Raw genomic sequence first — 56,910 nt, forward strand, 5'->3', positions numbered from 1 at the left:
GCAGTTCATCGTGACGGGAATGATCAAGTTGACCGGCAACCCCATGTCGGCGGCCTGGTATATGGCAGCGACATGCCTGCTGAGTTTCGGTGCGGTCGTTCTGATTAAGGAGAAGCGCACGGAAGTCTGAACCGCTGCATATCACGCCGCCGCCTGTCATCGATCACCCGCTTCCGCTCAACGAGGGGGGCGCTCGCAGACTTGCCAGGCAAGCTTCTGTCGGCCGGCATGGCACTGACCGGCATATCTAAAGTCCTGTACGCTGGATGCGGGTTCGAGCTTTCCTCGATCGAATTTCGCATGATCAGCGGGCATACGACCTTGTCGACTGCTGTCTGGACCGTCGCCATCGCACTCCTTTCCCGGAGCATGGGAGGCAACGCAGGCATCGGCGCCATCGTCGGTTTGCTTGTCGGCCGGCTGACTGCTGTCGCCAGAGTCTTCGATCACGCCCACACGGTTCCCGAAGTCATCGCGGGCTGGCTTTTGGGCGCTGCAGTCGGCGCGCTCTTTGTTCGCACTTTCACGCGCTCTAAATTCAGACCGTTTCGACCGGTTTCCGCCGCTGCTGCGCTCCTCCTCGTCACCACCGCGGCATATGGACTCCACGCGCCTTCCAAACCATGATCGAGGCACATTCACGAGGTCTATGCGCACGTGCATTCCCTATGGTGGGGCCACCCTGCAAGCCAAGCCGCCCATGAGCTTCCAGCCTGCTACGCTTTGCGGCGCGGCCGCTGATTGGTTCGGACATGTAGATCCCTATAAATCCAGAAACACACCACTTGCATCTGCCGGCTTCCTGACCGGCATGCCTTCATGCACAAACGGTCGCGGGCTTTCTTCTGACGCGTAGTAAGCAAAGCCGGCAGAAATCGGTTGTGCTACGAGCACATTTATGATGCTCGCAAAGACGTTTGCGGCCGTGGCCGAAGTAGCATTGAATTGATTTGTTGGGGATGAGCCATCCCAAAGCCCGAGATTAGAGTGATCAGCCGCGTAGATTAAATGCTTAGTGAAGCCGCACGCAATCGAACCGAATAGCAACTGGCGAAGGACGCGGTCGCTGTAACTGCGAGATTGCCCCTGGAACCGGTACAGACTTGATCCGCTCGCATGAAACTCAGTGTTCCAGACGGGCTTGCTCTGCAGATTGTTTAGTGCAATCGCCCAATTGAGTTGCCCGGCATACGTGAGCATCGTTCGAGTAATGATTGACCCGTTGTAGTCGATGCCACTTCGATCCCAGTTTTGGTTTGCGAGTGCGCCATAGAAGTGGTGGCCAATGACGTCGAAATACTGTGCCCCAACAGTGCCAGCGCCAGTGCTCCCATCGATGGCGATGCCGCTCGCATCCGCGGCAAACATCTGCCCAGCGAGCACGCCCTCCCCACCCTGGTAAGGTGTTGAGACGACAGTAGCAGTCGGATCGTACTTCTTGACTAGCAGAAAGGCTATCCGCTGATACTGTGCTACCACGTTGGAGAGCTTCGCAAGCGACCATCCAAGGCCCCCAGTTGCCGTTGAATTCATGATCCCGCTCGGCTCGCCATAAGGCTCATAGGCGTACACCTTTCCGGAAATGTGCGGCAGTAGCCCGTTCAGGTAGTTTAGGAAATCGGTTTGACCTTGAGGAGATGACGGATCATGCCCGAACATATTCAGGCCGGTTCCATTATTGTCTGCTGTCAGGGCGCTGTATGTCAGAGCGCCAAGGTTCAGCACTATCTTGAATCCCTTTGCTGCGTACTGGGACAACACGTTGTCGATCATTGAGAAATCGAAGGTGCCATCGGGGCGCATGGTCCCCCCAAACCACCGTTGGGAGGATGAGTCCCATCTGCCGTGCCAATTCGGGTCGAAACACCGAGCTATCCCTGCCGCCTGTGTGTCCGGCCAGAACACAGCAACGCCTTGCGGGTTGATCGGGTTCGGGTCATACGGCCAGCGGATGTAATGAATGCCGAAGTCATCCTTCGTTAGTTGCTTTGCTGAAACCGTGTAGATAACACTCGTGGCGCCCGTCAGAGACGGGGGAGGAGCGAGTTGCGCGAAAGTTCGCTTCACGGGTTCACCTCATGATCCCATTGATACAGGTGCCGCGCAGGCGCACGCTTGCCGTTGCCTGCCCAAGTGACGCGCTAACATTTGCGTCAGGAAACTGGGCCCCCCTGTTAATGATGCCCCCTGGTCGTTATTGATCAGGTCAGAAATGTCGCCAGATGACGAGTAGTTCACGAACATGCACGAGTTCGCGGGACTAATGCCAAGGTCCGAAAAATTGTATCCGTATGCCAATCTGGCGATCTGTCGGGCGGTAACCGCATGATTACAGTAAAAGGCATTGCGCACATCGATCCCCTTGCCAGAATTGCCGCCGACCTTCCATTTAGACGCTGGGAGGGGGTAGTTGGCATCAGGCGGTTGGCTGGCAATAACGTTGTGGGCCATATAAACCGACGTGGCAACTGATGGAAACATGGTCAGGACAGGGCACCACGCAATGTTCTATGTATCTGCTGCCTGAGCGTTTGTCCCCAACGCCGTCCTCTCCGAAGCCATTGTCGGCTGTAAAGAGGTTGACCACCCAATTGTAACTTGCCAGGTCGGTCGCCTTGACGCGAACGAAGGCGCCGATGGTGGTATCCAGCGCGAGAGAGATTCCGGCGGACTGCCCGACGGTGGCGTAGTTACTAGGCTGGACGCACGCAGACATTTTTCATCTGCGAAATGACCTGCGTGTGACGACGGGCGCCAAGGCGGCAAAGAATGGCTGACAGCCGCTGGCCCTCCAAACGGCGGGATGCAAAGTGCTTCTGGTCTTCCCGGTCTTCCTGATGATTGTGCGTGCAGACGGCGCGCTGTCAGTCCTGGTTGGCGTCGGGCTGATCAGCGCAATGGTGGCACTTGGCGCTGCCGTTGGCACCCTGCTTGTGCTCGAAGCATTTCCTGCACGGGTTCGCGCCAGCGGCGCCGCGATTTCGCATGCGCTGAACGTTGCGGTGTTTGGCGGCACCGCGCAGTTCATCGTGACGGGAATGATCAAGTTGACCGGCAAGCCCATGTCGGCGGCCTGGTATATGGCAGCGACGTGCCTGCTGAGTTTCGGTGCGGTCGTGCTGATCCAAGAACAGCGCCCACAAGCCTGAACCGCCCTATCAAGTCAGAATTCCCCGACGCTTCAGGCAGGCCGAGCACTTCCTTACGCTGCACTCGTGCTTCCCATCGCTTGAGGGGTACCGCCGATGCTGCGATGCAGCACAATGCCAAGCGGCGACCCCGTTGCCAAACTTAAGGGTGTAGGCGCATCCCTGTGGCGCCTACACCCTCTTTCTTTGCCCTCAGCCCAAACGAGCTGTACGTAGTCGTTCGCCACGGCAGGCTCCATGGCGGAACAGAAAGGCGGCAGGACAATGTGTCCTGCCGCCGCTCAAGCGCGCGCCTCCCCCCCCGGCCCAGACGCGCGCCGCCATCCAAAGTGCCTACTTGATGCAGGCGAGGTTGATGGCGAGGCCTCCCCAATCGGTAGCCTGGTTGTTGTTGACGTGCCTTGGGCCCGAACAGCTCATATGGATGCGTTTCATGGGATGCCCCCCTTTCCCCGGCTCTTAGGCACGTAAATTCGATGGCTTTGGCGAGCGCCAACGATGAGGTCAATCTAGCTGGCGGAATTGGAATGGCAAATCAGCTCTATGGACGAGGGGCGCACGTCCCACCGCTGGCGCTGAGGATAATGTCGGAGCGCACGGCATTAATCGCGTTGCGCTCTCGCCTCGGGACTTCTGGACTCTCGCAAAGCCTTGATGGACAAGGCATTGCCGACCATGGAGAGGTAGTTTTTGGAGGCTCCTGCAGACACTGCGGGCAGCGGTATCCAGTGGCCTGAAAATGCTATCAATCCCCACTGGAGCGGGGTACGGCGCGCTAAACAGTTAATGAAAAAGTATTAGGTCAAAATGACCGGAAAAATTTTCATAGCAAATGGAACGTCGTCGAGTACGCCGACTCACCGCGAATGTGCCACGCTTGCACTGATCGCGGAGCGCACGACCTTCAGGCGCCCGACTTTCAATCCCCTCCATAGAGGGGGTTGAGATGGGATAAGCCCAGAAATATCGCAGCGCAGCAAAGCTACTTATGTCAGACCTTAAAAGATTGGAATTCCTATTTCCGCCAGGTTTGGTTAAATTGACCTCAATTGCAGGAATCGGGGATAAGAATGCGGCCGGGCTGGAATACCGCATGGCTGCGCGTTTCGAGAGATCTTGATTTTGCCTCCTTGGCGCGTGCTATCGATATGCGGGTAATGCTCAGGCGATACAAAAGTAGTATCAGTTTGCGTCAGTGACAACAATCACATAAGAACGGATATAGCCTGGACCCACGAAAGGGCCGGCTGGCATTTTCTTATTCAGTCGACATTGCTTTTCGTCATCGAAAGCGACGTGCCTGCATTTTCTGGCAGCGCGGCATGCGGGTACTGGCCTGGCCCTGCGGTTACGCAGGCGACCAGACATCGCCGGTATTAAGGAACGACTAGCAATTACCGGTGACATGGCAGCGGGCGGGCCATTATACCGAGATCCCATCGGCACAAGGACGCCGCCCGCGAGGGCGCACTGATCCCGTTCGTACTCCGCCTGCAGAAAGTGTTTTTTAAACGACCACAGTGGCACGCACGCCCCAGAGGCGGCGGCATGCTGCGGCATTGGATGTATGGGGGTCCCACCAGGCAGCAAGGGATAATATGCAGCATTCAGGGGTGTTCACGCGTCAGGAACTGGACCGTTATTTTGCATCGTATGTGGGGATGGAAGGAGGCAACCCAGGAGCTCCCGTCTGGATATGCGACAGAAGCCCGCGCGCCTGGTTGGAGCCCCTTGTCGCGCCGCTGCAGCCGCGTGTGGCGCCGCCCGCCTGGGACGCCGAGTTCCGCCACCAGCAGCGGGAAAACATGGGCAAGTGGCTTGGCCATCAGTACATTGCCCGCATCATGGCCGCCGCGCGGGCTGAAGCACTGCGCGTTCGGCTCGCGGACAACGACTGGGAACAATACTACTGGCGCCATCTCTACGCGCCAGGGGGCGCCGAGTTCAGGCTCAGCCTGTATCCCCTGCCTGCCCAACTCGATGGACGAACGCCTTGGTCCAAAGCGTTCCGAGGCCAGCCCGAACTCGTCCCACAGACGCGCTACGAGGATCTGTGCCGGCATGGCGAACGCTTCCGGTTTCTCGCGAAGACCTGCGCCCGCTGGCGCCCGAAGGTGGTCGTTTGCCTGGGCCATCGCCATACCGACGAATACCTCGAAGCCTTCTCGCTAGGCGGGCTCGCCAGCGAAGAGCACGCAATCCAGCCGGCCGACCAAGTCAGGCGCTTGCGCATCTTCGCCAGGGACGGCACGACGTGGATCATCTGCCCAGCGCTCGGCGGCAGCGCAGGACTGATCTCGCAGGTCCAGCTCGATGCGTTTGGCAAGCTTCTGGGCACGCGCCTGGCAGCGAGCGACTTCAAACACTGCCTCGATCTCGATCCCGTCGACAACGCCCCGTGGGCGCAGCTGGAGGTCTTGCCCGATCCGTACCGGAGGGGCCAGCTGCCTGCCGACGCGGCTGGTCGCCATACGGAGGAAGGTGCTCGGCCAGTGTTTCCCAGCAGCGAACACGCTCAGGCGGGGACTCGTGAATCGTTCGCCTAGTATGTGTGTATGCCAAGGGAATCCGCCATCACGAGTCGCGATAAAAGACCCCGTTATCGTGCCCTGTCTTGGGCCCCGGCAACGCTGGCCTCATGCTCTTCCTGGTCTGACGTGCTGCCGGCATCCGTTGCTAGCCAAGCCTCGCCGAAGGGCAACGGCGGTTGCCGGCCATCAAGCGTCGTAGATCCGCGCGATCACTCGGTAGTTGGAACGTCGGCTCCAGACAAGCTAACGGACTTTTGGCCAGCGATGCAAGTCGCTTCATCGGCCTGCCAAGACGTTCGCCGGTTGGTAGTGGCTGGCAGCTTCGATGGGTGAAGCTGCCAGCCAACATATACGAGTGCTGTTCTCCCACAATGAGTGGCCCGATCAACGGACGCCGTCTGGCCTGTGTCGAATCTCCTCTTCATGCTTCATTTTCCGACCGGTGGTATCGGAATGATCCCCGGGAAGACGTAAGCTTGCAGAAGCGCTATCAGGCCGATAACCGCGGCTCCGGCGATTGAGTGCCAGAAAATCGTGCGGAAGATCGGCCCCAGCGCATGCGATCTCTCCTCTGGATCGTCATAGCATGCTGCGCAGGCCACCATGATGGACTGCGCGTCGATCATTTTTCCCATCACGCCACCGGTCGAGTTCGTGGCGACGATCAGGATCGGATTCAAATTGAGTTGTTCGGCAGTGATTCGCTGCAGGCTACCGAACAGGGCATTGGAGGCAGTGTCGGAGCCCGTCAGGAAGACGCCGAGCCAGCCCAGGTAGGCGGCAAAGAAGGGATACAGGAAGCCGGCCCCGGTGAACGCGAGGCCGAGCACCGCGTCAGTACCGGCGTACCGCGTCAGGAAGCCGAGTCCAAGGACCTGCGCAATCACCAGGACTGGAATCTTCATGCGCTGGAGGGTCTGGGCGAAAGCCGCCTTCCATTGCGCCGCGCTCAGCCTGAGAACCAGGCCGGACAGGATCGCGGCCACGAATACGCCGGTCCCAGCGGCCGAGAGCCAGTTGATGGTGAACCTTGCCACCTCCGGCTTGGCATTGGCTGGCGCCACCGGGGGCATCCGTTGCACCAGGTTGTGCAGGGCGGGCATGTCCCAGACCGGCAGCGAGAGCGTCCCTGAGAATGGTGAGCCAAGCAAGGTCGTGGAAAACGTGATCGAGGAGAAAAGGTTGTTCAAATACTTCTTAAACTCCGGTATGCCCCAGATGGCGCAGCAAAGGATCAGGATCACCCAGGGCAACCATGCGTGACTGTCTCCCGGGTCGTGTACGAGTACTTCCACTCGGTACTGTCGACCGTGGCTGTCGCGCTGGCCTTGCCGGCCGCAGCCAGCGCCTCGCGCTCGGCCCTGAGCAGGAAGCGTGTCTTCGGATGCCACACAAAGCGCAGGAACAGCGCGGTGCAGATGACCGAGAACACGCCGGAGACCACATCCGTCATCAGGTGGAACTCGTTGGTTCCTGACGCGAACCACTGCATGACGGCGAACGATGCCCCCGCGCACAGCGCCGCCGGCCAAACCTCGAATGCTTCCTTCCAGGTGCCGCCTTCCATCTTCACGAACGTGGCAACAAGCCAGAACGGGACCAGGACCGAGACAAAGGGCAGTTGGCGGCCGGCCATTGCGGACAGCGTGACCTGGTCCAGGCCGCTCACCGCTGCCAGCGTGACGATCGGCGTGCCAATCGCTCCCCACGCGACCGGCGCGGTATTGGCCAGAAGATTCAGGACAGCGGACTGGAAGGGCTTGAATCCCAGGCCCACCATCACCGCACCCGCGATCGCCACCGGCGTCCCGAAGCCCGAAGTTCCCTCGATGATCGCCCCGAATGAAAACGCGATCAGCACGCACTGCAGCCGCCGATCGAACGAGATATGGATGATGGACTCCTTCACAATCTCGAACTTGCCCGTCACCACGGTCATCGTGTACAGGAACATCGCAGCCAGGACGATCCAGATGATGCCCAGGAAGCCGGACAGTGACCCGAGCGCAAAGGCTGACGCCGCCGAGGCAAGCGGCATCCTGAAGACGATGCAGGAGACCAGGAAAGCGGCGATGACGCCATAGAGCGCCGCATAGGGTGCGGAAATGCCGAGGTGTACGTTGCCTTGCGAATCGCGGTGCCGATGCAGGGCAATGAAGTACAAGAGCACAAGGATGGGGATCGCTGCCACCACTGTGGAAAGAAACACGTTCCCGAGCGGATTGTATGTCTGCTGGTACATGGTTTCCCTCATCGGTTACCCCGTTCAAATGAATCGGATGCTGCACATTCAGTGGGCGGATTAGTATCCGGCACGCGAGTTGTTCTTCGGCCGGCGAAGAGCAGCGGGGTCCGCAAAAATTCTACCGCCGCGTGCACCAGCCAGCAAACCTGAAGGTGTTCCGGGATCCTGGCCCGATGTCACGACCGCGCGGCAACAGCGTAATGGACTGTGAGTCATGCAGCGGCCGGCGCTGTCAGTTGACGTGCTGGGCTAGCCACCTAAACTTGAATTGATCAGGAGCATTTCCCAGTAATCGGTGGCTGGCAAGGAGTCTGTAGAACTGGCAGCTTCCATGCCGACACCACTTCACTGGGCTGGAGCGATGAAATGGGTTCTGAGTCAAAGCCAAATTGGCGCGATCACGGAGTCAAGATCATTCCTGGCTCCCAACTCGATCTCAATACACCTCAAACGCCTGGCATGACGAGAGCGGCCGCAATCACACATGCGCGGGCGGGGGCTAGCAAACTTTGGGCAGGCACGGTCACCATTGATGCCAATGCCAAAACGGGAGCTCACCATCATGGCGAATTGGAAAGCGTCATATACGTTGTGAGCGGCCGGGCACGTATGCGATGGGGTGTAAATCTGGAGTTTGTCGCAGAGGCAGGGCCTGGCGATTTCATCTACGTTCCGCCATTCGTACCTCATCAAGAGATCAATGCAAGCAAAACTGAGGTTCTCAGTTGCGTGGTAGTCCGCAGCGGTCAAGATCCAATTGTCATTAACCTGGATATCAAGCCCGCCGAGCCACCGGAAGAAGTCTATTGGGTCGATCCCATTCATCCGCATCCGTGAGTCCGACATGGGTATGAGCAGTTGGGGGCGGATGAACGGCGGTTCAGGGACGTTCGGCGGAAAGAGCCCGCCGAAGGATCAAGCCCCGGCCAAGGCGCCGGGCACAAACGGCGGCGGCCCTTAACCGGCTGGACCTGGAGCGGGCCATCGCGGCTTCAACCGCCCCCTGAGCAGGACTCTGCCGCTTCTGGCCAGCGCCACCGCCCGATGGGGCTACCCATCAAGAAGATCACTACCACGCACAAAACGCGCGGCCGTGCCGGGCTGGGGCTGCGACTCTTAAAAAAAGCTGGACAGTTGGTGTTCGCGCACTCCTGATATATTACATATCTGGCGGGATTGCCGTGACGATCAACGTAGGCCACCGGTGTGCGATTCAGGGAACGTCGCCGGTTGAAACCGAGTACTGCCGAACATGACAACTACGATTATTTATACCCATACCGCGTGTCTCGAACACCGCCCCGGGCCGCACCATCCGGAGTCGCCCGAACGCCTGAGAGCCGTCGTGCAGGCGTTGCGAACGCCGGAGTTCGCTTCGCTGGAATGGCGCGATGCGCCAATGGGCACCGTCGAGCAGTTGCAATTGATCCACGATTTGCACTACATCGACGAGATCGCGCAAAGCGCCCCCACCCAGGGATACGTGCCGCTGGACGCGGGCGATACGGTCATGTCTCCGGGCTCGTGGGAAGCCGTCATGCGCTGCGTCGGCGCTGCTTGCGCGGGTGTCGATGCGGTGATGGACGGCCAGGCGCGTAACGTGTTCTGCGCGACGCGGCCTTGCGGCCATCACGCTGAACCGGCGAAGGCGATGGGCTTTTGCATTTTCAACCAGGCGGCGATCGCGGCAGCCTACGCCTATGAGGTCCACAAACTCGAGCGCGTCGCTGTCGTCGATTTCGATGTGCATCACGGCAATGGAACGCAGGCAGCATTCTTCGACCGCCCGGAGCTGTTCTATGCATCCAGCCACCAGTCGCCTTTCTATCCCGGTACTGGAGCCCGGTCCGAGACAGGGGTGAACCACAATATTGTCAACGTTCCGTTGCCTCGCGGCTGTGAGCCGGCGCAGTTCCGTGCCGCGATTTCCGCCCTTGTGCTTCCCTCGCTAAGGGCATTCGCCCCCGAAATCCTCATTGTCTCCGCGGGATTCGACGCGCACCGCCTGGATCCCCTCGCTGGCATGAACCTGGAGGACAGCGACTTCCATTGGATCACCAAGGAACTGATGCAGATTGCCGACGAGACGTGCGACGGCCGCATCGTATCGATCCTGGAAGGAGGCTATAGCCTTGACGCATTGGCTACGAGTGCGATGGCTCATGTCAGCGCTCTGATGCAGCTCGATGCCGAGTGAACAGACAGCGGTGCGACCGCGTTCAGCGCCGATAGTACGTCGTCGCGCATGATGGTTGCCCCGGAACTCTTCATGACACTGTCCAGCGTTCCACACACCTCGCAGGCGCCCTCGCGGCTCCGACGATCCAGGCGGTCACGCTACGTGAACTCAACAAGAATCCATCCTACGAAACCTTTGGGGTACCTCCAGCGCTGCATTTTCCAGTTGCCCTTCTCCCATCGGCCGTTTCTTGCCGGCCATCAAGCGGCATCCCCGCAGAAGACCGCGCGGACGCTCAAACGTCAGGTATGGCCAAACAGCGGACGCTTGACGAGCGCCGCAACTGACGTGGGATCGTCGGCCACTCACGAACCATTGCCACCCTTTGACGAACGGCTTGCGCATGGGAATTTGTTCTCGGCGACACTCATTCGTGCCATCATCGGCTGCGGGCAAGGGATGCTTTCTTTTGTCGGAGGAGGCTTCTTCAGCCTGGCTCTCTACGAGCATGCGAAGGCGGCGTTGTGCGACAACTGACCGCCGTTTCTACCCAGCACGGAGGAGGTGAAAATGGTCGAATCAAGAAATGGACTTTGGAGGCGGACGGGCGCAATGCTGGCCGCAGCCGGACTCCTGGCGCTATCGGGGGCTGCCCTGGCCACCAACCAGTCGCAACAGCGCCAACAAGGCAGGGACGCAAACCAGGCTGCCAAACAGGAAGCGCGCGCGGGCAAGGTCGACTGCCGGGCAGCAAACCAGAAGAGCAACTCCCAGTGCCGGCAAGACAAGCGCGACACGAAGCAGGAGGGCCGCCAGGAAAAACGGGACATCAAGTACTAGCGCGGCCGATGCTGGCCGACGAAACGATGCTACGCACTGATTCGTGCGGCCGCTTTCTGGCGCGGCCCTGTTCATGCGCAACCGGCCAACTACGGCCACTCGACTGCGCTCTCAGGCCGACATTCGAATGTCGGCTTCTTTCTGAAAGTGCTGCTTGAAGGCGCCATTGCGACTGCCCCGGTCTGAACGGCAGCAGTGGGTCAGGGACGATCGCAGGTTCCCAGCGTGCATCCGACGGGACGACCGGCCAGGACCGGTCGGTCGTCGAGCCCGTCAATTTTGGGCTCTGGACCTCGCACCATTACTTCACTTCTCGTCGGGGCTCTTGTATGGCTGAAGTTTCCCAAGCACTTGCGCAACCAACGGCGCTGTGGTGATGACCCCTACAGCGAGCAGCGTCCAGCCGACGGCGCGGCGTTGTTCCGGATTCATTCGGTCGCTGAGCAACAGTGCGAGGCCCGCAGCGCCTGCCGCCCGTGTTCCGGCAATCAATCCAATTTCTGGAATGGTCAGTGATACCTGTTTCATCTGTGCCTCCTGGCGGGTTGGACAGATTCGAAGTAGTTTGCGGCGCGTGCGGCACGCGGTCTGTGCGCAAGCCGACACTGCTGACGGCTAAAAGTCAACGAGACATGCTGACGGGACACGGCGAGTCAGGGGCCCAGTGGCTTTGATGCCGGTTTGGAGGGTGGGCAGGATCCAGCCCGCGCGCAGCCGCCTCGGCGCGCATCTTCGCAATGCTGGAAGGGCCCGCGTTGTAACTGGCGAAGGCGAACAACGCGCGGTGCTCATCCGGGAAATGTGCATCGGGAAAGTACCTGGTCATCAGCAGATCCACATGCGGCTTCCGTCCCTCAATCCTTGTTGGGCTGAATCTTCATGGCGCTGTCGTCAGTGAAATTGTAGAGGTGCGTGTTGTCCGGCGTTTCCCCGATCGGCGTACCGCGCGGGCGGAACTCAAGGTGGCGGCGGAAATTCTCGCTGTCTGACCTGGCGCTCCGGTTAGCAAGTCTGGCCGCCTCCTGGTAGGTCATCGGTTCCTTTTCCTTCTCGATCTCCAGCAGCAACGTACGTTCGTTAACACGCACGCTGTACTTGCCCAGGTTATAGAGGAGGTACATCGCGAACAGGTTGTCGAAGTCCTGATATGCCCCCTCTTCCCTGCGGAAGTCCAGGGACAAGACCGATGGGAAACGATTGGGCAAGTCCTTGAACGCCACCTTTTCGTCCTCGTGAGGATCGACATAGGACGAGCCACCATATTTCTTGTACAGCACCACATCCATGCCATACCCGCGCTTGCCCCACTCCTCGATGAGCTTCATCGCCATTTCGGTGGGAACGTTGGCCGTGGCGGCCGCCACCACGCGCCGCCCGGAGAGAACCCTGGCACTGGTGACATCGAGGTCCCTGTAGTTGGCACCAAACTTGAATGCGGCCCCGATGGTCTTGGCGCAGTTGAGGCGCAAGTAATCGTACTTGATCTCGCCCCTGTGATACTCGGTGTTTCTGGCCCGTCGGTGATAGTCGTAATTGATGCGTTTGAAGTACGCCGCAAGGGCCGCCTTGTCGCTCGCCGGTACGCCGTAGACGCGCACGCCGATGATCGAGCGCTTGTAGATCTCGCCAAAGTCGAGGCCAAACGAAGCAGTCTGCGCGACAGAGGAGACCGTCTTGTACAGGTACTCCTTCTTCGGAATGGCCACCATCAGATCATTCGTGTAGAAACCTGTTGCGTGCCTGCGTGCGCGGTCGGCATAGAAATTGGCTGAGTAGACCAGATCGTCACCAGGTACTTCGTCTCGAATCGCAAGGGCGATATGGCCGGCCGATCCGCCCTTGGAAGTGCCGAAGCTGATCAGCAACTCCAGATCGTAGGGATCCTCGCGAAGAAGGTCGGCAATATGGTCGATGTTCGCGGGATCGGGCCCGCCCTTGCTGCCGAAGCTGGCGGCGACTGCCGCCCCGGACCACAAAACGGCCACGACTAAAAGCCAGATTGCCAGCCGCATCCTCATCGTACCTCCTACGCCATCGGCTACCACGTTACCCATACAGTGGTTCCTTGGTAATTATTACCGGTGTTAGGGGCATTTGTGTGCATGATGGCCGCAAAGACTTGTGCTTCGCCGGGAACAACGCGTCCCGTGTTAGTCTCATTGCACTTTGATCCGTGAGGCCGTCGGCATGGCTAGCCAGTTGTAACGGCAGCGCAAAAACACGGCAAACTTAATGCTGGATGAAAGTACAGCCAATGAGAGCAAGACTATGCAAGATCAACGGCTACATGCTCGGAATCTGCACGTGTTAGAGCGCATCATCCGTATTAGGGCGCGTTACACATCGCCCCATAACACGCTAGGCCTCACAAACAGCACCGACCTCAACGGAAGGACCGAATGATGACGAAATACCTTATCTCCTTTCCTGGAAAAGCGATGGAAGTCCCCGCCGAGGACCTTGCCGCCGTGGGCGAAGCTGCGCGCGAGGTCATACGCGAGGCGAAGGCTGCAGGCGTGTATGTGTTCGGTGGTGGTATCAACGAGGATGTCGCACCACTCATGGTCGCCTCAGACGGCACGGTCACAAACGAAAACTATCCCCAGACGAAGGAGTTCGACGGCGGCTTCTGTGTCCTGCAGCTCCCGTCGCGCGAAGCCGCCATCCTGTGGGCTGCGAAGATCGCCAAAGCTTGCCGCTGCTCGCAGGAACTCCGCGAGTTTGGGTATGACCCCGAGAGCTGACGGGCAGGGCCCGTACCCACTGCGATCGAAGACACTCTCCCGCATCTACTTTCTTTATCGCCGCGTGCGCGGCTCCGCCGATTTAGCGCTCCGCTGCCCCCACTCCGCTGCCCCCGGTCCACGGAACGGCGTATTATCGGTGGCATTCCGCCTGTGACTGCCGGAACGCCTGCGATGACCAACGATCCTCATCTGTCTCCCAAGCTTCACCTGACCGCCGAGCATGGATTCGCCCTGCATGACAGCCGACAGCCTGCTTTTCGCCGAGCATGGCACGTCCACGACTGCGGCATGCTGTTGTGGCCGCGCATGGGCAGGCTCAGGACGGTCTGGAACGATTCGTCCGGCGAGCCAGACGCACTGCATGCCGCTTCGCTGGTGCGCGGTACCGCTGTATTGCTGCATGCGTCGACGTCGCACCTGACGGCATCCGAGCACGGCCTTCAGCAGCACGGGGAACTCTATCTGCCGCCCGATCGCCTGCCCGTGTGCCTACGGTTCGGCGCCATGCACCTGGACGCCGCGACGATCGCGATGCTTGAGGCGCTGCTCGCGCCTACGATCTCAGTCACCAGCGCGTCCTGGCTCGTGCGCGCCATCGTGGCGCAGATCATGACGAGCCGGCCGCTGGCGATGCCCGAAGAGCCGGCGTCCGTCGCACTGCGCATGGTCCAGCGCTTCCATGCGGCGCTCGAACGCGACCTGCCCTTGCCATCGATCGATACCGTGGCCGGCGAACTGGGCATCTCGATCCGACACTTGCAGCGCGCCTGTCAGATCGAGTTCGGCGCGACGCCCGTGACCGTGCGGCGTCGTATTCTGGCCGAGCACGCACGCAAGCTGATTGCAGGAGGCCGGTCCGCCGCCTGCGTCAGCATGGATCTCGGCTTTGCCTCCAGCGGGCATCTGCACCGGCTGATGCGCGAGGTGCCGGCGCCGTCGTAGCCTGGCGGTCGACGCCTTCAGGCCGTCATCACAATGGCGTCGACCTCAATCTCCGTCCAAGCCCGGTCCGGTAAGCTGGCCACGCCAAGCGCGCTGCGTGCCGGCAGCGGCTGACCGGGGAATGCTGCGCGCATAACCGCCGAGGCCGCATCGAGCACTGCCGCATGTCGTGTAAAGTCCGGTGCCGCGCGGATGAAGCCACGCAGGCGAACGATCTGGACCACGCGCGACAACTCGCCATCGCAAGCCAGCCGCAGTATGGCCAGTGCATTCAGCACCGATACTTCGGCGGCATGGCGGGCGAGTTCCAGATCATCGTCGCTCCGGCATTGGCCCGCCATGGCCACGCCGTTCCGCCGGCATACCTGACCGGCAATCGACACCCATTGCGATGTGCCGACCTGGATCGCGCAATACGGCGCATAGCTGCCACGTGGACTTGACACTTCGGGCAACGTGAATCCGGCTGCGGCAAGCCGCGCCTCGGGGGAGCTGTCCGTCACGCATCGCTCCAAGTCACGCTGCCGCTGAGCCAGCATCCGTCAGGCTCGCCCGAATCCGTATGGCGCGGCGCCACGAGAATTTCCGAGGGGCAGCCCATGGCATCGCCTTGCCAGACCGCGATGGACGACACCTTTCCATCAGGGCCAGCCAGTTCACCCGCCTGGTTCAGAAAGCCCCATAAGGCAGCCGCCGCTATGCCGGTGGCGGCATCCTCGGGATAGCCGGACGACTTTGGAAATTGCCGCGCATGGATCACGGGTCGGCCGTCCGCTTTCGATGCGCCAAATGCATAGGGATAGAGCCCGGTCGAGCCGATCGATGCGCAGAGCGACTCCATGGTCGAGAAGTCCGGTTGCAAGCTGTCGAGCACCGCCACGGAAGGCAAGGCGATGAGCGTCTTGACGCGACTCGTCGCGGCATTGGTGGCCGCATACGTAGCGGCCGGAAAACCAAGTTGCGCCGCCACTCGGCCCGATGCCCCGGCGTCCAGCGCCTGGGTACGCACCGCCGGCTGCGAGATCCAAACGGATTGCAGCGCATCGTCCCAATACGCCAGCACGATGCCACTCAGCGTCTCGATGCGCACCGCCGGGGTCGTCCAGCGGCCCCATTGGCGCAACGCCCACAGCGTGCCCACGGTGGCGTGGCCGCACATCTCCATCTCGTGCTGCGGAACGAAGAATCGGAAACGCCAGTCGCAACCGATATCACTCGGCAATACAAAGGCGGACTCGTGCCCATATGCGGCAGCAATCCTTTGCATTTCCGCCGCGCTCATGCCACGGGCATCGGAGACCAGCGGCACCGGATTGCCGCCTCGCCCATCGCGTACAAAGACCCGGATCAGACTGACATTACTCACCTGTAGCTCCCACGGAACTGGCAATCTTGCCCCAGTACGGGATGTCTGCTTGAACCGCGGACTGCAGTGTGGCGGGTGTGCCGGGGCGCGCCGTCACGCCTTTGCTCGATAGATCGGCGACGACCGCATTGTCAGAGAGCACCTTGTTCAGTGCTGCATTGAAGCGATCGACGATCGCAGCGGGCGTTCCCTTGGGAAAGGCGATGCCATACCACAGTTGCTGCTGGAAGCCTGGCACGCCCTGGCTGGCGAACGTCGGTACATCGGGCAGCAGCGGTGTCGGAGCGGTCACGGCAATGGCGGCAATCTTGTGTGCCTTGATGTATGGCGCCAGTCCCACCGGATTGTCGAACATGATTTGCACCTGTCCACCAATCAGATCAGTGTATGCCGGCGCCGCACCGCGATACGGGACGTGAACCATCGGCACGGCGACGAGCTTCTGAAACTGCTCGCCCATCAGGTGCGACACGGTGCCGACACCAACCGAACCGAAGCTGTGCTGCGCCTTGTCCGCCTTCAGTCTGCTGACAAGCGCCTTGGCATCCGCCACCTGCAAGGTGTTGTTGACGGCCAGCACATAAGGCGACGTGCCAATGAATCCGGCATAGGCGAAGTCCTTCGCCGGGTTGTACGTCAGCTTTGGATACAGGGCGACGCTTACCGCGTGCGTGCTCGTCGTGACCACCCCGGCCGTATATCCATCGGCCGCAGCCCGCGCGACATAGGCAGACCCAAGCGTGCCGCCTGCGCCGCTGCGATTGTCGATCACGACGGGGCGGCCGAGCTCACGCTGCAACAGCGGCTGGATGGAGCGAACCACCAGATCGGTGCCGCCGCCAGCCGGAAATGGCACGACCACGGTGATCGGCTTTGATGGCCAGGTTTCCGCATACGCGGCGACGCAACTTGCTGCGGCCGCGGCCGCCAGCACGGCGCAGCGGGCCTTGCGCGTTGAAATGGACAGGATGGACATGTGCACTCCGCTTATTGGAATGCATGGAGTCTACGAACGTGTTGGGCGGGCTACGAACCGGAATGCGACGTTCAGCCATCCGAAATGCGCATGCGCCGGGGGCTTGGAATGACGACCGGTTGAATCCTCAGCCCAGTAGCGGTCAATCGGCGCACGATCGGGAAAATCGAGGCCGGCAAGGAAGGACTCGTCGGAGAGATCGGCTACATTGGCGTAATTGCACCGGGGACGAGTGCCATCACCAGATTTGAGTCCACCATGAGTACTGCCGCACCTCAAGCCCAGTCCTTCTATCGCGAAGTCGCAAATTCCGGCGTGGTCTGGTCTATCCGCGACCCGACGGTTTTCCGGCGCCCTTCGGTTACGACGGAAAGCGCCGGTCGCCCCCTCCCCTCAACTTACATCCCTCAGGGTGAGGCAGAATTAGCCGCATGCATGACCGATACACGCTCATGTCGGTTTGATCATGTCACGCGCATATGCGAGCCCCGTGCCATACCCACCACCATGCTCAACCACGATCGAGCGAGCCTTCTCATATGTGTCATGACGCGTCCAGTCTCTCTGAAATTCGAGAAGGAGTTGGAGCCAGGAAGTCATGACTGCGCCAGCGGAAGCCATCCGTCGCAACGCAAGGTCATGGCTTGTTGGTGTCAGTCCACCGCAAGCATCGCCAACCACGTAGACTTGATATCCCTCGGACAGCGCTGAAAGCACCGGGAAGCTCACGCAGGCCTCCGTCAGCATGCCCGCGATGATCAGCGTGCGCTTTCCGGTAGCCGTAATCGCGTCGCGGACCGCATCGTCTTCCCAAAGGTTCATGTTGCGGCGTTCGATCGGCGTGACGTTTGGCAGCACTTCCCGAAAAGCCGGCATCAATGGGCCGCTGTAGACCTTCGAGGCTGAAGTGGAGACCACAACCGGCAAGTCAAAGGCGACCGCCGTCTTCGCGACCGCAAGGCCATTACTGCGCAGAATCTGGGGGTCTTGAGAACCCGCGGCGAACGCAAGGCCCGCCTGTTCATCAACGAGGATCAATGCACAATCCGCGGGTTCGAGCAACGGTAGCTTGGACATGGGAGTTCTCCTGTTCATTTGAGACCGCGATCTTGCTTCAAGCCGCGGTCTGAGTCAGTCGGGATTGAAGTAGGCAGTTGGCCCCGTTTCTGAAATGACTGGACGTCCTATGGAACGTCCAGCCTGCGAATGCAGAATTACCGCTCGATCACCTGTGCATGGACCGGAGCCAGCGACTCGTGCTTCATATTTTGATTCAATGATTTTGAGCTTCTGTCTGGCGGGGCTGCTTTCGCTCTGTTGCGTTGCTGCGTCGTCCATGTGCAGAACTATAGCGACGATAGCTTTGCTCAAAGTGATCGATTCGCTGGCATGTTATTCAAATATTTTGAATCTTTGAGAATCACCAAACGGACACTCCGGAGGTGCAGTGAGGGATGCGACTAGGGAAGCGCCAACCGGGCACGGGTCGACCTATGGCTCCTCCCGGCCCAGTCGCCAAGGGCAGCTCTCGGGTAGGCTGTTTCCTCAGTATAATCATCCGCCCGGCTCGAACTAGACGCCAATTCCCCCAAATACGCGACACCGTTGAAAGAGGGACCGAAGGACATGACAGTCAAGCGATTGGACAACGTCCTGATAGTTGTCGACGATCTCGAAGCGGTGAAGGCGTTCTTTATCGAGTTGGGCCTTGAGCTTGAGGGCCAAACCACGGTTGAAGGGCCTTCTGTCGGGAGCCTCATAGGGCTTGGAGACGTCCGAGCCACCCTCGCGATGCTGCGGACTCCCGATGGGCAGGGAATTGAACTGGACAAATTCCACACGCCAAACGCAGTCAGGTTTGGGCCCGTGGACGCGCCAGTGAACGCTTTGGGTCTTCGTCGCATCATGTTTGCCGTCGATGACATCGATGCTGTCGTTGCGCGGATGCAGGCCCATGGCGCAGAACTCATTGGCCAGATGCAGTACGAGAAATCGTACCGGCTCGCCTATATTCGCGGGCCTGAGGGCATCATCGTCGGGCTTGCCGAGCAACTCGGCTAAGGGCGGGCGGCTCGATCGCGCGCACGACAATCACCGCGCAGGCAGGCAGCCGACTAACCCCTTGTATGCCGGCTTTCCGGCCGTCTGGCGAGCCGAAACGAAGTTCGCCTTTGGGTCGATTGCGGAAGTTCCGCGGCGCAAGAGGGCCAACGGATCACCGGCCCACGACGGACTTCCGAGTTCGGCCACAAAGGGACCTTCGCTGATGCTCCCTAAATGTCCGCAGTCTGCCTGCCCCACCCCTTCGCAGCAGGCGGGCATACGCATTACATCGCCGCAGTGAAGATTGCCATGACTTGCGCCAGCGTGGCCTTGCGCGGATTCGTCAGCATGCAAGCATCCTTTTGCGCATTGCTTGCCATCACTTCATGGTCGTCCGTCTTGACGCCCAGGCCCGCCAGACCCGCCGGAATGCCAATCGACGCGGAAAGGGTCCGGATCGCCGAGACGGCAGCTTTGGCGGCGTCATGCGCGCTCAAGCCCCCAATGTTCTCGCCTAGCAGTTCGGCGATTCTCGCGTAGCGCTCCGGCGCGGCAATGAGGTTGAATTCCGACACGTGCGGCAGCAGGATCGCGTTGCACACGCCGTGGGGCAAATTGTAGAAGCCGCCGAGTTGATGGGCCATCGCGTGCACGTAACCGAGTGATGCGTTGTTGAAGGCCATGCCGGCAAGGTATTGGGCGTAGCACATGGCCGCGCGTGCTTCCATCGAGTCCCCGTTCGCGACAGCTTTGGGCAGCCATTCGGCGATCAGCGCGATTGCCTTTTCCGCACAGGCATCGGTAATTGGCGTGGCGGCGGTGGAAACGTATGCCTCGATGGCGTGAGTCAACGCGTCCATGCCGGTCGCCGCCGTCAAGGCGGGCGGCATCGCGACCATCAGGCTCGGATCATCGATGGCGATCAACGGCGTGCAACGCCAGTCGACGATTGCCATCTTCACGTGATTGCTCGAATTAGTGATGATGCAAAAGCGTGTCATTTCCGCGGCAGTGCCAGCGGTCGTGTTGATCGAAATCAGCGGCGTCATTGGCACCGTTGATTTGTCGATGCCTTCGTAGTCGCGGATATGTCCGCCTCCGGCGGTAACGAGGCCGATGCCTTTCGCGCAGTCGTGCGATGAGCCGCCGCCGAGCGAAACGATGAAGTCGCATTCTTCCCGCTCGAACAACTTGACGCCATCGTGAACGTTAACGTCGGTGGGATTGGGCTCGGCACCCGGAAAGATGACGGCCTGGAGCCCGGCTTCGCGAATGTGCCCCGCGACGACTTCGGAGAGCCCCATCTTGTGCAAGCCTGCATCCGTGACGATGAGTGCCTTCCTGGCCCCGAGTGATTTGGCGCGAGCGCCCGTTTCGCGCGCGCAGCCCGGACCGAAGAGGGTCACGCAGGGAATGAAGAAGCTGTCGACGCGATTAGCGATGTTCAGGTGGGTCATGTCGTCTCCAAGGTTGTCATGAATATGAGGTCTCCTGTCCTCGCAAGCCTTGACGCATGAACCGTACCCGTGTCTGGCGACGTATTTTTTAGACGCTGTCCATCAGATGCACCTCGTGGAGTGTTGTAATTTGAATCGATGTGTTCAGTTTTGGAGCGGCTGGGAGTATCCGGCAACGGCTGGATCGGGCTGCGGATTCAACCGGTCGATGCCATCGGTCGGACGTTCGGACGTCGGCTCCGGATCGACAATCGATCATTGGGCTTGGAAAGGCGAGCATTTCATGCTCGCCCTTTCGCCTCAGTCAGGCCAATCCTGACTTGCGAGTTTTCGAGCTTGGCGTCGGTCACCCCATCAATGCCTCGTTAGCCATGAGCACGATTTTGCCGGCCACGCCTTTCTCGCCGAGCAACTCGTGCGCAAGTCTTGCCTCGCTAAGAGAGAATTTCCGAGCAATCAGCGGCTTGATTCTCTCTTGTTGAAGTAGTTCCAGCAGAACAGTCAAGTCCTGCCGGAACAATGCCGGCTTCATCCGCTTGAGCCATTGGATGCTGTAGGGGACCACCCGCTTCCGGCCCGGGAGGAGCCAGCCTCCAACAATACACACACCGAAAATCGCAAGTCGCTGGAAGCGGTTACGGCGCCCCGAGCGACCTGATGCCCGGCGCCCCCCGCGTAGCGAGGCAGTAAGGCCATCCAGAGCGAGCTTCCATAAAGCCTGCATCGCCCGGCACCGCATACATGGAATCCCCAACGGACGCTTCTTGCCGTTACTCTTGGGAATGTAAACCCGCCGCAGCGGCATCGCACGATAGCCGCGATGCCGTAGCGACACCATTCCGTTCCATCTGGCCGCCGGGGACGGCCATATTCTGCCATCCACCCCCGGCGTCCTCTTACCGCGATTTTCCGTCACACGCTTCACGGCGAGCATCTTGCCGCTATGCGAGCGGGTCAGCAGACGTTGCAAGGCTTTTACCTTGCCATACCGGCCTTCCCGAGTTGCCTTGGCGATACGCACCTGAAGTCGTTTCACTTCTGCCTCGATCTGCGACCAGTTCGCCTGATCCCACATCTGCGCAGCGCGCGAGGGCGCACCAGCCCCGAGCGCTTTCGCGTCGATCGCCGTCATCTGCTTTCCCCCGTATAACGATTGGTCAAAGTTATCTCGCCATGAATGACCGCGCGGAAGTCTGCCCGCTTTCGCGTCGGGCAATGTCTCAGCCCGTATCCCGTCCATTACAACCGGGCGTTCGCTTTCTCCGCATTCCTTTACCCACCGCGCCAACAGCGTTCCTTGCGGTTCGCCTGCCGTTGCCGGCAGCACGATGGGCTTACCCTGTTCCGCTTAAGTCTCTGAGCGGGGCGGACCCTTCCTATTCGCCGGCGGCTAGTCGTCCATGGTGGCCCAGTACACGAGGGCCACTCCACACCGCGTACCGTTTGGTTCAAGCCTGTCAGCACGTTTGGCTTGTTACTCGTGACGACGTTTATCGGAAGTTCACATGTGTTGGTCGTACCCGCCCGTCCCTTGCTCCTCTCCGCCTCTGTGCTGGCAGATTCCACCTCGCCTCGCGGTTCGGCGTACCGGTATCCGGCGGCTACGTTGTCCCCGGAGCTTCACACCGAGCTGTTGCCGGCTCGGCATGTCCGGGTAGGGAACGGTTGATGGAACAACCGGTTTCATCAGGTCATACCTTCTCCAGTGAAACAGAAACTCAAGCGACTTTCAGGTCGCACGTGCACATCGAGTCCGGCGCAACGGGGATAGAGCACTTGCATGGGGCCTCCTGCCAGAGTCAATGGCATCGGCAGCAGCCCTCGGTTTCGAAATCTACTAGGCGCGATCCGGGGTGTCACCACCCATGGTCGCAATTCGGGGTGCTCGCAGGGCTACGGGTCCAACTGTTAAACGGGCTCGGAGCACCAAGCGCAAGCCGACCTCGTTACCGACACCAGCTACGATCTTATTCCTGTCTAAGCGCAATTCACCGGCCCAAAGCCCGCTTCATCCTTCGGGGTCGGGCGTGCCCGATGGACAACTGTTAAGAGACATGGCCGTCGACACGCATCGGCTTTGACGAGGCGGCGCATGTGGCTGGCGTCCTTGCGTGCGCCGAAGGGCGCATGTCCAACCTAAAGCGGACCGCCGATCGGGATGCGCTCATTGGCCGTTTAGGGTCGCTCAGAGACAGTCGTTAGCCACCGTCAGTTACCGCCCGATCTGGAATCCCGCATGCGCGGCCTGATTCGCGACAGCTACGTCAACTTCGGCCCAATGCTGGCTTGCGAAACGCTGCGCGAGCGGCACGACGTCAAAATTTCGCCAGCCTTCTTGTGCCGGATCATATACATTGCCGCCGGTTGCGCGCCTGATGCATTTTGGGTGGGCGCAGCTTCCAGGACACCCGGAAGCCGGCGTCGAACAGCATGTCCGGGGACGGTTGCAGATCGATGGCAGCGATCACGCCTTGTTCCATGCGCTAGATGGGGCGGACCGCGCAACTGATAAGCGCCGCGACCGACCGCGCGCTCGCCTCGCTTCCGCTGAATAAGTAGCGCATCGCGCTCGCACGCACCCGGCCAACCGTATCTGCGGTCCCGCGCTCCCGTTACTATGCTAGTCACCATCGACCGGCACGGGAGCGAGCTTGGCCAACCCGGATCTTCTCGATCGCGATCAGATGACCGCGCACGTCGTCGCTGCCCAAGCGAGCCCGTGCGACGAACTCGTCATTCGCTCGCAGCCCACCGCGGTCGACCGCCCGTGCCGGCGCAAGCGTCTGGCACTCGCCGCGACGATCCTCGGCTCAAGCATGGCGTTCATCGACGGCTCCGTCGTCAATGTCGCGCTACCCGCCATTCAGAGCGAACTCGGCGCGAGCGTCGCGGCAATGCAGTGGATCGTTAACGCCTACCTGCTCTTTCTCGGGTCCCTCGTGCTGGTGGGCGGATCGATGGGCGACAAGCTCGGCCGCCGCACGGTGTTCATAACGGGCATCGGGGTCTTCACGCTGGCGTCGGCCGCCTGCGGGTTCGCGCCGGACGCGAAAACGCTGATCGCCGCGCGCGCCGTGCAGGGCTTTGGTGCAGCACTCTTCGTACCCAGTAGTCTCGCGATCATCGGCGCCGTCTATGAAGGCGAAGCGCGCGGACGGGCAATCGGCACCTGGGCGGCCGTCGGGGCAATCACGTCCGCGGCGGCGCCAGTGGCGGGCGGCTGGCTCGTCGACGTGTTGTCGTGGCGCGCGATATTCTTCCTCAACGTCCCGCTTGCAGCGGCGACGATCGCGCTCGCGATTTCGTCGGTGCCGAACAGCCACAAGCTCGATGCGCCTCAACGGTTGGACTGGCCCGGCGCGCTTAGCGTCGCAGCGGGGCTCGCTGCCCTCACCTATGGTCTGACCGAGGCGTCTGCGCGCGGTTTCGCGGATCCGCTTGTACTGTGCGCGATCGGCGCCGGCGCGTTCGTGCTGGTCGCATTCGTGATGATCGAAGCGAACAGCCGTCACCCCATGATGCCGCTCGACGTGTTCCGCTCACGCGATTTCACCGGCGCCAACCTCGTCACACTGCTGCTCTACTTCGGCCTGAGCGGCGCACTGTTCTTCCTGCCGTTCACGCTGATCCGCGCACATGCCTACACCGCAACCGAAGCGGGCGCGGCGCTGCTGCCGGTGCCGGTCATCATCGGCTTGTTGTCGCGCTTCACCGGCGGCCTGACGAGCCGCTTCGGTTCGCGGATCCTGTTGAGCGCTGGCCCGGGTATCGCGGGAATCGGGTTCTTGATGCTGGCGTTGCCGTTCGTGCGCGGCAGCTATTGGGCCGGATTTTTCCCTGCGCTCAGCGTGCTCGGGCTTGGCATGACGATCACCGTCGCGCCGCTCACGACGATTGTGATGGACTCGGTGCCGGCTGACCACGCAGGCGTTGCATCCGGCATCAACAATGCGGTTGCACGTGTGGCGAGTCTGCTGGCGATTGCGGTGCTGGGCATCGTGTTCGTGTGGTCGCACCAAGCGGCGCTGTCGGCGCGGCTCGATGAACTGGACGTTCCCAGGGACGCACGCCGGACCGGGCAGTTGCTGGAGCCGGGCGCGCAAGCCGGGGCGGCGGGGGGCGACGCCCATTTGCCGACTCAGACACCCGTGGCGCTGGCGGAAGCCGAAGCTATCACCGAAGCGCTGCGCGCCGTTGCGCTGGTGTCCGCCGTGTGCGCGTTCGCCGGAGCGGGCCTCGCGGTGGCGACCATCCGACCCCGCAGGTGATATGCCTCGCGTCGCCGGACGCATCCGTTGCCTGTCGGCGCCCTCCCCGCGGCGAAGGCAGATGGGTCAAGAAACCGGGGGATGTCGTGCCGCTGGCGCCATTCCTGGCGTCGCAGGCCGGATGCCAGTCCAGCCGGTCGCCGCTTACAGCGGCCCGGGCAGCGTCTTCAGGCCGATCCAGAGCACCACGATGACAACATTGACCGGTACGCAGAGCGCGCCGGGCACGTAGAAGAGCGCGGACAGCGCAGGCGCGGACAGCACAAGTTCCACCACGCTACCCAGCCCATAGCAGCAGACACCGCACCAGAGCCAGCGCCGCATGTACGTCAACAGCCAATGCGCGCGCGCCTTGTTGAAATGCCAGGCGAGGGCTCGTTCAGCGCGGTTGCCCTGGCTGGCGTCCCGGTACAGCCACCCGAAGAAAAAGTAGCGGTACAGCAGGGCGCGAAAGGTCTGCTCTTGCATGATCACTCCTTTGGCCGCTGCCAGCCTGTGGAGTGTAAAGGTCATTCAAGCCCACAGCGCAGGCCGGATGCCAGCGGCGCAGGCCAATTTCCGTTCTGTTCAATGTCATTGGTAGAAACGCCCGGCACGGAAGTCAAGCGTGACGGGAATCGCTGCCGGCACAGGACGGCCACGTGGTGGCACTGCTGCGCCGCAGCGCAAATGGGCAAGCGCACTGGAACCCGGCCAGCCATCAGGCCTGACTCGGCAGACGATGCGGTTGCGCCGACTCGGATGGCAAGGCCCCCTGGGGCATAAGCTGCCCGCCGAACGGGATTTTCCCCTATTTGGAGTAATGGGCTGGTCGTGCTACGCTCCTCAGCGAGCGATACCCGTCCCGACGTCGTGCCCCGGTGGGGCCGCGCATCTGCAGGGCAATCCGCAGGGCGTTTCGGGCTCATTCTCATCGCTTATCCAAATTTATCTGCATTCGAACCTGAGCGGCATTTCTCCGCTCGTGGAGCCGTGCGCGCGGAAAACCGGCACGGATGACCTCGCGTCGTGACCGGCGACGCGAGTCATTTGTGGTTGGTCATCCTCTTGCGCGTGCGCCTCTGGGACGTACCGGACGGGGCATCTCCGTGATCGATCGCGATCCGGGCGCTCCGGGGATACGTGCGCCCAAATGACGCCGCGGGTCTCGAATGCGATCGCCCCCACCCTGGCAGCAGGGATGGGCGGAAGAAGAAATGACGATGAGACCACGATGACTTACACCACCAATATCGGACGTCGGCAGTTCCTCAAGATACTTGGCCTTGGATCTGTTGCCGTCTCGGCCTCGGCCCTGGGCCTGGGTACAGCCTGGGCGCAGGCGCCTGCCGGCGTGCGCCCCTACAAGCTGCTGCGTGCGAAAGAGACGCGCAACAACTGCACCTATTGCTCGGTCGGGTGCGGCCTGCTGATGTACTCGCTGGGTGACGGCGCCAAAAACGCGAAGCCCCGCATCTTCCACATCGAGGGGGATCCCGATCACCCGGTCAGCCGTGGTTCGCTCTGCCCCAAGGGCGCGGGGCTGCTGGACATCGTCCATTCGAAAAACCGCTTGCAGTATCCGGAATACCGCGCGCCAGGGTCGAAGGAGTGGGTGCGCATCAGTTGGGACGACGCGACCAGGCGCATCGCCCGCCTGCTGAAGGACGACCGCGACAAGAACTTCATCGCGCGCAACGACAAGGGCCAGCTGGTGAACCGCTGGCTGAGCTCGGGCATGCTCGCCTCGTCGGCGGCGTCCAACGAAACCGGGGTTCTCGACTTCAAGTTTGCCCGCTCGCTCGGCATGCTGGCGCTGGATTGCCAGGCGCGCCTGTGCCACGGGCCAACGGTTTCGGCACTGGGGCCATCCTTCGGCCGCGGCGCGATGACGAATCACTGGGTGGACATCAAGAACGCCAATGTCGTCATCGTCATGGGCGGCAACCCGGCCGAGGCGCATCCGGTCGGCTTCAAATGGGTGATCGAGGCCAAGATCAGGAACAAGGCCAAGGTCATCGTCATCGATCCGCGCTTCAACCGCACCGCCTCGGTTGCCGATATCTTCTCGCCGATCCGGGCGGGGTCGGACACCGCCTTCCTGATGGGCATGGTCAACTGGCTGCTGCAGCACGACAAGATCCAGCACGACTATGTGCGCGCCTACACCAACGCCTCGCTGATCGTGCGCGAGGATTTCGGCTTCGACGAAGGGCTGTTCTCGGGCTTCGATCCGCAGAAGCTCGTCTACGACAAATCCTCCTGGAACTATGAGCTCGACGCAGCCGGGAACGCGAAACGCGATCCCTCGATGCGACATCCGCGCTGCGTGCTGAGCCTGCTGAAGCAGCACGTGTCACGCTACACGCCCGAGAAGGTCGAGGAGATCACCGGCGTCAAGCGGGCCGACTTCCTGCAGATCGCCGAAATCGTCGGCTCGTGCTCGGCGAAGGACAAGACGCTGACCTGGCTTTACGCGCTCGGCTGGACGCACCACACCGGCGGCGCGCAGATCATCCGCGGCGCGGCCATGATCCAGTTGCTGCTGGGCAATGTCGGCATGTCCGGCGGCGGCGTGAATGCGCTGCGCGGGCATTCCAACATCCAGGGCTATACCGACCTTGGCCTGCTGTCGGTGCGGCTGCCTGGCTACATGGACCTGCCCACAGACAGGCAGCAGACCCTGAAGCAATACCTGGCCGATGCCACGCCCAAGGCCGTGCTGCCCGATCAGGTGAACTACTGGAAGAACCTGCCCAAGTTCTTCGTCTCATTGCAGAAGAACCTGTTCGGCAAGCATGCCACCGCGGAAAACAACTGGGCCTTTGACCTGCTGCCAAAGTGGGACCGCAGCTACGACATGCTGGCGTATTTCGACCTGATGTACGAGGGCAAGGTCAACGGCTATGTCGTCCAGGGATTCAACCCGCTGGCGGCGATGCCTGACAAGAACAAGACCTCGGCCGCGCTGTCGAAACTGAAGTTCCTCGTGGTCATCGACCCGCTGGTGACCGAGACCTCAAACTTCTGGCGTAACGAAGGCAGGTTCAACGACGTCAAGACCGAAGAGATCATGACCGAAGTCTTCCGGCTGCCGTCGAGCTGCTTTGCCGAGGAAGACGGGACGGTCGTGAACTCCGGCCGTTGGCTGCAATGGCACTACGCCGGCCAGCAGCCACCGGGCGAAGCGCGGCATGATCCGGCCATCCTCGGCGGCATCATGATGGAGCTGCGGCGGCTCTACGAGAAGGAAGGCGGCGCCTGCCCGGAACAGGTGTTGCACATGACCTGGGACGAGGCGACCTATCACGATCCGCACAGCCCCCATCCCGAGGAAATGGCCAAGGAAGCCAACGGCTACGCGTTGGCAGATGTGTTCGACGAGACCGGGAAGAAGATCCTGCGCAAGGGCCAGCTGCTGGATTCGTTCGCGCAACTGCGCGACGACGGCACGACCTCGAGCTATTGCTGGATCTTCGCCGGTTCCTGGACCGAGGCGGGCAACCAGATGGCCAGGCGCGACAACACCGACACCGGCCTGGGCAATACGCCGGGCTGGGCCTGGTCCTGGCCTGCCAACCGCCGCATCCTCTACAACCGCGCCTCGATGGACGAGATGGGGAACCCCTGGGACCCCAAGCGCCAGATCCTGCATTGGAACGGCGAGAAATGGGTGGGCGCTGACGTGCCCGACTTTCCGCTCACTGCGGCGCCCGGCACGCCCGTCGGCCCCTTCATCATGCTGCCCGAAGGCGTTGGGCGCCTGTTCTCCGTCGGCGGCATGATCGACGGCCCCTTCCCCGAGCATTACGAGCCGGTTGAAAGCCCGATCGCCAAGAACCCCCTGCACGACAAGGTCACCCACAACCCGACCGCCCGCATCTTCCAGAACGATGCGCAGCGGATGGGCAACCGCACCGAGTTTCCCTATGTCGCCACGACCTATTCCATCACGGAACTGTTCCGCCACTGGACCAAGCACTCGCACCTGAACGCCATGCTCCAGCCCGAGCAATTCGTCGAGATCGGCGAGAAGCTGGCCGCCGACAAGGGCATCGCCCATGGCGACACGGTGAAGATCACGACCAAGCGCGGCCATATCACTGCCAAGGCGGTGGTGACCAAGCGCATGCGCACGCTCCAGGTGGCCGGGCAGGCGGTCGATCAGATCGGCATCCCCTGCCATTGGGGCTTCGAGGGGGCGACCCGCAAGGGCTACCTCGCCAATACGCTTGCCCCGGGTGTCGGCGACGCCAATTCGCAAACGCCGGAATTCAAGGCATTCCTCGTAAACATTGAAAAAGTGGCGGGAGCACAAGCATGAACTCGCAGAACATCATCCGTAGCTCGGCGTCGTCGGACCTGACACCCGCCCCCCGCATCCGCGACCATCAGATGGAAGTGGCCAAGCTGATCGACGTGTCGATCTGCATCGGCTGCAAGGCGTGCCAGGTGGCCTGCAATGAATGGAACGACCTGCGCGGCGACGTGCAGGAGAATGTCGGCGTCTACGACAATCCGCGCGACCTGTCGCCCAACACCTGGACCCTGATGCGCTTCACCGAGCATGAGGACCAGGCGGGCAAGCTGGAATGGCTGATCCGCAAGGACGGCTGCATGCATTGCGAGGATCCCGGCTGCCTGAAAGCCTGCCCGGCGCCCGGAGCGATCGTCCAGTATGCCAACGGCATCGTCGACTTCCAGTCCGACCTGTGCATCGGCTGCGGCTATTGCGTCGCGGGCTGTCCCTTCGACGTGCCTCGTATTTCCAAGCTGGACAACCAGGCCTACAAGTGCACGCTGTGCTCGGACCGCGTCTCGGTCGGGCAGGAGCCTGCCTGCGTCAAGACCTGCCCGACCGGCGCCATCGCCTTCGGCTCGAAGGCAGAAATGCAATCCCTTGCCGCCGAGCGCGTGACCGAGTTGAACGAGCGCGGCTATGCCAAGGCCGGCCTGTATGACCCGGCGGGGGTCGGCGGCACCCACGTGATGTATGTGCTGCAACATGCCGACGACCCGAAGCGTTACGCGGGCCTGCCGAAGGACCCTGGGATCAGCTCGGTGGTCGCGGGCTGGAAGGATGGCCTGAAACCCGCCGCCGGCTTCGTCGGCGCGGCGGCGGTGGTAGGCATGGCGGCGCATTTCATGGCGGTCGGCCCCAACACCACCGAAACAGACGACCACGACGCCCCGACTGACGGCGCGGCATAAGCGGAGACCGGAAATGGCGACCAACAACGACAGGATCCTGCGCACCAAATTCGCCGAGCGGATGTGTCACTGGGCGATCGTGCTCTGCTTCTTCCTCGCGGCGGTTTCGGGAATCTCGTGGTTCTTCCCGACGGTGAGCTGGCTGAGCGGCTTCCTTGGCACGCCGCAGATGGCGCGGCTGCTCCACCCGTTCCTGGGCATCGCGGTTTTCGCGGGGCTTTGCTACATGTTCTGGCGCTTCGTCGGCTACAACATGCCCGCGCGCACCGACGCGATCTGGTTCCGCCGCGCCAGGGAGGTGCTGCTGAACCAGCATGGCGGCGAACCGCTGCAAATCGGCAAGTACAACGCCGGCCAGAAGGTGCTGTTCTGGCTCATCATGGCTTCGATCCTGGCCCTGCTGATCTCCGGGCTGATCATGTGGCGCGCCTATTTCGCCGAGTATTTCCCGATCCCCATGCTCCGCCTGGCGATCCTGGCCCATTCCGTCGCGGGGATCGGCCTGATCCTGCTGATCGTGGGCCACATCTATCTGGCAATCTGGGTCCGCGGCTCGATCACGGGCATGGTGACGGGCTACGTCTCGCACGCCTGGGCCAGGCAGCACCATGACCGCTGGTATGGCGAGTTGAAGGCGAAAGAGTTGAATCAGTCGAAAGCGGCGCAAGCGAAGGGCCACGAAGCATGAACCAGCATCAGACCGCGCCGGGAACACTGTCATCGAACGAGGCCTCCCGCCATTTCACCCCGCTGATCCAGCCAGACCTTGCCGGTCTTTACAGCCGCCGCGCCGCACGCCTGCGTGCGCTGGCCGACGGGCACGACCTTGCCGATTACCTGCGCCTGGCCGCCCGCGTGGCCGAAGTACAGGCATCGCTTGTGCCCGAAACCGGTGGATCCGGCCTGGCAGACGCCCGGACCATCCCGCAGGAGGGGCATTGGGGCGCCCTGCTTGATCGGTTGGTCGAGCGGCTCGCGCACGATGTTCCCGCCCCCGTCGCCCCGCATCTTGCGGCGCTGCGCGACCTCCCTGCGGATGCGCGCCTTGGCGCCGCCCAGGCGCTGACCGAGGGCCGTTTTGATGCGGTGCCGGCGGCAATCGCGCCCTTCCTCTGGGCCGCGCTCTCGCTGCAATGTGCCAGCGCCGCGCGGGCGGCTCCGGTGCCCGACAGCGGCCCGGCCGAGCACGCGTCCTGCCCGGTCTGCGGCACTGCCCCCGTGGCAAGCCTGATCCTGATCGGCGACCGCCAGGGCATGCGCTATCTGCATTGCGCGCTCTGCGAGAGCCAGTGGCACATGGTGCGGGCGAAATGCACCAACTGCGGCGCCGCCTCGGAGCTTGACTACCTCAGCTTCGACACCCCCGACGCCACGGTACGCGCCGAAAGCTGCGGCGTGTGCCACGGCTATCTGAAGGTGATCTCACTGGAACGCGATCCGCAGGCCGAGGCCGTGGCCGATGACCTTGCCACCCTGGCCCTGGACGATGCGGTGACGGCGGAGGGCTATCAACGCACCGGGTTCAATCCCTTCGCGCTGCCGGGATGAGGGGCTGCCCGACATATCCATCGCTAACCGCCAGATTTTTCGCTTACCCGAACGCCCGCACGCCGGTCATCCATTCATGAAGCACGAATCCGAACAGCGCCCAGGCCGCCAGCCCGACGATCGCCACCATCGCATCGCGCGCAGGTGTCCCGGTCGGGTAGGTGGTTCCTGCTTCCCGGTCCCGCCGGCGTGCTGACACGAAGTCCGCCACCGCCCACGCCAGGAACGCGCCAAACAGCAGCACTGCGGCGAGTGTTCCGTTGGCAAGCAGGTGCCCCAGGGCCCAGGCCTGCACGCCTGCCAGCATCGGATGACCAAGCGCAGCCTTGATGCGGTTGCGAGGCACATATGCCGCCGCAATCAGCACAAAGGCCGGGATCGTGAGTAATGCGGCAACGTACCGCCCCCACACCGGCGGCGTCCAGACCACCACAGGATGCGCGCTGGCCAGGCCGTAGCCCCAGACAACCAGCGCCAGGCCGGCAATCGAAACCAGGGTGTACAAGCCTTTCCAGCGAGCGGGGCCGAGCCTGGCAATCTGCGCGGTGCGCCATGGGTCAGCAACCATGCGTACCGAGTGCCCAGCCAGAAAAATGAGCAATCCCAAAACCAGTACCGTCATGCTGCCACCCCTTCTTTAGCGCCTGCCGCACGCCTATGCTAGACACATTGCGTTGCAGCGGTCCAGCCTTATTCAGGAGGGTTTCCCATGCTTCAGAACAGTGACGTCGCGGCCAGGATTCCTGCGCAAGACCTCGCACGGGCGAGATCCTTCTACTCGAGCAAGCTCGGGCTTGAGCCAGTCGAGGAACGGCCCGGCGGCCTGCGCTACAAGTGCGGCAACAGCTACTTCGTACTTTTCGAGTCGGCTGGTTCGGCCTCTGGCAGTCACACACAAATGGCCTGGGAGGTCGATGACATCCAGGCAACCGTTAGGGAGCTGCGGCACCTGGGTGTCGTGTTCGAAAAATACGATCTTCCCGGCCTCAAGACCATCAATGGGATCGCCGAGGTCCAGGGGAACTACCCGTCCAAGGGTGGCATAGGCGAGAAAGGTGCCTGGTTCAGGGACAGCGAGGGCAACCTCCTTGCCATCGGGCAACCGATCAGGTGAGTCCGTCGGCCTGATCGAACTACCCGCGGCTGTACCAAGCTGTCTTGTCTCTTGCCTGCAACCCCGGTAGGAGATAAAAGGACCGTTCGAGGACGAGCTGTCATCACCGGAAGCAGGAGGCAATCCATGTGGATGAATTTGCTTCTGATCTTTGTGCCGATCGCAATCGCCCTGGAATTCCTTGCTTCCGATCACCACCTCCTGATCTTTATCACTTCCTCCCTGGCCATCCTGCCGCTTGCCGGGCGGATGAGCCATGCCACCGAGCAACTCGCGGAGCGCATGGGCGAGGCGGTCGGGGGGCTGCTAAATGCGACATTCGGCAATGCGGCTGAACTGATCATCGCACTTGTCGCCTTGCGTGCCGGCCTCCATCAGGTGGTGGAAGCCTCCATCGTCGGTTCCATTGTCGGGAATATGCTGCTGGTGTTTGGCGCCGCGATGCTCGCAGGCGGCATTCGCTATCCTGAGCAAAGCTTTAACCCGCGCGGCGCGCGTTCCCAGGCGACCATGCTCATACTGTCGGCGATCGCGCTGATCCTGCCTGCCAGCTTTGAAGCGGTAGAAGGCACGACCGCCGTGCTGTACCGGCTCAGCGCCTGGATTTCCATCGCGCTTCTGGTCGTCTATGCGCTGTACCTGGTGTTCTCGCTGGTCACTCACCCCGCGCTGTTCCGCGGCGCATACGAAGCAAAGGCGGTTGCTCCGGAAGGCGTGGAGGGCGAGCCCTCCTCGTCCGTAGCGCGGGCGATAGCGATACTGGCGGCAGCCACCGTAGGGACGGCGTGGATGAGCGAGATCATGGTGGGTGCGCTCGGCCCCATGATGCGCGACTACGCCCTCAGCGACATATTCGTCGGTGCCTTTGTGGTGGCGATCCTCGGAAATGCGGCCGAGCATGCATCGGCCATTACCGCAGCCATGAGAAATCGCATGGACCTGTCGTTTTCCATTGCGGTTGGCTCGAGCGTCCAGGTGGCGCTGTTTGTCGCGCCGGTGCTGGTGCTGACGAGCCATTTTCTCGGTCCGGCCCCGATGGACCTGGCCTTTCGTCCCGCCCTGGTCCTGATGGTGGTCCTGTCCGTGGTGGTCACGGCGCAAATGGCGAGCGACGGGCACGCCGACTGGTTCAAGGGCACGCAGCTCCTGATCGTCTATCTTGCCCTCGCCCTCACCTTCTTCTTCCTGCCGCGCTGAAGACTGCTGTCGGCGACTTTGGCATCAGGGCACACCCGCTACCGCCGCCGCGGTGCAGCATGCCGCGGCGGATAGAGTTTCTGGAACTGTGCCGTCGTGATCCCCATTGCGCCCCTGTCATCGATGATCGTCATCTCGCGCCACGCGCTCGGCGCGCCTTCGAGTCCGGGGAATTCCCTCAACTGCCAGATGCGACCCGTCTGCGTGTCGAGCAAGAAGGGGCCTGCGCGGCCCTGTGATTGACTCACGATCTGATAGCGGCCAGGTCCAGCCTGCTGCGGCATATCATCGGCTCGCTGGGGCGGCGGTATGGCAACCGCTTCACTGCCGGCGGCGACGGGTGTTTTGCCGCTTGCCGGGGCTGGCGGCTGCTCGCGGTTGCCGCATGCCCCGACCAAAGCCATCGACAAGCACAGCGCGTAAGGTGCAATGTAGTGCATGGTTGGCTCCGTGATCTCGCCCTTCGCATCCATTGGAAAGCCGCCTGGCCGCTGTTCGGCGAACCCACAAGACGCCAGGACATCGCTGCGCGCGGCCGCGCGCTCGCATGGCGCGACGCCGCGCAAACCGGACGTTCGATGCCGAGCCTATGCCATCAGGAGCGCCTCGTATTCCTCCCGGAACTGATGGAGGGAACTGTCCACCACCGTCACGGCGCCGTCGATCAGGCCACAACGCCCGCTGCCGGGAAGGATGCGGCACAGGTTTTCCAGCGATTCCAGGTCCGCGCGCACGCCGCGGCCCGTATCGATCCGGTTCAGCAGGCGCATCAGCTGGAAGGTCCCGCCCTTGCACGGCGGACACTGGCCGCACGAGCCCTGGGCGAAGAAGCTGACGTACTCTGCCACCTTGCGGACGATGCTGGTCCCTTCCGACACCACGATCATCGCACCGGTTCCCAGCCGCGAACGCCGTTGCCGCACGGAGTCGAAGTCAAGCGCCACATCGAGATCGCGCTTGGTCAGCAGCGTATTGGAGGGACCGCCCGTGAAGACCGCCTTGAACTCCTTGCCCTGGAGCATCCCGCCGCCATGCCGGAACACCAGCGTCTCAAGACTCGTGCCCATCGGCAGCTCATACAGGCCAGGCCGCAAGACATCGCCCGAGAGCGAGTACAGCTTGGTTCCGGCGGCATGGCCGATGCCGAGGCCGCGATACCACTGGGCACCGTTGCGCAAGATGCCCGGTACGTGGGCCAGCGTCTCGGTATTGTTGACGACGGTCGGTGCGCCATGCACGCCGTGTTCGGCGGGAAAAGGCGGCTTGCGGCGCGGAAACGGGAATCCGCCCTCGACGCTCGCGATGACCGCGGTTTCCTCGCCGCCGATATACAAGCCTGAGCTGGGCAGGACGCGCAGCGATACCGGTCCGCCGACCAGCCCGGCCAGCTCGGCGAACTGCGGGTGTGCCTGCCATTGCTGCACCGCCTCGCGCGTCCGCGCCAGCGACAGCGGCTGATGGGGATTGACGTACAGCACGACCTGGTTGGCGCGGGTGGCGGCCGCGGCGATCAGCGCACCCTCGATCACCTGGTGCGGCGTGTGCTCAAGCAAGAAGCGGTCCTTGAACGTCCCCGGCTCGTCTTCGTTGCCATTGCAGATGATGTACTTGTCGCCAGCCGCCGCGGCAGCCACCGGCGCCCATTTTCGATGCGTCGCGAAACCAGCGCCGCCCATCCCGCGCAGGTCGGCCTGCTCGATCTCGGCAATGACCGCGGCCGGTTCGCGCAGGGCCCGGGCCAGCCCTTCTCCGCCGCCGCGTGCCAGCCAGGCATCCAGGTCGGCGCCAACCCGGATGTCCTCGTTGAGCAGAACCTGATTGAGCTGTTCCATCGCGCGCTCCGTGCCCCGCTTACCGGGTGCCGCCGACCGCCCGGCCCCACGCGCCGGAGTGCAACCCTGCGTCGACGCGCAGATCGAAATTCGCGTAGCCGGGGAACAGCTGCGGTGCCTTGACATGCAGGGGCAGCCCGGCCAGCGTCAGTTCCCGCTGCCAGGCGTGCACGTGGCCGATGCCGGCGCGGGCGGCCATGGCGCTGCGCCCGGCTTGCGCCGCGCTGGCACCGGCGCGCCGGCCCATGCTCAGGATATCGAGCAGCGCGTTGCCCATCAACCGGTTGCGCCCATGAATGCCGCCCGTGACCTCGCCAACGCAATAGAGCCCTGGCACACTGGTCGCGCCCTCCTTGTCGATGGCAACGCCGCCGTTCTGGTAGTGCAGGGTCGGGTAGACAAGGAAAGGCTCCTGGGACGCATCCTGCCCGCACTTGTGGGCGAGATGGCGCAGCGTCACGAGTCGCTTTTCCAGGATGCCGGGGTTCTCCATTTCCAGCGTCGGCGTGTCGAGGAAGACACCAACCTGTCCGCCCCGCTCGATGCCGCGCCCCTGCGCGCATTCGCGCAGGATTGCCGAGGCCACGATGTCCCGCGGCATGAGTTCATCGACGAAACGCTCGCCCTCGCCGTTGATCAGCTTCGCGCCGGCCGAGCGGGCGGCTTCCGAGATCAGGCCGCCCGCCAGGTGCGGCGGGTAGGCGATGCCGGTGGGATGGTATTGAAACGAATCCAGCTCGCGCAGGCGCGCCCCGATCCGATAGGCCAGCACCAGGCCGTCTGCGGTCGCCCCGTAATGGTTGGACGTCGGGAAGGCATTCAGGTGCAGGCGCCCCGCCCCGCCGGTGGCAAGAATCACGGCGCGCGCGCGCACCAGCATAAAGGTGCGCCATTCGAGGTTGTAGATCACCGCCCCGGCGCAGCGTCCCCGCTCGTCGGACAGCAGCTCGACTGCGGGGCAGCGGTTCCACACCGCGATGCCGGCCTCGAGGTCCACCGCCTCGCGCAGCACGCGCATCATTTCCAGGCCGGTATAGTCCCGGTAGGAGAGAATGCGCGCGGCCGATGCTCCCCCTGGCTTCTTGCGCAGAAGGTTGCCGCCGAGGGGCCGGTCTTCCTCCTGGTCGAACATCATGCCCAGCCGGATCAGCCATCGGATCACGTCGGGTCCGTCCATCACCATTTGCGCGACCAGCTCGGGCTCGCCGCAGAAGTGCCCGGCACGCAAGGTGTCCTCAAAATGCAATTGGGGACTGTCGTCCTCGCCGATGGCCGCCTGGATCCCGCCTTCGGCCATCACGGTGTTGCTGTCACCGAGGCGCAGCTTGGTGGCGAGAATCACCTGCGCGCCTTGCCTGGCCGCGGTCAGCGCCGCCGCGCAGCCGCCACCGCCCCCGCCGATGATCAGCACATCGGTGGACACGAGTTGCGCCCCGGCAATGTCGACGTCGTCGATCAGCGCGTTGGCTTGCAGATAGCGCGCGAGATCCGGCTGACAAGGCTCGCCGCGGTTGACGCCGACGGCCAGCGCGACGCGCGCATTGGGCCCGTGGTCGGGGTGATAGGCCTTGAGCAGTGCTTCGACGGAGATGTCATCGCCGCGCACCGCCGGCGACACACCTGGACGGTAGCGCTTGCGCGCCTCTTCATAGGGGATGCCAGCTGGCATGATGGTTCGTCCCGTCAGCGCGGCGGCTGCGCGCCGGGTGCGTCAAAGTCGATCGTCATCGCGCCGCTCTCGATCTGCTGCAGGCGCAGCATGAGATTGGCCGGCCGCAGCGTCTGCGCCGCGATCATCCGCCGCACGAACAGGCCGAGATGGTTGGGCCGGATATGCTCGGGGCAGGCCAGCGTGCAGAGGTTGCACATGACGCATTCGTCGAACACCTGGCCCGAGGCGGTCAGCTTGCCCTCCACCGCGAACCTCACGCCCTCCTGAACATCGAGTCCCTTTGGACAGGCCCGGTCGCATCCGCTGCAGTGACGGCAATGGGCAGCCTCCGGGAAAACTTCAGAGATTGCTTGCAAGGCATCCCAGCTGTCGCCGATCTCCTCGATGCGATAGACGTGCCGCTCCGACGCCGTGAAGTAATCCAGGAACGCCACCTGCATGCCATCTTCGACCAGCGTTTCGCAGGCGAGCGCGGTCTTGACATCCTGCTCGCCGTTGCGCCGCACCATGACGCGGCATGAGCCGCACACCCCCTGACCCATGCAGCCGACGCCTTCGACAAGCGTTTCCCCCGCGTGCAGGAAGGCCTGCAGGATGGAGCAGCTTGCCGGTGCTTCGACCGAGTGTCCTTCGATACTCAAGCGTACCAGTCCCATCGCGTCGCCTCTATCGCCCGGCGTCGTCAGCGCCACACTGGCATTTCCACAGAAAAGGTCATATAAACCTTAGCACAAGGGAGGTCATTGCGAAGGGGGCGCCGCATCCGCATGCGTCGATCCGCCTGCGTGCCCGAACGCGACCCGCGGCCCGGGGCTGACCATTTACGCCAGATGGCGCCTTCCCATGCGACCAGCGCGCTGGCAATTCATGACACTCAGGGACTGGGTCATGGCAAGAATGCCGAGATTTTCTTGCGGGCTCCTCGCCGCGCTAGGCTGCATCTGCCTGTTTGGTGCGACGCATGCCTTCGCACGCCAAGTTTTCGACTCGCCGGATGCAGCCATGGCGGCCTTTGGCCAGGCGGTCCTCAATGACGACGAGGCGGCCATGCGAGCCATGCTGGGCGCCAATTACCGCGACATCATCCCCCCGGTCGGCGCCGAAGGGCGGAACAAGTTCAACACTGCCTGGGCACAAGCGCATCGCGTGCAGCAAAGGGGCACGCAAGCGTCCATCGTCGCGGGCGATGACGGATGGACCCTCCCCGTACCGCTGGTCAAGTCAGCCAAGGGCTGGCAGTTCGACACATTGGCCGGCGCCCGGGAAATGCGCCTGCGCCGCATCGGGCGCAACGAACTCGCGGTGATCCAGACCATGCGGGCCATCTGCGATGCGCAGACCGAGTACGCCCAGACGACCCACGATGGCGGGAAACGGCTCGTCTACGCCGGCAGGCTGTCCAGCTCAACGGGCAAGCACGACGGGCTCTACTGGCCGAGCGGACCGGATGAGCCACAAAGCCCGCTCGGGCCGGCTTTCCGTGACGCTGGCACGCGCAATGCAAGCAAGGAGGGCTACCACGGCTACCATTACAAGCTCCTCACCACGCAAGGGGCGCACGGCGATGGCGGCAGCGTGAACTATGTCGTCGACGGCGAGTTGTTCGGCGGCTTCGCGGTCATGGCCTGGCCCGTGCGCTACGGCGACACCGGCGTGATGAGCTTCATCGTCAGCCACAAGGGCCAGGTCTATGAGCGCGACCTCGGGACCAACAGCGCCGCCAAGGCAGCGGCAACGACATCCTTTGATCCGGCTCCCGGCTGGCGGAGGGTGTCGCCATGAACCCGCGCGCCCTGGCCACCGCTTGCTGTGTCCTGCTTGCGCTCGGCGGGTGCCAAAGCGCCGCTCCGCCCGCAGCGGGTACGGCCACGCCGGCGATATCCCGCGAGGGCACGGCGCAGGCCCTGAAGGAGCCCGCGCCTTACAAGGCGGAAGAAATCGAGGCGCTGGTGGCGCCGATCGCGCTCTATCCCGATCCGCTGCTGTCACAGGTCTTGATGGCCTCCACCTACCCACTGGAAGTCGCCCTCGCCGCGCGCTGGAGCAAGGCCCATCCGAACCTCAAGGGTGACGACGCAGTCAAGGCGGTGCAGAACGAGTCCTGGGACGTCAGCGTGAAATCGCTGGTGGCGTTTCCGCAGATCCTTGCGCCAATGGGCGACAAGCTGGACTGGACCCAGAAGCTGGGGGATGCATTCCTGGCCCAGCAGAAGGAGGTGTTCAATGCCGTGCAGCGCCTGCGTGTGCGCGCCCAGCAAGCCGGACACCTCAAGTCGGGGCCGCAGCAGACCGTGACCGTGGAAACTGCAGCCTCCGGCGAAGCCGCGCAGCAGACCATCGTGCGCATCGAGCCGGCGGATCCCCAGGTGATCTATGTGCCGGTGTATGACCCGGCGATCGTCTACGGCGGCTGGGGCTATGGGGGCTACCCGTACTACTACTGGCCACCCTACGCGCCCTACTACCCCGGCGATGCCTTGGTCGGAGGCATCGCATGGGGCATCGGCCTGGCCGGGGCCATTGCCATCTTTGGCGACTGCGACTGGAACAATGGCGGGGTACATGTGGAGCACCACAAGGCCCGGAACATCGACCGCAATTTCGACGCCAGCAAGTTCGAGGGAGGCCGCTGGCAGCACGACGCGCGGCACCGCCAGGGTGTTGCCTATCGCGACAATGCCACACGGGAGAGATACGGCAGGAGCATGGCCGATGCGGCGGGCCGCAACAACTTTCGCGGGCGCGATGCTACGGGGGGCCGGGACAATGGCTTCCAGGGCGTGGGCAGTGGCGCCCAGGCGGTGCAGCGTGATGCCCGCCGCGGCAACGCAAGCCTGCAATCAGGCTCCGGCCGCGCCGGCGGTTTCGGCGGCGGCTTTGGCGGCGGACGAGGTGGCGGCGGACGACGCTAGGGAAGCAATGCCCGTTTCGGGCGGTGCAGGCCGCGTTCCTCTGGTCGGCGGTTGGGCTGCCCTGCCTGCATCCGGAACTCCATCAACTCTTCTGGGAAGGATCGCAAGATGCTCACCAAACTGAAAGCGGCGTTCCTCTACTTCAATAGCGTGGTCCCGTTCCGGCTGGGCCCCGCCCTGATCACGACGGTGGTGCTGATCACCCTGCTGCTGCTGCCTGTCCCAGAGGGGCTCACGCCCAAGGCTTGGGGCCTGGTTGCCATCTTCCTGACCACAATCGTTGCAATCATCCTGAAGGTCATGCCGATCGGGGTGATGGCGATGATGGCCATCGTGGTCCTCTCGTTGTCGCAGGTGACCTCGACCTCGTCCAAGGGGGCGATCGCCGATGCGCTGACCGCCTTCGACAGTCCGTTGATCTGGCTGATCGTGGTGGCCATCCTGATCTCCCGCGGCGTGAAGAAGACCGGCCTGGGCACCCGTATCGGCCTGATGTTCATCGCCCTGATGGGGAAACGAACGATAGGCATCGGCTATGGCCTGGCCACCTGCGAGCTGGTGCTGGCGCCCTTCACACCGAGCAATACCGCGCGCGGTGGCGGCATCGTGCATCCGATCATGAAGTCGATCGCCAATGCATTTGACTCGGACCCGGCCAAGGGCACGGAGGGCAAGGTCGGCACCTACCTGGCGTTGGTCAACTATCACGCCAATCCTATCTCGTCGGCGATGTTCGTGACCGCCACCGCCCCGAACCCGCTGGTGGTGGACTACATCGCCAAGGCGACCAACCAGAGTCTGCATCTGAGCTGGACGAGCTGGGCGCTGTGCATGCTGCTACCCGGCCTGCTATGCATGCTGGTGATGCCGCTGGTGATCTATGTGTTGTCGCCGCCGCAGCTCAAGGCCACACCCAATGCGGTGGAGTATGCGCACGCCGAAATGGCGAAGATGGGTCCAGTGTCGCCGAAGGAAATGGTCATGATATTCACCTTCGCGCTGCTGCTGGTGCTATGGGCCAACGTGCCGGCGATGGTGTTCGGTCCGTCGCTCACGCTGGACCCGACGGTGGTCGCCTTGGTCGGCCTGTTCGTGCTGATCATCACTGGCACCCTCGACTGGGACGACGTGCTGTCCGAGAAGAGCGCCTGGGACACGCTGATATGGTTTGGTGCGCTGATCATGCTGGCCGAGCAACTGAACAAGCAGGGTGTGATCGGGTGGTTCTCGAAGGGCATGAGCGATGCGATCGTGGCCAGTGGCATCGGCTGGGGTGGCACGGCTGCGATCCTGGTGGCGGTCTTCGTGTTCTCGCACTACCTGTTCGCCAGCACGACCGCGCACATCAGTGCGATGATGCTCGCCTTCCTGACGGTCGGAGTCCATCTGATGCCGCCAGAGTATGTGGTGCCGTTCATGCTGCTCATGGCGGCCGGCTCGGCGATCATGATGACGCTGACCCACTATGCGACAGGCACCTCGCCGATCATCTTCGGCAGCGGTTTTGTCACGATGGGAACCTGGTGGCGCGTCGGCTTTGTGATGTGCGTGGTGGAGCTACTGATCTTCGCCGTGGTCGGGAGCGTCTGGTGGAAGATGCTTGGCTTCTGGTGAACACGCAGCCGGACGACGCCCGATGAACCGCTCGTGATCCCGCCAGGTCGACGCGTTCGGCCGCTTCTTCGCCTCGCTCTGAACCCGGAGACGCAAAATGCCATCCATAATGTCCGACGGTGTTTCGATCCACTACGAGGTCAAGGGCCAGGGTTCGCCCGTGCTTCTCCTGGCGGGGCTTGCGGGATTGGGCGCCTCCTGGGGGCCACAGATCGACCTGTTCGCCGGGCAACACCAGGTGATCGTGCCGGATCACCGCGGCACCGGTCAGTCCGAGCGCACCGCGCGCGGCATGACTATTGCGCAACACGCGCGCGACATGGCGCGGGTCATCGAGGCAGTCGGGTGTGGGCCGGTCCATGTGGTCGGGTCCTCGACCGGAGGCGCCATCGCGCAACTGCTGGCGATCCATCACCGCGAACGATTGCGCAGCGCGACCATTGTCTCTTCGATTGCTCGCGCGGACGCCTTCTACCGCCGCCAGTTCGACATGCGGCGACGCATGCTGACCGATTCCGGCCTGCGCGCGTCCACCGAGGCGAACGCACTATTTCTGTTCGACCCGAAATTCAGCCGCGAGCACCCGGAGCAGGTGCAGGCGTGGGTGAACGCCGCATCGGCCGGCACGTTCGACCCGGAGATCGGCTTTGCCCGGATCGACATGATCGTAGGACACGACGCCTTCGATGATCTTCCATCGATCACGACACCGACGCTGGTACTGGTGGGCGAGCGCGACTTCTGCGCCCCGCCGTACTTCTCTGCGGAGCTTGCAGCGCGGATTCCGGGAGCGGAATTTGCCACCCTGGACGGTGGCCACTTCATCTTCCTGGAAAAGCCCGTACTCCTGCACGACACTGTGGAAGCCTTCATTGCCAGGCACGAGCGATGACCGGTGCGAGGGCACGGCGCCAACATGCCATGTCATGGCACCCCGCCGCCCGCCTCTGCCTGCGCCGGGGCCGCCCCGTCCTCGCGCAGCCAGACAATGAACTCGGCGCCCTGTCCCACCGCGCTCTCCACGGTAATGCGGCCGCCGTAGCGCTCCACCAGCGCATAGCTGATGGATAGGCCGAGGCCCGTCCCCATCTGCTTTTTGGTCGTGAAGAACGGATTGAACAGGTTGGGCAGGTCCTCTTCCCGGATGCCGTGGCCGGTGTCGCTCACATGCAGCGTTACGCCCTGCCCTTCCCAGTCGCGCGTGCCCAGCGTGAGCGTGCCGCCCTCAGGCATGGCGTGGATGGCATTGGTCAGCAGGTTGACCACCACCTGCTGCAACTCGCTGCGGCTGATGCGCACCTGCCGCGTGGCCAGGCAGTCCAGCTCGACCCGGATCGACGCGCCCTTCAGCATGTGCCGGACCAGGTCGACGCAGCCGGCCGCCACTTCACCCACGTCCAGGCGCTCCATATTGCCGGCGTAGGCCTCTGGCCGGACAAACTGCAGCAGCCGGTTGGTCAGCTGCTGGATGCGCCGGACCTGCTCGTCGATCAGCCGCAGCTCATGGCGGACCGGCTCCGCGGCCGGGCCCAGGATCTCGCGCGCCACGTCCAGGTTGCCCTGGATCACGGCAATCGGGTTGTTGACCTCATGGGCCACGCCGGCGGTGAGCTGTCCCGCCACGGCGAGCTTTTCCGACGTGATCAGCTGCTGCCGGGCCGCCCGCAGGACGGCGTTGGATTCTTCCAGCTCGCGGGTGCGTTCGGCCACCTTGCGATCGAGCGAGTCCGCCCAGTCCTTGAGCTGGGCGTTGCGCTGCTGCAGGTCGGACAGCAACTGGTCGAACTGGCCGGCAAGCTGGCCCAGCTCGTCTTCGCTGCCCACCGGGCCTACCCGTGCCCCGGTGTTGCCGGCCTTGAGCGCGCGCATGGTGCCGACCATCCGCGCCATCGGCGCAAACACGCGCCTGGCCCACAGCAGGGAAAACAGCGCCCCCGCCACGCCCAGCAACAGGAACAGGCCCACCAGCACGCCCAGCGCCAGGTCCTTGGCCTGGCTGATCGGCTTGGCCAGGTAGCCTACGTAGAGCATGCCGATGCGCTGGCCGCGGCTGTCAGCGATCGGCTCATAGGCGCTCATGTACCAGTCGTTGACCACGAAGGCCAGGTCCAGCCATTTCTCGCCGCGCAGCAGCACCTTGTCGCGTACCTGGCGCGAGACCCGCGTGCCCAGCGCGCGCTCGCCATGGAACAGCCGCACATTGGTGGCGATGCGCGTGTCGTCCAGGAACAGGGTGGCCGTGCCCTGGCTGCCGCGGGGCAATGACTCGGGCTGGTAGACCAGCGCGTTGATGGTGTCGATAAAGCCGAGGTTGTTGTTCAGCAGGGTGCCGCCGTGCAGGATCGCCACCAGTGTGCCGGCCTGATCGAACACCGGCGCCGCCGCGTGCACCACCATGCCGCGGGTTTCCAGGGTCTTGTCGGTGGGCACCGCATTGGCGGTGGGCCGCAGCGCCACCTGCGCGCGCCGGGCTAGCTCGGCGGACACGGCTGCCAGCTGGGCCGCGGACCAGGCGTCCGTCGCGGCCGCCGCGCGGCCGGCCGCGGCGCTGCCCACTATGCGCCAGGCGGCAGGGGCTGCCCCTGTGCCAGCGGGCGCAGCCGCAAGCAGCCGCCCTTGCGGATCCAGCAGTTGCAGGAAATCCAGCCCGTGCGTGCGCCGCGCGTCGGCCAGGATGGCGGGCATGGCGTTGCCGCGGCCAAGCCCGGCCACCAGCGCATGTGAGCGCGCCTCCTGCAGGACCCGGTCTTCCACGCCGCCCACCATATGCTCGAAGTACTCGTGGGCGACCAGCAGGTCGCTGTTGACCTTGTAGGCCAGCAAGGCCTGGAACGCGCGATTTCCCCACAACCCCATGATCAGCAGCAGCGCCAGCAGCGCCACCAGCAGGGGCGCGACCACGATCGACACAAGCTTGGCCCGCAGCGAGGCGCGATAGCGGCGCAGCAGCGCGGCCGGGCTCAAGGACGCAGGCCCCACTGCAGGCATTTGCGGTCCAGCGTGCGGCGCGAGATGCCAAGCCGGCGCGCCGCTTCCACCCGGTTGCCGCCCTCGGCCGCCAGCACCTGCAGGATGTGCCGCCGCTCCACCGACTCCAGCAGCGTGCCGTCGTCGGCCGGCATGGCTGCGTCCTCGTGCTCCGCTTCCGCCAGGTTCGCTTGAGCCGAATCGGCTTGGTGCGCGAGCAGCTCGACCGGGTATTCGCCAAGGATCAGCGCCCGCTCCACCAGGTTGCGCAGTTCGCGCGCATTGCCTGGCCAGTCGTAGCCCTTGAGCACCCGGATCAATGAGGGCGAGAGCGGCACCGCGGGCAGTCCGAGCTGGGCCGACAGCTGCTCCGAGAAATGCTCGGCCAGCGGCACGATGTCTTCCGGCCGCGTGCGCAACGGCGGGATGGCGATGGACACGACGTCGAGCCGGTAGAACAGGTCCTGGCGGAAGCGCCCGGCGGCGACCTCGTTGGCCAGGTTGCGGTTGCAGGCCGCGACAATGCGCACGTCCACGGCAATCTCGCGCTCGGTGCCGAGCGGCCGGATGCGCCGGTCCTCGATCACCCGCAACAGCTTGGCCTGCATCGCCAGCGGCAGCTCCGAGATCTCGTCCAGGAACAGCGTGCCGCCGTCGGCATAGAGAAACAGGCCATGGCGCCCCCCGGCCGCGCCGGTGAAGGCACCCTTGGCGTGGCCGAACAATTCGCTTTCGATGATCTCGGGCGCCATCGCGCCGCAGTTCAGCGGCACGAACTGGCCCTGCCGTCCGCTCAGGCGATGCAGTTCGCGCGCCACCACTTCCTTGCCGGTGCCGGACTCGCCCGTTACCAGTACCGTCGATGGCATCGGTGCCACCCGTGCCACCAGCGCCATGACCTTCTTCATGGCCTCGGACTCGCCGATGAAGTGCTTGTGAATGGTGTACTTGTCCAGCTCGCGGCGCAGCAGGTAGTTCTCCCGCGCGAGCCGGGTCCGGTCAAAGCAGCGCCGGATGGCATTGAGCATCTGGTCGACGCGGAACGGCTTGACGATGAAGTCCGCGGCGCCCGAGCGCAGCGCGGCGATTGCCGTGTCCATGTCGGCGAAGGCGGTCATCAGGATCACGTCGGCGGGGTTGCCGGCCGCGCGCAGTGCCTTGAGCCATTCCACCCCGCTGATACCGGGCAGCGCCACGTCTAGCAGGATCAGGTCGAAATGCCGTTGCTCCAACAGCGCGGCACCCGCTTCGGCGCTGTCGGCCGTCACCACGCTGCCCACCTTGCCTTCGAGCGCGCGCGACAAGAACGAACGCATGCCGGCCTCGTCATCCACCACCAGGATCGTGCGGCGCTGCCAGTTGTCGGCATCGGCTGCGTTGCTTTGTCTTTCGTTCATCACTTTAGTCGTTGCGGGGGCAAGGGAAGAGTCTAGCGACAGTGCGCTATCCGCCTGTATTGGGGTTAACCGAGCCAGCCCCGCAAACCGCGGCCACGGATGGACAGTTTGGCCCGCGCGCGGGGCCGCCGCCAGGACATTTTGTCCACGGCTGCGCCTGACGGCCCGGTCCGCGCGCGGCAAGCCATTGACGGCAAACGGAATCCGCCATGGGCATGGCTTTTGCTGAACCACGCACTCCAGCCCATCGCATCACGCGCAAGAAGAGGCTGCCACTTCCAGGTAGGAGACAACTTCATGTCATACCCCGCGCAAGCGCAAACGCCCTCGCAGAAGTCCCAACACGCGTCGCCGTCCCGGCCAACGTCACGCCCGTCGGCCTTCTCCAAGGAGGCCATCATCGCCCGCCCCGGCTTCAACCGCTGGATGGTGCCGCCGGCCGCGCTGGCCGTGCACCTGTGCATCGGCCAGGCCTATGCCTTCTCGGTCTTCAACGAACCGCTGACCCGGATCCTCGGCGTCACGCAGTCGGCGCCGGGCGACTGGCAACTGACCACGCTGGGCTGGGTGTTCTCGCTGGCGATCTTCTTCCTCGGCATCTCTGCCGCGTTTGCCGGCAAGTGGCTGGAGAAGGTCGGGCCGCGGCGCACCATGTTCACGGCGGCGTGCTGCTTCGGCGGCGGCTTCCTGGTGTCGGCGCTCGGCATCTGGCTGCACCAGATCTGGCTGCTGTACCTGGGCTACGGCGTGCTGGGCGGGATCGGGCTGGGACTGGGCTATGTGTCGCCGGTGTCCACGCTGATCCGCTGGTTCCCCGACCGCCGCGGCATGGCTACCGGCATGGCAATCATGGGCTTCGGCGGCGGCGCGATGATTGGCGCGCCGCTGTCAGTCTCGCTGATGAACACCTTCAAGAGCGCGACCAGCGCGGGCGTGGCTCAGACCTTCCTGGTGATGGGCGTGGTCTACTTCATCTCGATGTCGATCGGCGCGCTCGCCATCCGCATCCCGGCCCCGGGCTGGGCGCCTCCGGGCTACGTACCCACCACTAAGGCCCGCAAGATGGTCACGCACGCCCACGTGCACATCGACCAGGCCCTGAAGACGCCGCAATTCTACCTGCTGTGGGTGATCCTGTTCCTGAACATCACGGCGGGCATCGGGGTGCTGGGCCAGGCTGCGGTGATGATCCAGGAAACCTTCAAGGGCAGCATCACTGCGGCAGCCGCCGCCGGCTTCGTCGGCCTGCTCAGCATCGGCAACATGACGGGACGCTTCCTGTGGAGCTCCGCCAGCGACTACTTCGGCCGCAAGATCACCTATGCCATCTTCTTCGCCTTCGGCGCCGCGCTGTACATGGCGGTGCCGGCCGTCGGCGCGTCCGGCAACGTGGCCCTGTTCGTGGCCTGCTACTTCCTGATCCTGACCATGTATGGCGGCGGCTTCAGCACCATTCCCGCCTACCTGGCCGACATGTTCGGCACGGCCTACGTCGGCGGCATCCATGGCCGCCTGCTGACCGCCTGGGCCGCCGCCGGCATTGCCGGCCCGGCGCTGGTCAACTACATCCGCGAGCACAAGCTGGCCATGGGCGTGCCCAGGTCAGAGGTCTATGTCGACACCCTGCACATCATGGCCGGCCTGCTGGTGGCAGGGTTCGTCTGCAACCTGCTGATCCGGCCGGTCCATGAGCGCCACCACCTAAGCGAAGCCACCAGCGCAGCCTGAACGCCACGCCGGATTCCGATACCAATACACAGGAGACACCACCGTGCAAGACGACCGAACTTTCGGCAAGACGCTGCTGCTGCTCGCGTTCTGGGCCTATGTGCTGATCCCGCTGGGCGCGGGCATCTGGTCGACCCTCGGCAAGGCCATGAAGCTGTTCAGCTGAGCCTCACCCTGGCCGTCCGCTGCATCGCGATCCGTCGATGCAGCGCGGTCCATCCATGACTGTGACCCCGCGCAACAGCGCAATCTGTATTTGCTCTGCGGCGCCTGGCGAGCACTTCTTCCGGCTCTGCAAACTGAGCTTGAACGGTTCCGCAAGAACTGTATCCCTACCGGGCAGGCCGTAATCCTTACGCTTGTCCGTAGTGTCGCGCGACACGCCGTCGTGCCGGCGGCAACCCCACGGAGAGCACATCGATGCACGGACTCACAGCCCTGGAACTCGCTCGAATCCAGTTCGGATTCACGGTTTCCTTTCACATCTTATTTCCCGCCATCACGATCGGGCTGGCATGTTTCCTGGCGTTCCTGGAAGCACGCTGGCTCTACACCAAGGACACGGTGTACAGGACCCTGTACCAGTTCTGGATCAAGATCTTCGCGTTGAACTTCGGCATGGGGGTCGTTTCCGGCCTGGTCATGGCCTATGAGTTCGGCACCAACTGGTCTGGCTTCTCGCAGTTTGCGGGCAGCGTCACCGGACCGCTGCTGACCTATGAGGTGCTGACCGCCTTCTTCCTGGAAGCGGGCTTCCTGGGCGTGATGCTGTTCGGCTGGAACCGCGTCGGGCCGGGGCTCCATTTCTTCTCGACGGTGATGGTGGCGCTCGGGACCATGATTTCCTCCACCTGGATCCTGGCATCCAACAGCTGGATGCATACGCCCGCCGGCTACGTCGTCGTTGCCGGCAAGGTGGTGCCGACCGACTGGCTCGAGGTGATCTTCAACCCGTCGTTCCCCTACCGCCTGACCCACATGGTGATCGCCGCGCTGCTGTCGACCGCACTGTTCGTGGCGGCATCCTCGGCCTGGCAGCTGCTGCATGACCGCGCCGTGCCCGCCGCCCGCAAGATGCTGTCGATGGCCCTGTGGATGGTGCTGATCGCGGCGCCGATCCAGGCGGTGGTGGGCGACGCCCACGGCCTGAACACGCTGGAGCACCAGCCCGCCAAGATCGCGGCGATGGAGGGGCACTGGAACACCGCTGCCAGGGACGACAACGGCGGCTTCCCGCTGATCGTCTTCGGCATCCCCGACATGGAAGGCGAGGAAACCCGCTACGCCATCGAGATTCCGCGCCTGGGCAGCCTGATCCTCACGCACAGCCTTGACGGCCAGATCCGCGGCCTGAAGGACTTCCCCAGGGAGGACCGCCCCAATGCCACGGTGCTGTTCTTCACCTTCCGCGTCATGGTTGGCCTGGGCGTGGCGATGATTTTGTTCGGCCTGCTGGGTTGGGTGCTGCGCCGCAACGGCGCGCTGTACCGGTCCAAGGCCTTCCTGCGTCTCGCGGTGGTGATGGGCCCCGCCGGCCTGGTCGCGCTGCTGGCCGGCTGGATGACCACCGAGATCGGCCGCCAGCCGTGGGTGGTCTATGGACTGCTGCGTACCCATGATGCCGTTTCCGCGCATGCCGCCGGCCCGGTGGCGCTGTCGCTGGCGCTGTTCGTGGTGATCTACTTCGTCTGCTTCGGCGTGGGCATCCGCTACATGCTCAAGCTGGCCAGCGCCGGCCCCGCCCCCGACGTGCACCCGCACGATGAGCCCTCCTACGGCCCCGGCAGCGTCGTTCCCGCCGCCATCGCCGCGGCTTCCACACCCAACCCGATGGCCCCGCACGGCCAGCGCGAATCCTGAGCAGGTGATCAACATGGGTATCAACCTTCCCGTTATCTGGGCCGCCCTGATCTTCTTCGGCGTGATGATGTACGTCATCATGGACGGATTCGATCTTGGCATCGGCATTCTTTTCCCCTTCGTCGGCGACCGTCATGACCGCGACGTCATGATGAACACGGTGGCGCCGGTCTGGGACGGCAACGAAACCTGGCTGGTGCTGGGCGGCGCGGCCTTGCTGGGCGCCTTCCCGCTGGCCTACTCGGTGTTGCTCAGCGCCTTCTACCTGCCGCTGATGTTCATGCTAATGGGGCTGATCTTCCGCGGCGTGGCCTTTGAATTCCGCTTCAAGGCCAGCGACCGCAGCCGTCCTTACTGGGATGCCGCGTTCACGTGGGGATCGGTGGTCGCCGCCTTCTTCCAGGGCGTGACGCTGGGCGCCTATATCGACGGCATCGCCATGGAAGGCACCACCTTCACCGGCGGCGCGCTCGACTGGCTGGCGCCGTTCCCGATCTTCTGCGGCGTGGGCGTGGTGATCACCTATGCCTTCCTCGGGGTCACCTGGCTCATCATGAAGACCGAGGGCCGCCTGCAATGGACCATGCTGCGCGTGACCAACGTGCTGACCGGCGTGATGCTGGCGATGGTTGCCGCGGTGAGCGTGTGGACGCCGCTGACCCATCCGGAGATCGCGCAACGCTGGTTCGCGCTGCCCAACCTGTTCTTCTTCCTGCCGGTGCCGCTGCTGGTGCTGGTCTCTGCCTACGGCATCTACCGGTCCCTGCGCAACCACCCGAACGTGTCGCCGTTCATGTATGCGCTGCTGATGATCTTCATGGGCTATACCGGGCTTGCCATCAGCATCTGGCCCAATATCATCCCGCCGTCGATCTCGATCTTCGATGCGTCGTCGCCCCCGCAAAGCCAGGGCTTCGCGCTGGTCGGCACCCTGTTTATCGTGCCGATCATCCTGGCCTACACCTCCTGGTCCTATTACGTGTTCCGCGGCAAGGTCAAGCGCGGGGAGGGGTACCACTGATGGCCAGGATCCTGCATTCGCGGCTGACGGCCCGCCTGGGCTGGCTGCTGGCCCTGTGGCTGGCGGGGGTCGGCACGGTCTTCGTCTGCGCCAGCCTGATGAAGCTGCTGATGCGCGCAGCCGGGCTTGCCAACTGAAGCCATGTCTTCCTCAAGCCCGCTCTCCCGCCCCGCGCTGCCCGCGCGTACCGCCGGCGTGCCCGACACGCTCGCGGCAGCCTGGGCGGGGCGCGCCGACCTTGCACCCTGGCTGCATTCGCTGAAGGTGTTCGGCGCGGCAATGCTGGCGCTCTACGTGGCGCTGGCGCTCGGGCTGCCGCGGCCCTACTGGGCCATGGCCACCGTCTACCTGGTGTCCAGCCCGCTGGCCGGCGCCACCTATGCCAAGGGCACCTACCGCGTCTTCGGCACGCTGCTGGGCGCCGTGTGCGCGGTGGCGCTGGTGCCCTGGCTGGTCGACGAGCCGGTGCTGCTGATGGCCGCGATCGCGTGCTGGACCGGCACCCTGCTCTACCTGTCCTTGCTGGAGCCGGCGCCGCGCAACTACATCTGCCTGCTGGCCGCCTATACGCTGCCGATTGTGGCGCTGCCGACGGTCACCAACCCGGCCACCGTCTTTGACGTGGCCCTCACCCGCATCGAGGAAATCATCATCGGCATCGTCTGCGCCAGCGTGGTCAGCGCGGTGGTCTTTCCCTCGCGCACCACGCCGGCGCTGGCCGCACGCGCGTCGGCGTGGCTGGACCATGCCTCGCGCTGGATCACGGACGTGCTGGCCGCCGGTGCCAGCGCGGGCCAGCGCCATGACAGCTTCAGCCTGCTGGCCGCCGATATCCTCGCTATGGAAACCCAGCTGGCCCAGCTGACCTATGAAGCCGACGGCGCCCTGACCCTGCGGCGCGCACGTGCCCTGCACCAGCGCATGACGGCCCTGCTGCCGCTGGTGCTCGCGCTGGCCGATGCCGCCAGCGCCTTGCGCCGGCATCCGGCGGGCATGCCAGACACCGTCGCGCAGCGCATGCGCGCCACGCTGGCCTGGATCGCCGGCGACGCCGGCGCGTCCCGCCCCCCGCCTTCCTGGTACCCGGCAGGCACCACGCCGGCCGCACCCGCGGACTGGCATGCACGGCTGGTCGCGGCGACCTGCACCTACCTGGATGAACTGGGCGATCTCTGGCAGGACTGCCGCCTGCTGCAGGCCAGCCTGCGCCAGGGCGGGAGCGAGCCCACCGCGCTGCGGTACCGCGTGGAACCCGCCGGGCAAGCCCGGCACCATGATCACGTGCAGCTGTTGTTCCGTGGCGCCACCGCCGGCTCTGCCACCTTCGTCGCGGGCCTGCTGTGGATGGTGTCGGGCTGGGTCGACGGTGCCGGCCCGGTCGGCCTGGCCGCGCTCGCCAGCTGCTTTATCGCCACCACCGCGGAGCCGCGGCTGATGGCCGGCCGCGTGATCGCGTGGAGCATCGGCTGTGCCTTGCTGTCCTGGTACTACCAGTTCGTGGTGCTGCAGCTGGCGCATGACTTTGGCTCGTTTGCGGCCCTGCTATGCGGCCCCTATTTGGTCATCGGTGCCATGACGACGCAGCCGCGCAATGCGCTGTTCGGCGTGTTGCTGGCGGTCACCGCGGCGTCGTTCCCGGGTCCGCAGCACCTGACCGCCGCCAGTTTCGCCAGCATCTTCAACAGTAGCCTGGCGAGCCTGGCGGCGCTGGTGTTCGCGGCCTTGTGGGCGGTCCTGATGCAGCCCTTCGGCCAGCAGCTGGTGGCATACCGGCTGTCCAGGGCCAACTGGAACGAGATCGCGCTGGCGGCGCACCCGCGCGCGCCGGTCAACAGCGCGCGGCTGCGCGGCCGCATGCTGGACCGGCTGCTGCGCCAGTGGCCGCCGCTGACTCGCGGCAACCATGCCAGCGGCAAGCAGGCCGGCAGCGCCGTTGCCGACTTCCTGGTCGAATCCGCTGCGCTCGCGCTGCGGCGCGCCCCGGCTGGCGTGCCCGCGCCGCGCCGCCGTGCCGTGGAGCGCGTGCTGGCAGGCGTGGCGCGCCACTACCGCCAGTGCGCGCGCTCCGGCCACGCCGTCCCGCCCGCTCCAGCGCTGGCGGCGCAGATCGACGCGGCTTTCGCCGCGCTGGCCTCGTCGGCGCATGGCAGCCCCCGCACCGCGCTGGCGGCACTGGCCACCCTGCGGCTGGCCCTGTATCCGCCCGAAGGAGAGTCCCATGCACGCCACTGAGTTCGACCTGTACGGCGTATTCGTGCCGGCCACCGTGGTGTGGATGCTAGCCGCGTTCGCCGTGACCGCCGGCGTGCGCGCCGTGCTTGCCCGGATCGGCTTCTACCGCATCGTGTGGCACCGGTCCTTGTTCAATTTCTCGCTCTATATCCTCGTACTGGGCGCGATCGTCGCGCTCGTCTGGCAGGCCCCATCATGATTCGCAAGCTTTCGCTGCTCGGCCCCGTTGCGGTGACCCTGGCGGCCGTGGTCGCCGCGGCGCTGACCGCCTGGCATTTGTGGCAGTACTACACCGAGGCGCCCTGGACCCGCGACGGCCATGTGCGCGCAGAAGTGATCCAGGTCGCGCCGGATGTCTCCGGCCTGGTCACGGCCGTGCCCGTCGGCGACAACGCCCGGGTGCAACGCGGCCAGGTCCTGTTCGTGGTGGACCAGGACCGCTTCAGCCTGGCCCTGAAACAGGCGCAGGCCGAGGCCGCTTCGGCACGCGCCGCGCTGGCACTGGGCCGGCGCCAGGCATCCGCGGCCGCCGTGGCCGCCGCGCAGGCGCGCATCGACGAAGCCGACGCCGCGGTGGACGTGGCCAGGCTGAACCTGGCCCGCTGCCGCGTGACCAGCCCGGTCGACGGCTATGTCAGCGACCGCCTGCCGCGCGCCGGCGACTTTGCCACCCGCGGCAAGCCGGCCCTGTCGGTGGTGGCCAGCGGCTCGCAGTACGTGGAGGGCTATTTTGAGGAAACCAAGCTGCCCGCGATCCGCGTCGGCAGCGCCGCCGAAGTGCACATCATGGGCCAGCGCACCCCCTTGCGCGGACATGTGCAGAGCATTGCGCCCGGCATCGAGGACCAGGACCGCGCCATCGGGCCGAACCTGCTCCCCAGCGTCACCCCGACCTTCAACTGGGTGCGCCTGGCGCAGCGCATACCGGTGCGCATCGCGCTGGACCAGGTGCCGGCCGGGGCCCACCTGATCGCCGGCCAGACCGCGACGGTGCGCATCCGGGCGCCGCGCGAATGAGGCGCCCAATGCAGCCGCACCGGCCCCGCCGGAACTGTTCTGCTTCCGCTCCTGCCGATTTGTGCGCCTGCCGGGCGTCCATCGGTCCCTACCATGGACGGCATGGCATGCGCCATGCCCTACCCCATTGCCCCCGGGAGATTCGCCATGCAAGCAGCGCTTGTGCAAGAAATGCCCGCCGCCCGCGGTTCTGAGGCGCCCGAGCCGGACCACGCATCACCCGCCTGCCGGGACCAGCTGGGCCGTCCGCTGCGCGACCTGCGCCTCTCGGTGATCGACCAGTGCAACTTCCGCTGCACCTACTGCATGCCCAAGGAGCGCTTCGGACGCGACTATCCGTTCCTGTCGCCCGAGCAGCGCCTGTCCGATGCGGAGCTGCTGCGCATCGTCCGCGCCTTTGTCAGCCTGGGCGTGGAGAAGGTGCGCCTGACCGGCGGCGAGCCGCTGCTGCGCAAGGGCATCGAGTCGCTGGTCGAACGCATTGCCGCCATGCGTACCCTGGACGGCCGGCAGGTGGAAGTGGCCATGACCACCAACGGCAGCCTGCTGGCGCGCAAGGCGCGTTCACTGCGCGACGCGGGCCTGGACCGCGTCACGGTCAGCCTCGACAGCCTGGATGACGGCATCTTCCGCGCCATGAACGATGTCGATTTCCCGGTCGGCCGCGTGCTGGAGGGCATCGACGCGGCCATCGCGGCGGGCCTGGCGCCGGTCAAGGTCAACTGCGTGGTCGAGCGCGGCACCAACGACGCGCAGGTGCTGCCGCTGGTGGAATACTTCCGCGGCAGCGACGTCACGCTGCGCTTTATCGAATATATGGATGTGGAAGGCCCGAGCGGCTGGTCGCAGTCGCGCGTCGTCCCGTCCGACGAGATCCGCGGCATGGTCGAACGCGCGCATGCGCTGCTGCCGGTTACCCGGCGCGACGGCGATACCGCCAGCAACTACCTGCTGGCCGACGGCAGCCTGAAGGTGGGCTTTATCTCCAGCGTGTCGCACCCATTCTGCGGCGATTGCACCCGCGCACGCGTTTCGGTCGACGGCCGGCTGCACCTGTGCCTGTTCGCCACCAGTTCCGTCGACCTGCGGCAGCACCTGGGCACCGCCCACCCGGATGAAGCCGTGGCGGACGCGGTCCGGCAAGCGTGGCAGGCCCGCGGCGACCGCTACTCAGAGCTGCGTGCGGACCGGCTGGCCAGCGGCAAGCGCCAGTACCCGACGGTGCGCATGTCGCTGGTCGGGGGCTGAGCCGCGGGCGCGGCTCCCGGTCACTCAGTCAGGATTCGGGAAAGCCTGCGCGGCAAGCTCCGCGCCGGCAGGTGTCAGGCTCGCGTGACCGCGGCCTTCATCGTCGATCACCACGTCCGCCAATCCGGCGGCTTGCAGCTGCGTCAACACGCGCCGCAGCACGCTCATCGGCAGTTGTGCCCGCTTCGCGATCTTGGCGAGCGACCAGGGGCTGTTGCCGCCCTCGCGCCCAGCCTGCCACAGGACCTGGAGCGCCGCGACCATGGCGGGATCGATGTCAGCGTCTTGCATGCTCTTCCTCTGCGCGTTCCCGGCTGCGTGCCAGCAGGTGCTGCGCGATCTTGCCCAGCGTCTGCACGGCGGACTCGATGCCGGGCGTCCATTCCGAGCTGTAGTTCAGCCGGATGCAGTTGCCGTAAGTGGCCCCGGGCGCAAACATATGCCCCGGCGCAACGGTGATGCGGTGCTCCAGCGCGGCGTGGTACATCTCCATCGCATCGATGCCCTCCGGCAGCTGCACCCACAGCACATAGCCCCCCGCGGGGCGCGACGTGGTGGTGCCGTCCGGGAAGAACCTGCGCACCGCGGCGGCCATGATGCTGGCCTGCTGCGCATAGGCCTTGCGCACCCGCCGCAGGTGGAAGTCGTAGCCGTCGTTCTTCAGGAACTCGGCAATCGCCAGTTGCGGAATCGCCGGCGTGGTCAGCGTGTTGAGGAACTTGAGCCGCTCCACCGCCTCGCGGTAGCGGCCCGGCAGCGCCCAGCCGATCCGGTAGGCATTGGTCAGCGTCTTGGAGAACGAGGAGCAATGCAGCACGATGCCGGCCTTGTCAAACGCCTTCAATGAACTGGGATGGGCCTCGCCGTAATAGAGCTCGCCGTAGACGTCGTTCTCGATGACGGGGATGTCCTTCTCGGTCAGCATGGCCACCAGTGCGCGCTTCTTCTCATCGGGCATCTGGAAGCCGAGCGGGTTCTGGAAATTGGGCATCACCATGCAGGCAGCCACGCCCTTTTCATCGATCAGCCGCGCCAGCTCGCCGATGTCGATGCCCTCCGCCGGATCGGTCGCCACCTCGATGGCGCGCATGCCCAGCCGCTCGATGGCATGGAGCATGGCGTAGAAGGTCGGCGACTCCACCGCGATGGTATCGCCCGGCCTGGCCACCGCCTGCAGGCAGAGGTTGATGGCCTCGGTCGCGCCGATGGTGACGATCACCTCGTTCGGATCGATGGCGTAGCCGTTCTCCAGGTAGCGGCGCGAGATCTGCCGGATCAGCTCGGGGCTGCCGGGCGGCAGATCGTCGAGCATGGTCCACTTGGCATAGCGGCGCGCGATGTTGTTGGCGTACTGGTTGATGCGCTGCCACGGAAACAGCGAAGGGTCGGGATAGGGCGAACCGAGCGGCACGGCATCATCGGAACGGATCGAACGCAGCGTGGAAAGCACCAGCGCGCTGACATCCACCGCCGAGGGCTTGGCACTGGGCCTGGACGGGCGCAGCTCGAACACCGGCTCGCCCGGCCGCGCGCGCACAAAGTAGCCGGACTGCGGCCGGCTTTCGATGATGCCGCGGCTCTCCAGCAAGACGTAGGCCCGGATCACCGTGGTGATGCT

At 64.0% G+C, this 56,910-nt stretch carries 53 protein-coding genes (2 of these 53 running past the window's edge); 31 read left to right on the forward strand and 22 right to left on the reverse strand.

Going from position 1 to position 56,910, the window contains the following annotated elements:
- Together AC07UK_RS07205 and AC07UK_RS07210 are read left to right on the forward strand one after the other, a co-directional pair.
- On the forward strand, positions 1-130 hold the 3' portion of the coding sequence (locus tag AC07UK_RS07205) for an MFS transporter (protein ID WP_494685633.1). Its footprint begins 1,151 nt before the window's first position; the window shows 130 of its 1,281 coding nt (coding positions 1,152-1,281); its start codon lies off the left edge, out of view; its stop codon occupies positions 128-130.
- Between the two features lie 71 nt (positions 131-201).
- On the forward strand, positions 202-627 hold the full coding sequence (locus AC07UK_RS07210; RefSeq protein ID WP_494685522.1) for a phosphatase PAP2 family protein: 426 nt from the start codon (positions 202-204) through the stop codon (positions 625-627).
- 135 nt (positions 628-762) lie between these two features.
- Here the strand turns inward: AC07UK_RS07210 and AC07UK_RS07215 are convergent, their stop codons facing one another.
- Positions 763-2,067 carry a hypothetical protein gene (locus AC07UK_RS07215; protein WP_494685523.1) on the reverse strand — a complete coding sequence of 435 codons (1,305 nt, stop codon included), beginning with the start codon at positions 2,065-2,067 and terminating at the stop codon, positions 763-765.
- Between the two features lie 743 nt (positions 2,068-2,810).
- Here AC07UK_RS07215 and AC07UK_RS07220 point away from each other — a divergent pair.
- Together AC07UK_RS07220 and AC07UK_RS07225 are read left to right on the forward strand one after the other, a co-directional pair.
- On the forward strand, positions 2,811-3,149 hold the full coding sequence (locus AC07UK_RS07220) for a hypothetical protein (protein WP_494685524.1): 339 nt from the start codon (positions 2,811-2,813) through the stop codon (positions 3,147-3,149).
- A 1,613-nt stretch (positions 3,150-4,762) separates the two neighbouring features.
- Positions 4,763-5,695, forward strand: a complete 933-nt coding sequence (locus AC07UK_RS07225) for a transcriptional regulator (RefSeq protein ID WP_494685525.1) — start codon at positions 4,763-4,765, stop codon at positions 5,693-5,695.
- A 413-nt stretch (positions 5,696-6,108) separates the two neighbouring features.
- Here the strand turns inward: AC07UK_RS07225 and AC07UK_RS07230 are convergent, their stop codons facing one another.
- Together AC07UK_RS07230 and AC07UK_RS07235 are read right to left on the reverse strand one after the other, a co-directional pair.
- The gene (locus tag AC07UK_RS07230; RefSeq protein WP_494685526.1) at positions 6,109-6,924 is read right to left on the reverse strand and encodes an L-lactate permease; all 816 of its coding nucleotides are present in this window, start codon (positions 6,922-6,924) and stop codon (positions 6,109-6,111) included.
- Positions 6,921-7,922 (reverse strand): L-lactate permease, encoded by a 1,002-nt coding sequence (locus tag AC07UK_RS07235; RefSeq protein WP_494685527.1) that lies wholly within the window; start codon positions 7,920-7,922, stop codon positions 6,921-6,923. The genes AC07UK_RS07230 and AC07UK_RS07235 overlap by 4 nt, the downstream gene beginning before the upstream one ends.
- 369 nt (positions 7,923-8,291) lie before the next feature.
- Here AC07UK_RS07235 and AC07UK_RS07240 point away from each other — a divergent pair, with 369 nt between their 5' ends.
- From AC07UK_RS07240 to AC07UK_RS07255, 4 genes are all read left to right on the forward strand, one after another.
- Positions 8,292-8,762 (forward strand): cupin domain-containing protein, encoded by a 471-nt coding sequence (locus tag AC07UK_RS07240; protein ID WP_013953069.1) that lies wholly within the window; start codon positions 8,292-8,294, stop codon positions 8,760-8,762.
- A 415-nt stretch (positions 8,763-9,177) separates the two neighbouring features.
- Entirely contained in the window at positions 9,178-10,122 is a 945-nt protein-coding gene (locus AC07UK_RS07245; protein WP_494685528.1) for a histone deacetylase family protein, read from the forward strand.
- 72 nt (positions 10,123-10,194) lie between these two features.
- Complete coding sequence (locus AC07UK_RS07250; RefSeq protein WP_494685529.1) at positions 10,195-10,641, forward strand: hypothetical protein; 447 nt, start codon at positions 10,195-10,197, stop codon at positions 10,639-10,641.
- A 33-nt stretch (positions 10,642-10,674) separates the two neighbouring features.
- Positions 10,675-10,944: a hypothetical protein gene (locus AC07UK_RS07255; protein WP_013953073.1), complete on the forward strand. Its 270-nt coding sequence runs from the start codon at positions 10,675-10,677 to the stop codon at positions 10,942-10,944.
- Between the two features lie 306 nt (positions 10,945-11,250).
- Here AC07UK_RS07255 and AC07UK_RS07260 read toward each other — a convergent pair whose 3' ends face one another.
- A complete protein-coding gene (locus AC07UK_RS07260) occupies positions 11,251-11,472 on the reverse strand; it encodes a hypothetical protein (RefSeq protein WP_494685530.1) in 222 nt (73 codons plus the stop codon).
- A 326-nt stretch (positions 11,473-11,798) separates the two neighbouring features.
- The gene (locus AC07UK_RS07265) at positions 11,799-12,956 is read right to left on the reverse strand and encodes a hypothetical protein (RefSeq protein ID WP_494685531.1); all 1,158 of its coding nucleotides are present in this window, start codon (positions 12,954-12,956) and stop codon (positions 11,799-11,801) included.
- Between the two features lie 390 nt (positions 12,957-13,346).
- Here AC07UK_RS07265 and AC07UK_RS07270 point away from each other — a divergent pair, with 390 nt between their 5' ends.
- Both AC07UK_RS07270 and AC07UK_RS07275 read left to right on the forward strand, forming a co-directional pair.
- A complete protein-coding gene (locus AC07UK_RS07270) occupies positions 13,347-13,688 on the forward strand; it encodes a YciI family protein (RefSeq protein WP_494685634.1) in 342 nt (113 codons plus the stop codon).
- Positions 13,689-13,862: 174 nt separating this feature from the next.
- Positions 13,863-14,633 carry an AraC family transcriptional regulator gene (locus AC07UK_RS07275; RefSeq protein ID WP_494685532.1) on the forward strand — a complete coding sequence of 257 codons (771 nt, stop codon included), beginning with the start codon at positions 13,863-13,865 and terminating at the stop codon, positions 14,631-14,633.
- Between the two features lie 17 nt (positions 14,634-14,650).
- On the opposite strand, the gene AC07UK_RS07280 is transcribed toward AC07UK_RS07275, so the two are convergent.
- The 4 genes from AC07UK_RS07280 to AC07UK_RS07295 form a co-directional block, all read right to left on the reverse strand.
- Positions 14,651-15,172 carry a RidA family protein gene (locus tag AC07UK_RS07280; RefSeq protein ID WP_436223300.1) on the reverse strand — a complete coding sequence of 174 codons (522 nt, stop codon included), beginning with the start codon at positions 15,170-15,172 and terminating at the stop codon, positions 14,651-14,653.
- Positions 15,133-15,999, reverse strand: a complete 867-nt coding sequence (locus tag AC07UK_RS07285) for a PhzF family phenazine biosynthesis protein (protein WP_494685533.1) — start codon at positions 15,997-15,999, stop codon at positions 15,133-15,135. Before AC07UK_RS07285 ends, AC07UK_RS07280 begins: the two co-directional genes overlap by 40 nt.
- Complete coding sequence (locus AC07UK_RS07290) at positions 15,992-16,975, reverse strand: Bug family tripartite tricarboxylate transporter substrate binding protein (RefSeq protein WP_494685534.1); 984 nt, start codon at positions 16,973-16,975, stop codon at positions 15,992-15,994. The genes AC07UK_RS07285 and AC07UK_RS07290 overlap by 8 nt, the downstream gene beginning before the upstream one ends.
- A gap of 450 nt (positions 16,976-17,425) precedes the next feature.
- Positions 17,426-18,052, reverse strand: coding sequence for a hydrolase (locus AC07UK_RS07295; RefSeq protein WP_436223298.1), 627 nt, complete (start codon positions 18,050-18,052; stop codon positions 17,426-17,428).
- Positions 18,053-18,601: 549 nt separating this feature from the next.
- On the opposite strand from AC07UK_RS07295, the gene AC07UK_RS07300 reads away from it, so the two are divergent.
- Positions 18,602-19,036 carry a VOC family protein gene (locus AC07UK_RS07300; protein ID WP_494685535.1) on the forward strand — a complete coding sequence of 145 codons (435 nt, stop codon included), beginning with the start codon at positions 18,602-18,604 and terminating at the stop codon, positions 19,034-19,036.
- Positions 19,037-19,302: 266 nt separating this feature from the next.
- Here AC07UK_RS07300 and mdh read toward each other — a convergent pair whose 3' ends face one another.
- From mdh to AC07UK_RS07315, 3 genes are all read right to left on the reverse strand, one after another.
- Entirely contained in the window at positions 19,303-20,475 is a 1,173-nt protein-coding gene (mdh, locus tag AC07UK_RS07305) for an iron-dependent methanol dehydrogenase (protein WP_494685536.1), read from the reverse strand.
- A 346-nt stretch (positions 20,476-20,821) separates the two neighbouring features.
- Complete coding sequence (locus AC07UK_RS07310) at positions 20,822-21,607, reverse strand: reverse transcriptase N-terminal domain-containing protein (RefSeq protein ID WP_494685537.1); 786 nt, start codon at positions 21,605-21,607, stop codon at positions 20,822-20,824.
- 1,213 nt (positions 21,608-22,820) lie between these two features.
- Positions 22,821-22,943, reverse strand: coding sequence for a hypothetical protein (locus tag AC07UK_RS07315; RefSeq protein WP_494685538.1), 123 nt, complete (start codon positions 22,941-22,943; stop codon positions 22,821-22,823).
- 216 nt (positions 22,944-23,159) lie between these two features.
- On the opposite strand from AC07UK_RS07315, the gene AC07UK_RS07320 reads away from it, so the two are divergent.
- Positions 23,160-24,743, forward strand: a complete 1,584-nt coding sequence (locus AC07UK_RS07320; RefSeq protein WP_494685635.1) for an MFS transporter — start codon at positions 23,160-23,162, stop codon at positions 24,741-24,743.
- A gap of 144 nt (positions 24,744-24,887) precedes the next feature.
- Here the strand turns inward: AC07UK_RS07320 and AC07UK_RS07325 are convergent, their stop codons facing one another.
- Positions 24,888-25,211, reverse strand: coding sequence for a hypothetical protein (locus AC07UK_RS07325; protein WP_013953089.1), 324 nt, complete (start codon positions 25,209-25,211; stop codon positions 24,888-24,890).
- A gap of 745 nt (positions 25,212-25,956) precedes the next feature.
- Between AC07UK_RS07325 and fdnG the strand changes: the two genes are divergently transcribed.
- Genes fdnG through fdhE form a run of 4 tightly spaced genes read left to right on the forward strand, consistent with a single transcriptional unit; the run spans position 25,957 to position 31,481 of the window.
- A complete protein-coding gene (fdnG, locus tag AC07UK_RS07330) occupies positions 25,957-29,046 on the forward strand; it encodes a formate dehydrogenase-N subunit alpha (protein ID WP_494685539.1) in 3,090 nt (1,029 codons plus the stop codon).
- On the forward strand, positions 29,043-29,933 hold the full coding sequence (gene fdxH, locus AC07UK_RS07335) for a formate dehydrogenase subunit beta (protein WP_494685540.1): 891 nt from the start codon (positions 29,043-29,045) through the stop codon (positions 29,931-29,933). Before fdnG ends, fdxH begins: the two co-directional genes overlap by 4 nt.
- 13 nt (positions 29,934-29,946) lie before the next feature.
- Positions 29,947-30,621: a formate dehydrogenase subunit gamma gene (locus AC07UK_RS07340; RefSeq protein WP_494685541.1), complete on the forward strand. Its 675-nt coding sequence runs from the start codon at positions 29,947-29,949 to the stop codon at positions 30,619-30,621.
- Entirely contained in the window at positions 30,618-31,481 is an 864-nt protein-coding gene (fdhE, locus tag AC07UK_RS07345) for a formate dehydrogenase accessory protein FdhE (RefSeq protein ID WP_494685542.1), read from the forward strand. Before AC07UK_RS07340 ends, fdhE begins: the two co-directional genes overlap by 4 nt.
- 43 nt (positions 31,482-31,524) lie before the next feature.
- Here the strand turns inward: fdhE and AC07UK_RS07350 are convergent, their stop codons facing one another.
- The gene (locus AC07UK_RS07350; RefSeq protein ID WP_494685543.1) at positions 31,525-32,103 is read right to left on the reverse strand and encodes an NnrU family protein; all 579 of its coding nucleotides are present in this window, start codon (positions 32,101-32,103) and stop codon (positions 31,525-31,527) included.
- A gap of 87 nt (positions 32,104-32,190) precedes the next feature.
- Between AC07UK_RS07350 and AC07UK_RS07355 the strand changes: the two genes are divergently transcribed.
- Together AC07UK_RS07355 and cax are read left to right on the forward strand one after the other, a co-directional pair.
- On the forward strand, positions 32,191-32,595 hold the full coding sequence (locus tag AC07UK_RS07355) for a VOC family protein (RefSeq protein ID WP_494685544.1): 405 nt from the start codon (positions 32,191-32,193) through the stop codon (positions 32,593-32,595).
- A 126-nt stretch (positions 32,596-32,721) separates the two neighbouring features.
- Positions 32,722-33,792, forward strand: a complete 1,071-nt coding sequence (cax, locus tag AC07UK_RS07360) for a calcium/proton exchanger (RefSeq protein WP_436223281.1) — start codon at positions 32,722-32,724, stop codon at positions 33,790-33,792.
- A gap of 38 nt (positions 33,793-33,830) precedes the next feature.
- Here the strand turns inward: cax and AC07UK_RS07365 are convergent, their stop codons facing one another.
- The 4 genes from AC07UK_RS07365 to AC07UK_RS07380 all read right to left on the reverse strand — a co-directional run bounded on the left by AC07UK_RS07365 (position 33,831) and on the right by AC07UK_RS07380 (position 37,946).
- Positions 33,831-34,232 (reverse strand): hypothetical protein, encoded by a 402-nt coding sequence (locus tag AC07UK_RS07365; protein ID WP_436223280.1) that lies wholly within the window; start codon positions 34,230-34,232, stop codon positions 33,831-33,833.
- 147 nt (positions 34,233-34,379) lie between these two features.
- Positions 34,380-35,624: a complex I 51 kDa subunit family protein gene (locus AC07UK_RS07370; protein ID WP_494685545.1), complete on the reverse strand. Its 1,245-nt coding sequence runs from the start codon at positions 35,622-35,624 to the stop codon at positions 34,380-34,382.
- Positions 35,625-35,643: 19 nt separating this feature from the next.
- The gene (locus AC07UK_RS07375) at positions 35,644-37,293 is read right to left on the reverse strand and encodes an FAD-binding protein (protein ID WP_494685546.1); all 1,650 of its coding nucleotides are present in this window, start codon (positions 37,291-37,293) and stop codon (positions 35,644-35,646) included.
- A 14-nt stretch (positions 37,294-37,307) separates the two neighbouring features.
- Positions 37,308-37,946 carry a 2Fe-2S iron-sulfur cluster-binding protein gene (locus AC07UK_RS07380; protein ID WP_436225289.1) on the reverse strand — a complete coding sequence of 213 codons (639 nt, stop codon included), beginning with the start codon at positions 37,944-37,946 and terminating at the stop codon, positions 37,308-37,310.
- 238 nt (positions 37,947-38,184) lie between these two features.
- Between AC07UK_RS07380 and AC07UK_RS07385 the strand changes: the two genes are divergently transcribed.
- From AC07UK_RS07385 to AC07UK_RS07400, 4 genes are all read left to right on the forward strand, one after another.
- Positions 38,185-39,078: a DUF2950 domain-containing protein gene (locus AC07UK_RS07385; protein WP_494685547.1), complete on the forward strand. Its 894-nt coding sequence runs from the start codon at positions 38,185-38,187 to the stop codon at positions 39,076-39,078.
- Positions 39,075-40,208 carry a DUF3300 domain-containing protein gene (locus AC07UK_RS07390; RefSeq protein WP_436223277.1) on the forward strand — a complete coding sequence of 378 codons (1,134 nt, stop codon included), beginning with the start codon at positions 39,075-39,077 and terminating at the stop codon, positions 40,206-40,208. Before AC07UK_RS07385 ends, AC07UK_RS07390 begins: the two co-directional genes overlap by 4 nt.
- 108 nt (positions 40,209-40,316) lie before the next feature.
- Positions 40,317-41,822: a DASS family sodium-coupled anion symporter gene (locus AC07UK_RS07395; protein WP_494685548.1), complete on the forward strand. Its 1,506-nt coding sequence runs from the start codon at positions 40,317-40,319 to the stop codon at positions 41,820-41,822.
- 109 nt (positions 41,823-41,931) lie between these two features.
- Positions 41,932-42,714: an alpha/beta fold hydrolase gene (locus AC07UK_RS07400; RefSeq protein ID WP_494685549.1), complete on the forward strand. Its 783-nt coding sequence runs from the start codon at positions 41,932-41,934 to the stop codon at positions 42,712-42,714.
- Positions 42,715-42,746: 32 nt separating this feature from the next.
- Here the strand turns inward: AC07UK_RS07400 and AC07UK_RS07405 are convergent, their stop codons facing one another.
- Both AC07UK_RS07405 and AC07UK_RS07410 read right to left on the reverse strand, forming a co-directional pair.
- A complete protein-coding gene (locus AC07UK_RS07405; RefSeq protein WP_494685550.1) occupies positions 42,747-44,810 on the reverse strand; it encodes a sensor histidine kinase in 2,064 nt (687 codons plus the stop codon).
- Positions 44,783-46,186 (reverse strand): sigma-54-dependent transcriptional regulator, encoded by a 1,404-nt coding sequence (locus AC07UK_RS07410; RefSeq protein ID WP_436223273.1) that lies wholly within the window; start codon positions 46,184-46,186, stop codon positions 44,783-44,785. Before AC07UK_RS07410 ends, AC07UK_RS07405 begins: the two co-directional genes overlap by 28 nt.
- A gap of 297 nt (positions 46,187-46,483) precedes the next feature.
- Here AC07UK_RS07410 and AC07UK_RS07415 point away from each other — a divergent pair, with 297 nt between their 5' ends.
- The 9 genes from AC07UK_RS07415 to moaA all read left to right on the forward strand — a co-directional run bounded on the left by AC07UK_RS07415 (position 46,484) and on the right by moaA (position 55,292).
- Complete coding sequence (locus tag AC07UK_RS07415; protein WP_494685551.1) at positions 46,484-47,914, forward strand: L-lactate MFS transporter; 1,431 nt, start codon at positions 46,484-46,486, stop codon at positions 47,912-47,914.
- Between the two features lie 43 nt (positions 47,915-47,957).
- Positions 47,958-48,080: an MFS transporter small subunit gene (locus AC07UK_RS07420; protein WP_010809255.1), complete on the forward strand. Its 123-nt coding sequence runs from the start codon at positions 47,958-47,960 to the stop codon at positions 48,078-48,080.
- A 254-nt stretch (positions 48,081-48,334) separates the two neighbouring features.
- The gene (locus AC07UK_RS07425) at positions 48,335-49,774 is read left to right on the forward strand and encodes a cytochrome ubiquinol oxidase subunit I (RefSeq protein ID WP_494685552.1); all 1,440 of its coding nucleotides are present in this window, start codon (positions 48,335-48,337) and stop codon (positions 49,772-49,774) included.
- A 13-nt stretch (positions 49,775-49,787) separates the two neighbouring features.
- Complete coding sequence (gene cydB / locus AC07UK_RS07430) at positions 49,788-50,795, forward strand: cytochrome d ubiquinol oxidase subunit II (protein WP_436223270.1); 1,008 nt, start codon at positions 49,788-49,790, stop codon at positions 50,793-50,795.
- Positions 50,795-50,932 carry a DUF2474 family protein gene (locus tag AC07UK_RS07435; RefSeq protein WP_494685553.1) on the forward strand — a complete coding sequence of 46 codons (138 nt, stop codon included), beginning with the start codon at positions 50,795-50,797 and terminating at the stop codon, positions 50,930-50,932. Before cydB ends, AC07UK_RS07435 begins: the two co-directional genes overlap by 1 nt.
- Before the next feature lie 4 nt (positions 50,933-50,936).
- Complete coding sequence (locus AC07UK_RS07440) at positions 50,937-53,027, forward strand: FUSC family protein (RefSeq protein WP_494685554.1); 2,091 nt, start codon at positions 50,937-50,939, stop codon at positions 53,025-53,027.
- A complete protein-coding gene (locus AC07UK_RS07445; protein ID WP_018313632.1) occupies positions 53,014-53,226 on the forward strand; it encodes a DUF1656 domain-containing protein in 213 nt (70 codons plus the stop codon). The genes AC07UK_RS07440 and AC07UK_RS07445 overlap by 14 nt, the downstream gene beginning before the upstream one ends.
- On the forward strand, positions 53,223-54,044 hold the full coding sequence (locus AC07UK_RS07450) for an HlyD family secretion protein (protein ID WP_494685555.1): 822 nt from the start codon (positions 53,223-53,225) through the stop codon (positions 54,042-54,044). Before AC07UK_RS07445 ends, AC07UK_RS07450 begins: the two co-directional genes overlap by 4 nt.
- Before the next feature lie 147 nt (positions 54,045-54,191).
- Entirely contained in the window at positions 54,192-55,292 is a 1,101-nt protein-coding gene (gene moaA, locus AC07UK_RS07455) for a GTP 3',8-cyclase MoaA (RefSeq protein WP_494685556.1), read from the forward strand.
- A gap of 24 nt (positions 55,293-55,316) precedes the next feature.
- Here the strand turns inward: moaA and AC07UK_RS07460 are convergent, their stop codons facing one another.
- The gene (locus AC07UK_RS07460) at positions 55,317-55,583 is read right to left on the reverse strand and encodes a transcriptional regulator (protein ID WP_436223266.1); all 267 of its coding nucleotides are present in this window, start codon (positions 55,581-55,583) and stop codon (positions 55,317-55,319) included.
- On the reverse strand, positions 55,570-56,910 hold the 3' portion of the coding sequence (locus tag AC07UK_RS07465; RefSeq protein ID WP_249679189.1) for an aminotransferase-like domain-containing protein. 114 nt of this gene lie beyond the right edge of the window; 1,341 of the gene's 1,455 nt are visible here — the last part of the coding sequence; its start codon lies beyond the right edge, outside the window — the gene reads right to left on this strand; its stop codon occupies positions 55,570-55,572. The genes AC07UK_RS07460 and AC07UK_RS07465 overlap by 14 nt, the downstream gene beginning before the upstream one ends.

The sequence above is a fragment of the Cupriavidus sp. GW821-FHT07C08 genome (genome assembly GCF_059419025.1).

Coding starts and splice junctions, on each gene's coding strand:
- cax (WP_436223281.1), top strand. CDS start 32,722: ATGTGGATGAATTTGCTTCTGATCTTTGTGCCGATCGCAATCGCCCTG.
- AC07UK_RS07350 (WP_494685543.1), bottom strand. CDS start 32,103: ATGACGGTACTGGTTTTGGGATTGCTCATTTTTCTGGCTGGGCACTCG.
- AC07UK_RS07435 (WP_494685553.1), top strand. CDS start 50,795: ATGGCCAGGATCCTGCATTCGCGGCTGACGGCCCGCCTGGGCTGGCTG.
- AC07UK_RS07460 (WP_436223266.1), bottom strand. CDS start 55,583: ATGCAAGACGCTGACATCGATCCCGCCATGGTCGCGGCGCTCCAGGTC.
- AC07UK_RS07265 (WP_494685531.1), bottom strand. CDS start 12,956: ATGCGGCTGGCAATCTGGCTTTTAGTCGTGGCCGTTTTGTGGTCCGGG.
- AC07UK_RS07450 (WP_494685555.1), top strand. CDS start 53,223: ATGATTCGCAAGCTTTCGCTGCTCGGCCCCGTTGCGGTGACCCTGGCG.
- AC07UK_RS07400 (WP_494685549.1), top strand. CDS start 41,932: ATGTCCGACGGTGTTTCGATCCACTACGAGGTCAAGGGCCAGGGTTCG.
- AC07UK_RS07295 (WP_436223298.1), bottom strand. CDS start 18,052: ATGTCCAAGCTACCGTTGCTCGAACCCGCGGATTGTGCATTGATCCTC.
- AC07UK_RS07235 (WP_494685527.1), bottom strand. CDS start 7,922: ATGTACCAGCAGACATACAATCCGCTCGGGAACGTGTTTCTTTCCACA.
- AC07UK_RS07310 (WP_494685537.1), bottom strand. CDS start 21,607: ATGACGGCGATCGACGCGAAAGCGCTCGGGGCTGGTGCGCCCTCGCGC.
- AC07UK_RS07280 (WP_436223300.1), bottom strand. CDS start 15,172: ATGCTGGCTCAGCGGCAGCGTGACTTGGAGCGATGCGTGACGGACAGC.
- AC07UK_RS07445 (WP_018313632.1), top strand. CDS start 53,014: ATGCACGCCACTGAGTTCGACCTGTACGGCGTATTCGTGCCGGCCACC.
- AC07UK_RS07325 (WP_013953089.1), bottom strand. CDS start 25,211: ATGCAAGAGCAGACCTTTCGCGCCCTGCTGTACCGCTACTTTTTCTTC.
- AC07UK_RS07405 (WP_494685550.1), bottom strand. CDS start 44,810: ATGCCTGCAGTGGGGCCTGCGTCCTTGAGCCCGGCCGCGCTGCTGCGC.
- AC07UK_RS07440 (WP_494685554.1), top strand. CDS start 50,937: ATGTCTTCCTCAAGCCCGCTCTCCCGCCCCGCGCTGCCCGCGCGTACC.
- AC07UK_RS07415 (WP_494685551.1), top strand. CDS start 46,484: ATGTCATACCCCGCGCAAGCGCAAACGCCCTCGCAGAAGTCCCAACAC.
- AC07UK_RS07385 (WP_494685547.1), top strand. CDS start 38,185: ATGGCAAGAATGCCGAGATTTTCTTGCGGGCTCCTCGCCGCGCTAGGC.
- AC07UK_RS07365 (WP_436223280.1), bottom strand. CDS start 34,232: ATGCACTACATTGCACCTTACGCGCTGTGCTTGTCGATGGCTTTGGTC.
- fdxH (WP_494685540.1), top strand. CDS start 29,043: ATGAACTCGCAGAACATCATCCGTAGCTCGGCGTCGTCGGACCTGACA.
- AC07UK_RS07390 (WP_436223277.1), top strand. CDS start 39,075: ATGAACCCGCGCGCCCTGGCCACCGCTTGCTGTGTCCTGCTTGCGCTC.
- AC07UK_RS07255 (WP_013953073.1), top strand. CDS start 10,675: ATGGTCGAATCAAGAAATGGACTTTGGAGGCGGACGGGCGCAATGCTG.
- AC07UK_RS07375 (WP_494685546.1), bottom strand. CDS start 37,293: ATGCCAGCTGGCATCCCCTATGAAGAGGCGCGCAAGCGCTACCGTCCA.
- cydB (WP_436223270.1), top strand. CDS start 49,788: ATGGGTATCAACCTTCCCGTTATCTGGGCCGCCCTGATCTTCTTCGGC.
- fdnG (WP_494685539.1), top strand. CDS start 25,957: ATGACTTACACCACCAATATCGGACGTCGGCAGTTCCTCAAGATACTT.
- AC07UK_RS07275 (WP_494685532.1), top strand. CDS start 13,863: ATGACCAACGATCCTCATCTGTCTCCCAAGCTTCACCTGACCGCCGAG.
- AC07UK_RS07270 (WP_494685634.1), top strand. CDS start 13,347: ATGACGAAATACCTTATCTCCTTTCCTGGAAAAGCGATGGAAGTCCCC.
- AC07UK_RS07410 (WP_436223273.1), bottom strand. CDS start 46,186: ATGAACGAAAGACAAAGCAACGCAGCCGATGCCGACAACTGGCAGCGC.
- AC07UK_RS07300 (WP_494685535.1), top strand. CDS start 18,602: ATGACAGTCAAGCGATTGGACAACGTCCTGATAGTTGTCGACGATCTC.
- AC07UK_RS07320 (WP_494685635.1), top strand. CDS start 23,160: ATGACCGCGCACGTCGTCGCTGCCCAAGCGAGCCCGTGCGACGAACTC.
- mdh (WP_494685536.1), bottom strand. CDS start 20,475: ATGACCCACCTGAACATCGCTAATCGCGTCGACAGCTTCTTCATTCCC.
- AC07UK_RS07425 (WP_494685552.1), top strand. CDS start 48,335: ATGCACGGACTCACAGCCCTGGAACTCGCTCGAATCCAGTTCGGATTC.
- AC07UK_RS07245 (WP_494685528.1), top strand. CDS start 9,178: ATGACAACTACGATTATTTATACCCATACCGCGTGTCTCGAACACCGC.
- AC07UK_RS07340 (WP_494685541.1), top strand. CDS start 29,947: ATGGCGACCAACAACGACAGGATCCTGCGCACCAAATTCGCCGAGCGG.
- AC07UK_RS07290 (WP_494685534.1), bottom strand. CDS start 16,975: ATGTCCATCCTGTCCATTTCAACGCGCAAGGCCCGCTGCGCCGTGCTG.
- AC07UK_RS07260 (WP_494685530.1), bottom strand. CDS start 11,472: ATGAAACAGGTATCACTGACCATTCCAGAAATTGGATTGATTGCCGGA.
- AC07UK_RS07240 (WP_013953069.1), top strand. CDS start 8,292: ATGGGTTCTGAGTCAAAGCCAAATTGGCGCGATCACGGAGTCAAGATC.
- AC07UK_RS07395 (WP_494685548.1), top strand. CDS start 40,317: ATGCTCACCAAACTGAAAGCGGCGTTCCTCTACTTCAATAGCGTGGTC.
- AC07UK_RS07250 (WP_494685529.1), top strand. CDS start 10,195: ATGACACTGTCCAGCGTTCCACACACCTCGCAGGCGCCCTCGCGGCTC.
- moaA (WP_494685556.1), top strand. CDS start 54,192: ATGCAAGCAGCGCTTGTGCAAGAAATGCCCGCCGCCCGCGGTTCTGAG.
- AC07UK_RS07355 (WP_494685544.1), top strand. CDS start 32,191: ATGCTTCAGAACAGTGACGTCGCGGCCAGGATTCCTGCGCAAGACCTC.
- fdhE (WP_494685542.1), top strand. CDS start 30,618: ATGAACCAGCATCAGACCGCGCCGGGAACACTGTCATCGAACGAGGCC.
- AC07UK_RS07370 (WP_494685545.1), bottom strand. CDS start 35,624: ATGGAACAGCTCAATCAGGTTCTGCTCAACGAGGACATCCGGGTTGGC.